Origin of the sequence: Pseudoalteromonas sp. 10-33, assembly GCF_001469195.1 — a bacterium.
Classification (GTDB): domain Bacteria; phylum Pseudomonadota; class Gammaproteobacteria; order Enterobacterales; family Alteromonadaceae; genus Pseudoalteromonas.
The window spans coordinates 57672-115342 of the sequence record NZ_LOFI01000024.1 but is presented as its reverse complement, the minus strand read 5'-3'; the positions used below and the strand labels follow the sequence as shown (position 1 = coordinate 115342).

Sequence of the window (57671 nt, the reverse complement as noted above, 5' to 3'; positions counted from 1 at the left end):
GTTTGTATTCATTACAAAAAACGCCAGTAGATGCACTCCCCGATCTTTCTGATGTGCAGGTGATAATTAAGACGAGCTATCCGGGACAGGCACCACAAGTAGTGCAAGATCAAGTGACGTTTCCCCTTACTACAGCCATGTTGTCAGTACCGGGAGCGCAAACTGTTCGTGGTTACTCATTTTTTGGTGATTCCTACGTCTATATCATTTTTGATGATGATACTGATTTGTATTGGGCTAGAAGCAGAGTACTTGAATACTTAAGCCAAGTAGCATCAAGCCTGCCTGATTCGGCAAAACCACAATTAGGACCTGATGCGACAGGTGTGGGTTGGGTATACATCTACGCTTTAACAGATAAGTCAGGAAACCATGATCTAAGCCAATTAAGAAGTATTCAAGACTGGTTTTTAAAGTATGAATTGCAAACTGTTCCGGGCGTGTCTGAGGTTTCCGCCGTTGGCGGTATGGTTAAGCAATATCAGGTACAAGTCGATCCCGACAAGCTCAGAGCTTATAACGTGCCGTTAAGTCATATCCAAATGGCACTTAAACGAGGCAATAAAGAAACGGGCGCATCTGTTGTGGAAATGGCGGAAGCTGAGTATATGGTTACTGCTACGGGGTATATTCAATCAGTTGGAGACATTGAGAAAATTCCACTTGGTATTAACGAACAAGGCACGCCATTGCGTATTGGTGATGTTGCTACCGTTAATTTAGGGCCTCAAATGCGCCGTGGTATCGCAGAGCTAAATGGTGAAGGAGAAGTTGTTGGTGGTGTTGTCGTTATGCGCTTTGGTGAAAACGCTCAACAAACCATAAACGGGGTAAAAGAAAAACTTGAATCGCTTAAATCTTCTCTACCAGAGGGGGTGGAGATTGTCCCTGTTTATGACAGATCGAAGTTAATAGATCGTGCTGTTGATAATCTTTGGAGCAAGTTGCTAGAGGAGCTTGCAGTCGTTGCTATTGTCTGTGTGGCTTTCCTATTTCATCTTCGCTCATCTATTGTGGCAGTTGTTACTCTGCCATTAGGTATCTTGGTGTCGTTCATTATCATGTATATGCAAGGCATCAATGCCAACATTATGTCTTTAGGCGGTATCGCTATTGCGATTGGTGCGATGACTGATGGTGCAATAGTGATGATTGAAAATATGCACAAGCATATGGAGAAAACACCACTAACAGATGAAAATCGCTGGCAAATTGTTGCTAAGGCTGCGAGTGAAGTAGGCCCTGCACTATTTTTTAGCTTACTGATCATTACAGTCTCATTCTTACCTGTATTTATCTTGGAAGCGCAAGAAGGAAGAATGTTCTCTCCGCTCGCCTATACAAAAACCTATGCAATGGCGGCATCAGCAGGTTTGGCGATCACATTGGTGCCTGTTTTGATGGGCTACTTTATTCGAGGCAAAGTTGTTTCTGAAAAGAAAAACCCGTTAAACCGATTATTGATTGCTATCTACATGCCTGTTTTAAAGCAAGTCATGAAGTTTCCAAAATCGACAATAGTAGCAGCAATATTAGTGACTATCGTTGGCTTTTGGCCTGTCGATAAAATTGGTAGTGAATTCATTCCGCCATTGGATGAAGGCGATCTCATGTATATGCCTACTACCTATCCCGGTATTTCAATTGGTAAAGCAAGGGAGTTATTGCAGCAAACAGACAAGCTTATTCGCACTGTGCCAGAAGTTGAAACTGTATTTGGTAAAGTAGGAAGAGCTGAAACTGCAACCGATCCTGCACCTTTAACCATGATTGAAACCTTTATTCAATTGAAGCCACAAGAGCAGTGGCGAGAGGGGGTGACTACTGAATCGTTAAAAGCTGAGTTTGATAAATTGGTTAAGTTTCCGGGCTTAACGAATGCTTGGGTTATGCCAATCAAGACCCGAATCGACATGTTAGCAACAGGCATAAAAACGCCTGTGGGTATTAAAGTCGCCGGACCAGAGCTTGATGTGATTCAGGAAATCGGCCAACAAATAGAGCAAATTTTACCCGAAGTTACAGGCACAGCATCAGTTTACTCAGAGCGAGTTGCAGGTGGACGATATATCAAGGTTGATATTTCACGCGATAAGGCAAGTCGCTTTGGGTTAAACATCGAAGATGTTCAACAAGTGGTTTCTACAGCTATTGGTGGTATGAACGTTACCCAAACGGTAGAAGGTCAAGAGCGTTACCCTGTTAACTTACGCTATCCGCAAGACTATCGAGACTCTCCTGAGCAGCTATCACGATTACCTGTTGTAACACCAAGTGGTCAACGCATTGCACTAGGTGATGTCGCAGATATTCGAGTTGAGAACGGTCCGCCGGGAATTAAGAGTGAAAATGCTCGTTTAAATGGCTGGACGTTTATCGATATAGACGGTGTTGACGTAGGTACTTATGTTGAAAGTGCAAAAATACACTTGGCTAATAATCTAAAACTACCAGCAGGTTATTCAATTACTTGGGCTGGGCAATACGAATATATGGAAAGAGCGAAAGAAAAGCTCACCTATGTATTGCCTTTAACACTCGCCATTATTGTTATTCTACTTTACTTAAACTTCAGAGCGTTTAGTGAGGTGGCTATCATTATCGTTACCTTGCCGATGGCGATGATTGGTGGCTTATGGTTGATGTATCTGGAAGGGTTTAACTTCTCTGTGGCTGTTGGCGTGGGCTTTATTGCTCTAGCTGGGGTAGCGGTTGAGATTGGTGTGATAATGTTGGTTTATCTCAATCAGGCACTTGCTGAGCTTAAGGAAAAAGCTGAAGAGCGAGCTGAACCTATCTCTGATGATGCATATCAAGATGCATTATTGCACGGTGCAGGCTTACGAGTTCGTCCAGTAATGATGACAGTTGCAACAATCATTATCGGCTTGATGCCCATTTTATATGGTACAGGAACAGGTTCGGAGATTATGAGTCGTATTGCTGCACCTATGGTAGGCGGAATGACAAGTGCTGTGCTACTCACTCTTATTGTGCTCCCAGTAATTTACTCAATCGTTAAAAAGCCAGAATTAAACGCCTTTAACAAGGAGCTTTCTAAGGCGGAGCTAAAAAGTAATGCTTAGCGAAGTTAAGAAACCATAAATAGCAATTTCAATAAACTAAAATAGAGGTAAATATGAAAAAACTAATTAAATTTTTAACCGTAATCAGTGTCGTTTTTAGTAGTGCGGTATTTGCGCATGTGCATCTTGAAAAAAGTGTGCCTGCTGATAATGCAATGCTAATGAATCCTCCAGAAGAGTTAACTTTGGTGTTCACCAAAGAGGTACGGGTTGTAAAAGTTTCATTGGCCAATAAACAAGGCGAAGAATTTAAATTTGGATTCGAGCCTTCTAAAGTCGCTACTAGCAAATTTACATGGAAACTACCTAAATTAGCTCCTGCAAACTACGCTGTGGATGTAACCTTCTTAGGTAACGATGGTCATAAAATGAAACATAGCTTCGGCTTTATGGTTCACTAAAATAGGCGGTGTGATTGATATGGAAATGTATATCTGGAATACAGTCATTGTACTGTCAAAAATTGTATTTTACGTCGGCTTTGCCTGTATTGCAGGTTATACATTTTTCAGGCAAATATTTGAGAATAATGAATCTCATACTAATGCTGTAATAGCGAATTTAACGTGGACAAGAACTTATATAGTTATGGCTTTGATCGCTAATATTACTTGGTTCTTTGCCAGTACTGGTGCAATGGCAGAAGAGGGAATTCAGGGGGCGATAGACGCTGATATATTGGCTATTATGTGGGACTCCTCTGTCGGCACTGGAGCTTTGCTTCGAGCGCTTGGGCTAGTTACCGCAATAATCGCTTTAGCTTTAAGGTTCAAACTCGCTGTGAACTCGTACTTAAAACAAAGCGCTTTAATGTTGAGTTTATTAATCCTTGCATACTCATTCACGTTACTGGGTCATATTTCTGAGTTAGGCACAATTGAAAAAGGCTTGCTTATTTTGCATGTGCTCGTTATGGCATGGTGGTTTGGGGCGTTATTGCCATTAAAACAGGCTTGCCATCAGCTAAGTTATGCAGAACTTCATTTGCTGATGGAAAGCTTTGGCAAACAAGCAAGTTTTACATTGAGCCTATTGTTGGTAGCAGGCCTCTGGCTCGTGATTCAATTGGTCGGAAGTCTTGATGCACTAATAAGCTCAAGTTACGGACAAATACTGTTGTTTAAATTGGCCCTTGTAGTGTCTATTTTGGCACTTGCTGCTAAACATAAACTAATACTCGTTCCACAACTTAAAAATAGTCAAGGCAGAGAGGCTTTATCTAAATCTATCTCGATAGAAATGGTAGTAGCTTTTGCCATTTTATCTGTAACGGCTGGGCTTACTAGTGTTGTTGGCCCTGCAAATTAAAACCTAAAAGAGAGAATGAAAATGAAAACAATAAATATATTACTCGTTTTATTAATGACGTTTAGTTTCGCAGCAAACGCTCATGGTGATAAGAACAAAGACAAAGGTTTGTTTAAAGGTATAGATACCCCTGCCGCAAAAGTTGTTTTGGCATTTCATCAAGCACTTGAAACTGGCAATCAAAAACAGGCTAGAGCGCAGTTAGCGGATGATGTCACCATTTTCGAGGGAGGCCGCGTTGAAAGGAGCGCTGATGAATATGCTCATCATCATATGTTGTCGGATATGAAGTATTTAGCAGCGATGAAGAGCGACACACTTGAACATCAAGTGACGATACTTGGAAATACCGCTATCTCTGCGTCGCGTAGTCAAACTACAGGTACTCATAAAGGTGTTGAACGCGATTATCAAGGCATGGAAACGATGGTGCTGGAAAAACAAAATGGTGAATGGAAGATTAAGCACATTCATTGGTCACATTAATTTATTGGTTAAATAACGGAGTACAAAATGAGAATTAAAAGTCCATTACATCAAGTTTCTACGCCACGTAGACGCTTTGTACAAGGTGTAATTGCTGGCGGTGTATTAGCTGCTTTTCCAAGTGTTCTTCATGCAGCTTCATCTTTGATTGCTGGAACTTCAACAGGTACTGCGCCCGAACTAAGTGGAGAAGTAATAGATTTAGTGATAGATGAGTCACCCGTAAACTTCACAGGTGTTGTAAGAATGGCTACAACAATCAATGGCTCAATACCAGCTCCTACCTTGCGCCTCAGAGAAGGTGATGACGTTACTATCAGGGTAACTAATAAATTATCAGTGCCGAGTTCAATTCATTGGCATGGGATCATTCTTCCGTATCAAATGGATGGCGTACCGGGTATTAGCTTTAAAGGTATAATGCCGGGTGAAACCTTTGTTTATAAATTTAAGCTGCAACAAAGCGGCACATATTGGTATCACTCACACAGTGGCTTTCAAGAAATGACAGGTATGTACGGCGCATTAATTATTGAGCCAAGAGAAAAGGATATTATTAGTGCTGACAATGAGCATGTCATCCAATTGTCTGATTGGACTGATGATGACCCAATGGATTTGTTTCGCAAGTTAAAAGTACAGAGCGATGTATTTAACTTTAATCAACCTACTGTTCCAGAGTTTTTTGATGACATTTCAAATAGCAGCGTTTCAAATGCGCTACAACGCCGGGAAATGTGGAATAAAATGAGAATGAACCCTACAGATCTTGCAGACTTATCAGCATCTGCAATGACTTTTTTAATGAATGGTTGTGCGCCTTTGACAAACTGGCGTGGAATGTTTAAAGCTGGCGAAAAGGTTAGGCTTAGATTTATTAACGGTTCTAGCAATACGTTTTTTGATGTAAGAATACCTGAGCTGAAGTTAACAGTTGTACAAGCTGATGGACAAAATGTTGAACCTGTGACAGTAGATGAATTTAGATTTGGTCCCGGTGAAACTTATGATGTACTTGTCGAGCCAAAAAATGATGCATATACGATTTTTGCACAAAGCATGGATCGCTCAGGTTATGCTAAAGGTACTTTATCAATGGCACCTAACGTTGATGCACCAGTACCTTCTTTAGACCCCGTTGAGTGGTTAACGATGACAGATATGATGGGCAATATGACCCATGATAGTGTGCATTCTACAATGGCTGATACGGCAGGTATGTCGGGCATGAATTCTAATAAAATGGATCATAGTGCAATGGGTCATGGAGCGATGGCAATGGATCATAGTAAACATGGAATGACTAAAAACCCATTAGCTGTTGCTAGCACTAAAGTGCGTCATGCAAAAACAGAGTATGGAGCTTCTGTTGATATGCGTGTTGATATGCCTAGAACAAACCTTGATGATCCCGGTATAGGTTTACGTAAAAATGGACGCCGTGTTTTAACACTTGCAGATTTACATTCTCTTGAGGGAATTACAAACCAGCAAGAGCCAGAGGCTGAAATTGAATTACATTTAACTGGAAACATGGAGCGTTATAGCTGGTCATTTGATGGCTTGGAATTTGGAAAAAGCACGCCAGTTCACATGAAGCATAATCAACGTTTAAGAGTTATTTTACAAAACGATACAATGATGACACATCCCATGCACCTGCATGGTATGTGGAGCGATTTGGAGAATGAAAAAGGTGATGTACAGGTTCGTCGCCATACTATCCCTGTACAACCAGCGCAAAGAATTAGTTTTTTAACAACACCTCATGACGTAGGTCGCTGGGCATGGCATTGCCATTTATTATTCCACATGGATGCAGGTATGTTTAGAGAGGTAGTTGTATCATGAAAAAATTAATACTAACCAATACGTTAAGACTATTATTAATAGGTTTGCCCCTTATAAGTGTATCTGTATCTGTATCTGTATCTGCAAAAGATGAGATGACTGAGATGGGTGATTCTAAAATGCAAGCACAAGGTGGAGATGCACCTAAAGATGCTAGAGACCCCCATGCTTATGCAGCAGGTACAACTTTGACTGAAGGCCCTTATGCACTCAGTAGCGACAAACGACTGACTTTGGCAGATGAGCATTCATTTTACGCGCTACTAGGGGATCGTCTTGAATATAATGAGCAAACAAACGCAGGTGTTTTTGACTTTCAGGCATGGTATGGCACTACTTTTGATAGATTAGTCATCAAAACTGAAGGAGATTTTAGCGAAGGTAATTTAGAGGAGAACCAAACAGATTTTCTATGGGGCCACGCAATATCTGCTTATTGGGATACACAAGTCGGTATTCGACTTGATTACAATAACGAAGGTGAAAACCGCAAATGGCTAGCTTTTGGTTTACAAGGTCTAGCCCCCTACTGGTTTGAAATTGATATGACTGCGTATTTAGGAGAGCAAGGTAATAGTGCATTTTCGATCGAAGCTGAGTATGAGCTATTACTTACTCAAAAGTTAATTGTTCAACCACGAGCAGAGTTGACGCTTTACGGTAAGGATGACGTCCAAAATAACCTTGGTAGTGGCTTGTCTAGCAGTGCTATTGGTTTTCGGGTTCGTTATGAGTTTACCCGCCAGTTTGCTCCCTATGTTGGCGTTGAGTGGACAAATAAATTTGGTAATACAGCCGACTTTGCGAAGTTAAATGGGCAAAGTACTCGTGATACTGCTTTTGTTGCAGGTATCAAGTTCTGGCTCTGATATGAAGAAATACTATATTGACTTGATGAGAGCTACCGCAACTATGTTGATGGTAGCTTTCGTTTTTTGGGATTTAAACCATTTTAGTTATGTTAGGAAAGGCCTAGCTAATAGTTTTTTTGGAAAGAACTAAGAGCAGTAATAGTAAGCTACTTCTTGTTTTCAGTCGGTGCCAGTCTGGTGTATACCTATCAAGGTGGAATATCAGCTAAGAAGTAAAGTTGGCGAATGGTTAAGGTTAAAGAGTCAAGGCAAAAAACATCGCCATTGAAAGACGTACAATAGGCCATTTTATCACTTTTGATGAACGGGAATTGGATGTGCCCGGGATAGAACCGATTGTTGCAAAGTACTGCGCTTAAAGCTGAACAATTGGAAAAATGATCCATTACTCAATACCTAGTTATGAGCGTAGGGTTTTTATTTCTTTTAATGGTGCTCATGCTTGGCTTCAATCTCATGAGTATAAATTAGACACCCCTTTTATACTTGTGAAGTTAAAGCTGTTTAAAAAAGTAAAAAGTAAAAAGTAAAAAGTAAAAAGTAAAAAGTAAAAAGTAAAAAGTAAAAAGTTTAGGTTTTAGTTCAAAGGTTGATCAAGATCATAAAATTATTTTTATAAAGTGGCTAATATTGTAGGTGATAAATAAGGAATTAAAATGTTTGGACTTTTCAAGTGGTTTAAAATAGTGATGATAACTGTGTTGCTTACGCAGCACGGATTTACCGTTGCCAAACCAATGAATTGTGAAGAACACCATAAGGACTCTTCCGATACGCATATTATGCAACCAAGCAAAAATATGCATCATCAATCAATGATTGACAATAGTCACTATCACGCTGAAAATTCACAAGATGCTAAGCACAATCATGCTGATGAGGAATGTGAAAAATGTAAAGCTGGTGATTGTCTTTGCTGCGAAGGTGTTTTTTGTGCAAGCTTTCATTTAAATGCCTATCTTGTGGAAGCGCAAGACGAAGGTATTTGCAATATTCATTCTGAGCTAATTCTACAGCGTACACCCCTACCAAAATCTGGTATCCATCTCTTACTTTATCGTCCACCAATTATTGGCTAATCACGGGAACAGTGCGTCTTTTTTTCGCCACTCCCATCAAAATAGAATGATTTTTTCATTGGTTTAAATAACCAATTGTTTTGAACGATTAGTACGATATTTGGAAAGGCATTATGGAAATGCTCAAACTATTGCTATTTACAGTACTTAATGCTGTCGATTTTGACCGAGATTTCTCTTTTACCAAAAAATTAGTTTTTAGCTTATTCACTAGAATTAGTACTTGACCTGTGTCTTAGACACAGGTCTAAGCTGAAGATGAGAGTACAAACTTAGCTAAAAAACTGAGGAGTGAATATGAAAGTTGCGGAGCTGGCAAAAAGCCTTGGAACGACTGCTGATACGGTGCGCTATTACACCAGATTAGGATTGTTAAAACCTGCTAAGTCAGTGAACGGCTACAAGTCATACTCGAATAAAGAAGTATCGAGACTTAAATTCATTTTAAGTGCCAGAAACCTTGGTTTTTCCGTTGCAGATATCAAGGAAATTATTAATGAATCTGAAGATGGTAAAAGTGCGTGCCCATTAGTCAGAAGCCTGATCAAAGAGCGGCTTGAAGAAACAGAAAAGCAGTTTCAAGCAATGTTGGCACTTCGAGGAAAAATGTCTTCTGCGCTTTCTCGATGGGAAGAAATGGAAGACAAAGCACCGACTGCAAACATGGTTTGTCATCTCATCGAAAACTTTGAGCAAATTAAAAAAGCATAGGAGGAAAAAGGGTGGCTACTAACACAAATATAAAAACTGAATCAGGCTGTTGCTGTCAGGCAAAAGCTCAATCCTCTTCGTGTAAAAGTAAGGAGAATACGTTGGAGAAAGTATCACATAACCAACAGCTTATCATTGAAGGTGCTGGGTGTGCTAGCTGTGTAGGCAAAATTGAAGGGGCGTTGAAGGCAACTCTTGGAGTCGTCAGTGCGGAAATGAATTTTGCTGATAGGACAGTAACAGTTTATGGGACAGCTAAAACAAAAGAATTGATCAAAGCTGTTGAGTCAGTGGGGTATAACGCGAAGCCAATTGATGATAGCTCAGCAACAGATGCGCTTGATGAGAAAGAGGCGGCTGATTGGGCATATTATAAGAAGCTAATGCGCGATACGTTTATTGCCCTTTCACTCGGCGTTCCTTTGATGATCTACAGCATTGTAGTTGGAGAAATGACGGTTGAAACAAACCTTGAACGAATTTCTTGGTTGGTTGTAGGCATTTTAACTTTTGGTGTTATGTATTTTTCAGGCAAGCATTTCTATGTAGGAGCATGGAAGAGCTTCAAAAATCATTCAGCCAATATGGACACCCTAATTGCTTTAGGAACAGGCACGGCTTGGTTGTATTCGATGGTTGTCGTGTTTGCACCTGACGCTGTTCCATTGATGGCACGGCATGTTTATTTTGAAGCTACCGCCATGATCATTGGCTTAATTGATTTAGGTTTAGCATTAGAAATCAAAGCCAGAGGTAAAACCTCTGAGGCCATTAAACGTCTTATCGGCTTGCAAGCCAAAACAGCAACCGTGGTTCGTGACAACAAAGAAGTTCAGATAGGTATTGAGCAGGTTTTATTTAACGATATTGTGAAGGTAAAACCGGGTGAAAAAATTCCCGTCGATGGCGTGGTATTGGAAGGACACACCTCTATTGATGAGTCCATGCTGACAGGCGAACCTATGCCTGCTGAAAAAGCTGAAGAAGATGAGGTTGTCGCAGGTACTTTGAACAAATCAGGCATGATTTTATTTAGAGCCACACGCGTTGGTAAAGACACGGCGCTTGCACAAATCATCAATATGGTGAAACGAGCACAAAATTCAAAACCGCCGATTGGCCGTTTGGCCGATGTTATTTCAGCTTTTTTCGTACCTGTCGTGATGATTACCTCTGTGTTAAGTGCGCTAGCATGGCTTAACTTTGGACCTGAGCCAGCCATTGCTTTTGCCATCGTTTCAGCAACTACTGTGCTTATTATTGCCTGCCCGTGTGCTTTAGGCTTGGCAACACCCATGTCTGTCATGGTGGGAGTAGGAAAAGCAGCAGAAGCCGGAGTGCTTATTCGCAACGGTGAGGCACTGCAAACCGCCTCTAAAATCACTGCCATGATTTTAGATAAAACGGGCACTATTACTGAAGGGGCACCTAAGGTAACCGATATTATTTTAGCAAAAGCTACTGACGAAAAAGACGTACTACAGCTTGCAGCAAGTTTAGAAAGCGGCTCAGAGCATCCTTTAGCGCAAGCGATTGTTGAAAGTGCGTTAGATCAGGATATTGAGTTACTAAAAATTGAAGCCTTTAACGCCATTACGGGTTTTGGTGTAGAAGCAAACTGCAACAATAAAGCCCTGCTTTTCGGTAACGATAAACTAATGAAGTTAAAAGGCATAGACCTCACTGGCTTTGTTGGAAAAGCCCAGTCTTTAGCAAAAGAAGCTAAAACACCTATGTATTTTGCTGTTGATGGTGAGCTTGCCGCAATAATTGCTGTTGCAGATCCAATCAAGTCTGACTCAATCTCTGCTATCCAACGTCTTCAGGCCAATGGTATACGCGTCATCATGCTAACGGGGGATAACAAGGAAACCGCTGCCGCTGTTGCCAAAAAAGCGGGCATTAGCGAGTTTTTTGCTGAAGTGCTGCCAGAAGACAAAGCCAACAAGGTGAAAGAGCTACAAGGCAGTGGCGAAATCGTTGGTATGACAGGTGATGGCATCAACGATGCTCCGGCGCTAGCGTTAGCTGATGTTGGTTTTGCTATAGGCACAGGTACAGACGTTGCGATTGAAAGCGCGGATATTACCCTGATGCGTGGTTCACTTCATGGCCTTGCTGATGCCATCGCGGTAAGCAAAGCGACTTTACGAAATATCAAACAAAACTTGTTTGGCGCGTTTGTCTATAACGTAGCCGGGATTCCTTTTGCTGCGGGGGTTCTATACCCCTTCTTTGGCATTCTGCTTAGCCCTGTAATTGCTGGTGCTGCAATGGCGTTTTCGTCATTGACCGTAGTGTCAAATGCAAATCGACTTCGCTTTTTTAAAGCCCAAAACTCATAGAAAGTAAGCATTTGGAGAATCACAATGATGATAATTAACTTATTAGGCTTAGTGTTAATTGCAATGATTGTTTGGTGGTTTTGGCTATACAAACCCAATAAAACAATTGTTCAAGATAGTGAAGTACTCATTGAAGTGAGGGATGGCGTGTATTCACCATCCTCAATTCAAGTGTCTGCTAGCCAGCCTGTCACTCTGAAGTTTATGCGCAAAGATCAATCACCCTGCGCTGAAACAATGCTTATTCCATCATTGGAGATAAGTGAGCAGCTTAAATTAAATGAAATTACTCAAATTACCTTATTGAACTTATCACCGGGAGAGCATGAGTTTCATTGTCAGATGCAAATGTATCGCGGTGTCTTAAAAGTCGTTTAGGAGGCCAACATGAAAAATGAGCACCCTAAATTTTGGTTTACACCCACAGGTTGGGCTGCATTGGTGCTTATTGCCGCAGCCACCTATTTTTTAATCTTTGAACATGGACAACATGTTCTGCAATTTCTTCCCTATTTAATTTTGCTGTTATGTCCTTTGATGCATGTATTTATGCATGGCAGTCACGGCAAACATGGTCACGATCATTCACATGCGCCTGATGACAAAAAGGAAGAGAGCTTTCAAGAACTCACGGATAAAAATGAAGCCTATCGCGATGGCTACATACAAGGGTTAGAAGAAGGACGCAAGGAATTGCATAAGAAGGAGAACAGTGATGAATGAGACATATGATTATGGCTTATGGTCAATGGTGATACTGAATTCAGCAATTTTTATCTTTTTTGCCTTTAGTTTTGTAAAACCAAAAACATCAACTGATTGGCGAAGCCTAGGAGCGTTCTCTGCCTTTATTGTTGCCCTATTTACTGAAATGTATGGCTTTCCTTTAACTATCTATTTTTTGTCTGGATGGTTAACTGAAAATTACCCAGAAGTTAACTTCTTTGCGCATGAAAATGGGCACTTATTACATACTTTCTTTGGTTTGGAAGGTGATGCCCATTGGGACCCATTTCATATAGCGAGTATGGTGTTTATTGTGGCAGGTATCTTTATGTTGTCTTCAGCATGGAACGTATTGCATCACGCGCAAAAACACCATCAATTGGCTACTACAGGATGGTACGCGAGGTGTCGTCACCCACAGTACGTAGCTTTCATTCTAATCATGTTCGGCTTTTTATTGCAGTGGCCGACCATCCCAACACTTGCGATGTTTCCAATCTTAGTCGTTGTTTACGTCAAGCTAGCGAAACGCGAAGAGACACAAGCTATTGCCGAGTTTGGTTCGGAGTACCATAGCTATATGGAATCGACACCAAGTTGGATTCCAAATTTTAATAAGAACATAGAAGGTAAAAATCATGAAAACGTTAACTAAATCAATTTTATTTGTCAGCTCACTATTGGCGGCCACAAGCTTATTTGCTCAAAACAATGAGAATAAACATGAAGGTGCGAACAAATCGGATATGCATCAAGGCATGGCAATGTCGCATGAGAACATGGGAAAAATGCATTCAAAAATGATGGAAATGAAAAAGGAAGTCCATACCATTAAAGCTGAAAAAGATCCTGAAAAGCAAAAGCAGATGATGGCTGAACATCACCGCTCAATGATGAAGATGATGCAATCCATGCACAAAAACATGGAAGCAATGCCAATGCATAAGCAAATCAAGATGGCTGAACATCATCTGGAAATGATGGAAAACATGATGCCACAAATGAAATACAAAATGGCAGAAATGAAAGACAAAAAACAACAACACTCGCACTCACATTAGGAGATAAATTATGAGCGATTTAGATCATAGAGTTGGCGTTAGAGAGCAGAATTTAGTTGTTCGAAATTTAAGACTAAGTAATGTCACAGAAGAAAACTGTGACGAGTTAGTAAAAAAAATTGATCAGCTTTTTGGTATAGATGAAGTCAGTTACAACATCAAAGAAGGTGAAATACACCTAGCATATGATGCGGCAAATATAAACCTTGATGGGATTGAGGAAGTTATTCGCAAACATGGTGCCGATGTTCATGATGATTGGTGGACGCACACTAAAGAAAGTTACTACAAATTTGTTGATCAGAATGTTAAAGACAACGCTGCTCATAAACCGTGGAGTTGTCACAAAGTTCCTCCGGGTGCAAGCCGGAAAAATAAGTAAGCTTCCAAAGAGCTTGCTCAGTTAATAAGTTAGATGAGGAAAAAATGATGAAAACATCCAATATGAAAATTCTTTTGCTTGTTGTATTCGGTATCTTTTTAGCAGGCTGTTCGAATACTGCGTTTTATCACAAAAATATGATGAGGGGCCAAGTGGTTGAGCAGTCTACTGATCGAACTCTGATTTGTATTGGTGCCAAACATGGTGCAGAGGTTGGACAAAAATACAGTGTTATTAGATTCCATGAGGAAATTGCGCCGGGTGAAGGTGATGATCCGTACACTATTGAAAAAGTGGGAACGGTACAAATTACTAAAATTGTAAATGATCACTTCGCGACGGTAAAACTAATATCTGGTGACATCGCAGCGAAAGATATGGTGGAACTTGAAGACTAATAAAGTGGTGGCGAAAGCCACCACAAGAGCATAACAATAAAACTTAATGAAAAAACTTTAGTGTTATTTTGTACAACCTTTGAGATTGTTTGCTCAGTTCTGGTTATCTTGATGCCAGTACGACAGAAAAATGTTACATATGAATTAGAAAGGTGTGGGCTGGCATCCTAGGTCTAATCTTAACAGTTAAGGGGCCGCCGAATAGAGCTATACCTTTACATCAGCAGCATAATCAATGCTCCCGCGATCATAAATAAGTTTTCAGATAGCGATACAAATCCAAGTGGCACACTGCTATCGCCGCCTACACAGGCACACTTTAACTGGCGTTTGTCGATGTAAACGGCTTTGAAAACTGAAATTGCTCCAACTGTGCCGATAAACAATGAAAATGGTGCCACTGCGAGAGGCTGTAGTTGGGCAACCATACCAATACCTGCATATGCTTCAATGAAGGGATAAATATAACCATATCTTATCCATCTCATCGCTAGTAAATCATAAGTAATAAACGAATTTGTGAAACTGTATAGGTCTTTCAGTTTTTGCACCGCTAAGAGCGTCATTGAAAAAGCTATAAATAGCATCAGTGTTCTGATGGAGATAAATGAGCCGGAAGCAAAATGTTGAGATGCGACAGCAAGAAGTGCAGCTATCGAGAAAATGGCTACAACGGGCGTGTAGGTTGTGCCAGTTTGACCTGCTTCATCTTTACCAAAATACTCTCTTAAGTCATCGTATCCTCCGACACGCTTTCCTTCAATAAAGGTTTGTGGCGTAGTTTTGACATCATGCTTAGCTTTGAAGTCATCAGCTTGTTGTCTTGACGTGAGCTTATGATCTTCTACATCATACCCTTGCCTCTCCAGCAAATCTTTCGACCTTAAACCATAGGGGCAGATATGTTCGTCAGTGACCATTCTGTACAGGGTAGCTGTCTTAGTCATCTTAGTCTCCTTTGTTCAGTGTGCCTTCAAACTTTGGGAGCGGTCGTTGCTCAGCCTGAGCTTGTGAGCTGACCTTTCCATTTTCAGAAATATCTTTAATCAGCCATTCCATTTCTTTTATTTCTTTTCGTTGGGCTTTAATAATACCATTTGCCAATTCACGCACGCGTACATCCTCCAAAGTTGAATGCTCACTAGTAAGAATAGCAATGGAGTGATGAGGAATCATCGCTTTCATGTAGGCAGTGTCAGAAATTGTGCTTTGAGAGCGAACAAGATAAAGACATATGGCAAACAGTATTGTCGCCAATAGAAAAATAGCCATGTTGAGCTTCTTGTTACTGTACATGCCAAGCATAAAGGCCAGCATGATCATTGCCATACCTGCTCCCATATACAACGCCATATAGATACGCGTTTCACTAAACCATATATGTGATACTGCGTAAGTGTTGAGGTACATCATGACAAACATAGTAATGGTTGAGGTGATGATCATTGCAGCAAATCTTGAGTATTTCATAAGTAATCCTTACATTGATAGTGTAAATATTTCCCACTGTTAGCCTATTATTCTCTACATGTGGTCATGTTCTCGAAAAAGTGCAAGTAATGAGCCAGTATCATTATTATCTTATTGTGAATATGGTTTACCAACACAGAATTGGATTTGCGCCACTGTTAGGCTATATATTGATAATTGGATTTGTTTTAGTTAGAAATGATGATCGTTAGTTACTCTATATCTAACCCAAGCCTTCGGCTTCAAATTTCTATTAGTGGTTTTACCTGCTATGATGGATTTCATATTGATCGGATTATTGCGATCATCGCAAGTCTGAATTAGGAAAGTATTGGTTAATTCATGCAAACCATAGATAAATCATATTCCGGTTGCTTATCGAGTTATGTGAAGAAACGTTACTGTAGCTATACAAATTGAAAGGGAAATAATTAATAATTTGGATTTAAGTAAATAAGTATTAATATAACTTTTTGACAACGTAGGTGTGGATCTTAGGAAAACGGAAGAGGAAAAAATGGCGCCGTGGCTTGCCGCTATTACCGACACGCTTGAGGTATTACACAAAGGCGACGAGAACCCACTATCTAGCCGAAATTACATAATGGAAAAGGCCAATGTACAGTTTAAGTCGGTTAATTTTATGCGTGGCCGCAGTATTCAAAATGCGGTTGTTATTTTAGATGAAAGCCAAAATTTAACAGCGTCTCAACTTAAAACAATTATTACTCGGTGCGGTGAAGGAACCAAGCTCATTTGTACTGGTAATTTGGCACAAATAGACAGTAATTACTTAACCCCAGTCACATCAGGTTTAACCTATATTGTGGAGCGTTTTAAAAACTTTGAAGGCAGCGCAACTATAAACCTCAATGGTGTTGTACGAAGTCGATTAGCTTCATTTGCAGAAGAGAATTTATAACTTGCGCTTAACTATTTGGCTCGATAGTCTAATGATTGATTTTCGGGCCAAATAGCAGATTTTACGTGAATTTTTTACCTCTCAAACATTACTACCGCTCTTTAATTGTTGCCCTGTTGGTGCCTTTAATCGTTGCATTTTTACTGTGTGTACATATTTACAATATTAAGCTTGAGCGCACTGTTGAAAAACGTGAAGCCGATTTTTTAAATGTATCGGCTCAGATAAACCATGGTATGCAGTCAATTAACGATTTAATGGCTAGCATGCTGGATTTATACGCGCAGCCCACTTTTAGCAAACCAAGCAGCAAGCTACTTGAAGGCATTAATCAATACGATGGGTATTATTATCGGCACTTTACCGTCCAAGGAACAGAAATTGTAGGAAAAGGAGACTTTGACCTTTCACCAGACTCGCTTTTAAAGTGGCAACAGCTTGTGAAACTAGGATCATCATTTAATACTACGTTAGCACTTATGCAATCACTTACTGCGGTTGCCTATGTTGATGAAAGTGGTGCTGCATTTGTATCAAGACGAAATAAAAGCAAAAGCCTGTTACTAACAGAGATTCTTGAAGGGCGTTTTAGGCCCGATTTTAAAAACAATCTACTCTCTTCTAGCCCTATAGTTAACATAGATGGTAAGGCTTATTATTCAATTGGGCGCCAGCGAGAATTAGGCTCAAATGACTACATTATTGTTATTTATGATGTGGAAGTTATGTCTGCGTGGTTAAAAAAAATAACACCAAGCCAAGGTGAATATATATTTATTAATCGTTTTGATGAGGTTATTGCCAGTACACAAAGCCCCATAGCTCAGGGATTAACATTAAGCGAACATTGGCCTGAAATGTCAACCACAGGTGAAAAGTTAACAGTATTAACTAGCAGTACCAATTTCTTTATGCAGCCCAAAGCTAACTTGCCTATTCATGCTGCATTTTATGAGCCTAAATCAAACTTTGTAAATACAATCAGGTATGAAGTTTTACTTGAATTTGTATTTTTAACGCTGTTTTTAAGTTTAATGTTTAGTGTGTTTTTTTGGTTAAGCCAGCGTATATTTTTGAAACCTATGACGCATTTAATGCACTATCTAGAGCAAAGCGATACCGACGCTACAGTGCAATCTAATTATCAAATTCCCATTAATTGGCAACCCTGGTTTACTAAAATTAAGCACGTATTTGCTAAAAATGAACAGCTGGTGGAGTCGTTGCAGGAAGTAAACCGAGAGTTAGACGAAAAGCTTAAACTTCAATCAGAAAAACTAACGCGAAGTTATCAAGCTAAAGAGCGGCACTTAGCATTACTTAATACAATGTTAAATAGTGTTCCTGATTTTATATATTTTAAAAATATTGATGGATCATTTTTAGGATGTAACAAGGCGTTTGAAGCTTATATTGGGCGCGGTCAAAGTGCGTTAGTGGGAAGGCGTATACAAGATATAACCACAGAGCATGAACAAATAAGTGTTTTAGAAAAGCAAGTGTTACAAAATAGAAGTAATGTTCAGCAGCGCGTTAATAATGAGGATAAGTCCTATCAATTAACGATTGCGCCTTTTTATAATGAACATCAGCACTTACTTGGCACAATGGGAATTGGTAGAGACATAACTGAGCAGCAGCAAACGTTACACGCGCTTAAAGCTTCTGAGTCTAAATTTAGAAGCGCTATTGAGTTTGCAGCTAATAGTGTTGTGCTGTTATCACTAGATCAAACAATTTTGCAAGTTAACAAAGCAGCACGAAAACTGTTTATTGAACACAATGTATTGGTAGGAGAACAGCTTAAGTCGCTGTTTGACGACAGTCAGTGGCTGGAAATTAAAACAACGTTAGCGCAATTGCTTGATGATAAGAAAGAGGTCTACCATTTAACACTAGCACGAGGAAAGCTGACGAGTTGGTTACAACTTAGCGTATCGCTTGTGTGGGATGAAAAGCGTGAACCTTCATATTACGTTATCCACTTACAAGACGTGAGTGCACTAACTAAAGCGAAGCATAATGCTGAGCGTGCAACCCTTGCCAAAAGTCGCTTTATAGCGAATTTAAGTCATGAGATTCGTACCCCATTGAATGCTGTTTTAGGTTTGCTCGATATGCTAATAGAGCAGGGGCTGACAAACAGACAATTACAGCAAACAGATCAAGCCAAGCAAGCAGCAGAAAGCTTATTGCTTATGCTTAACCGTATGCTTGATTTTGCCAGAGTAGAAAGTGCGCAAGCTGAGTTAAAACTCAGCCCATTTAGTGTGGTTGAATTAGTTGATATATGCGATAGCTTAACCGGACCTTTGTGTGAGCAAAAAGGTGTAGAGTTTATTATAGACGTTGACCCTTTAATTTCCCCTAATTTAGTGTGTGACAGCATCAGGTTGCAACAAGTATTGGGTAATTTATTAACGAATGCTGTTAAATTTACGCATAAAGGCTCAATAACTTTAAAAATGGAGCTAATCGATGGCAACAACCAAGAGCAAGAAATTTGCTTTAGCGTAATAGATACAGGTAGCGGAATAGGTAAAGACGATCAACTGCGTTTATTTGATGCATTTACACAAGGCGATGAATCATCAACCAGAATTCACCAAGGGGTAGGGCTTGGGCTCGCTATTGTTAAGCATGCGGTTTCTCTTATGGGGGGAGAAATAGCCCTAAACAGTGAAAAAGGCCTTGGTTGTGAGTTTTACTTCAGTATTAGTTTGCAGGTAGATGATACAAAAAATCAGCTATTGCCTGTTGATGCTTTGGCTATTATATCCCAGCGAAGCCGAGCTTTAAAACGCGCGGTAGACGCCTATTCAGAATTAACCAGTATTGACTTGGATGAAGCGTTGAATTACCCAATTAAACTCTCGGGGTGTACACAGCTCATTGTTGATGAGGCGGATTTATCTGAGCTATTAAATGTCAAAGCAATACATGACTCACTTACTTCACAAGCAGTATCGGTGATTATTATTAATCATCAGCTGACCTTTAGTTCATCAATGAGTGAAGGCTTATTAGCGCAGCATGTTAAAGCATCTGCGCTAGGGCAGCGATTATTTGATTTGAGCAGTAGTGCTGCATTAAAGCACATAGCCAGTGATGTAAATATAGATGCGTCTAAACCAAACAAAGAAGTATCGGGTTTATTGGTCTTGGCAATTGATGATAATCAACTAAACTTAGAAATTATAAGTAGTGTTCTAAAAAAGGCTAATATAAATGTTGTAACTTCAACTAATGCCTCTGACGGTATGGAGCTACTGCAGATTTTGAAACCTGATCTTATATTAATGGATGTACAAATGCCGCATATAGATGGTTGCCAAGCTACGGCATTGATTCGTCAACAGTTTGACGATAAGCAGTTACCTATATTTGCACTAACAGCACATTGTGAACCTGCTGATGTAGCGCGTTCGCTAAAATGCGGTATGAATAAACATTTAACTAAGCCTGTTGTAGCAAAGGTACTGCTTGATGCGATTGCTGATACACAACTTCCAGATAAAACAATGTTTTTTGATAGATCGTTTGCCTTAGCTCAGTTTAGTGCTGATGAGGCCTTACTGAACAATATGGTGGATAAGTTTGCCAACCTTTGCGAAGCTCAATTACAACAAATTGACGAATGTACCGCTAAAGGTGACTTGGTACGTTTAGTGCATAGTATCAAAGGAGTATCAGGTAATTTGGGCTTTAAACGGTTATCGTCTTGTGCACTGCAATGCGAGCAAAACCTCAAAGCAACGAATGATCCTGAAGATGAAATATTAAAAGAGCTTATTATGCAGTTGAAACAAGTTATTCTATTTATTAGAGGTCTGGAGGCAGTTGATGTCAAATAAAGCCAAAGTGCTTGTAGTTGACGACGATCCTCTTAACAGGCTAGTGCTTGAGAAAACGTTAGGTGAAGAGCATGAGGTGTTTTTAGCTAAAAGTGCAGAGGAGGCGCTTGCTTTTGTAAGAACGACACATGTCGATTTAATTTTACTTGATATTGTAATGCCCGTTATGAACGGCTTTGAACTTATTGTTAAGTTAAAAGAAAACCCTATTACTCAGGCTATTCCAGTTATTTTTATTTCTGCTAACCAAGAGCATGCTGATGAATCAAAAGGGTTAGAGCTCGGCGCGATGGACTATATTACTAAGCCATTCAGTGCTTCTATTGTAAGAGTGCGAGTACGAAATCAATTATTGATAAAACAAAAAAATGATTTACTTGAAATGTTAGCGTCCATTGATGGATTAACTGAAATACCCAATCGACGCTACCTTGATGAAAATTTGTCTCGAGAGTGGCGAAGAAGTAAACGAGGCGGCTCGGTGCTATCTGTACTGTTAATGGATATAGATTATTTTAAGCGATACAACGATACATACGGCCACAGAGCCGGTGATGAATGTTTAAAAAAGGTTGCCCAATCTCTTTTATCACAATGTAAACGTGGTAGTGACTTTATTGCCCGCTATGGTGGAGAAGAGTTTGCTGCTATTTTACCTGATGTATCGAAAAAGGAAGCAATTGCGTTTGCAAATAAGCTCAGAAACGCAGTAAACGAACTAAATATAGAGCACAAAACATCTTTAAATGCACAGTGCATAACTATTAGTATTGGTGTTGCAACCATGGAAGGTGGCCGCTCAACCTCAGAGCATTCATTATTAGAAGAGGCTGATTTAGGGTTGTATGAAGCAAAAGAGGCAGGCCGTAATAGAGTGGTCGCTCACTAATATTAAAAAAGCGCCAGTAACGTACTGGCGCTTTTTGTGTTTTAGTGGCTAACCATATTTAATGCGCTATCACCAATACCGATTAGTTTATCGTTTTTAAATATCAGTGGCGTACACTCATCTTTAGTCATTTTCCCATCTGAATGAATACTATGAGTCGCATAGAATAAGACTTGATAAACATCATCCCCTTTTTTTAATAACTCGGTAAAGTTAGGGGTTTTAAGCGTTGTTAATACCGACTGATAACTACTATCCATTTTTAGCTCTGAGATAGCTTCGCGATTATTTTTATGTTTTGTTTGCCAGCTCGTTGAGTCATTACCTGCCCAGTGCGTTTCTGCTTCGCCATCAGAAACGGCAATAACACAACCCGTTAAAAATGGAGTAATAAGTGCAGCTGCTAGTAGAGATTTATTCATTTTTATATGTACCTTAATCGTTTTTGCTTAATTATTAATGATAGTAAGGCAAAGTATACGCCAAGTTTAAATTTTATTTATAATCAATTGCTTATGATTTTCTGGTTGTTTTTTAATTTTAAAAAATAAAAAAATTAGCAAAAAAAACCATTTTTTAGTTTATTTAACCTAAGCGCTGATTAAGTTATTTACTATTCAGAGCTCAGGTTACTTGGCTAAGGCAAGTACTAAACTAAGCGGCTACGGGATTCTCCTTGCTTGAACGCTTTTATATTTAAACTTACTTCTTTAACTAATCGTACGATTGACTCAGTGCTTGCCCACGCAATATGGGGTGTGAGTAATAGGTTGTCCCCTTTATAATTGGCTAGCGGATTTGAATGTTCTGCGGGCTCTTTCGTTAATACATCGACCCCTGCGCCAGCAATAATGTTTTGCTCTAGTGCCGTTGTTAAATCGGCCTCATTAATTATACCGCCACGTGCTGTGTTAATAATAAGGCAGTTGGGCTTCATCATATTAAATTCGTTGAGCGTGATTAGGTCTCGGGTATCGTCTGTTAGTGGGCAATGAACACTAATTATATCGGCTGTTTTAATGGCTTCATCAAAAGGCGTTCGGCCATCACGACACGCTGCGCCTTTGCGCTCAGACATAACAACGTTAGCCCCAAATGCGTCAGCTACTTTTGCAACGGCTTGCCCTAGCGTGCCGCCGCCGATAATAGTGAGTGTTTTACCTTGTAAATCATTAAAGCTGTAATCAAGACGACAAAACATCTCACTTTTTTGCCATGCTCCTTGTTGGCAATCAGCTTGATAACGATGAGTATTTCCAAGTAGGTTTGTTATTAAAGAAAAGGTGTGTTGAACAACTGAAGGTGTAGAGTAACCAGCAACATTTGTCACTGCGATGCCAAACTCTTTAGCGGCTTCTAAATCGACATTGTTAGTGCCCGTGGCGCTCACACATATTAGTTTTAGATTTTTTAGCTGGCTAATTGTTTCGCGATTTAATACTACTTTATTAGTAATTAAAACGTCAGCTTCTTTGCTGTGCTCAATAACTTGCTCTGGACTGGTAAGGTCATAGGTCGTAAGGCTTCCCAACTGCTCTATGCAGGCAAGTGATGTATTTGCTAATGTGGCGTTATCGAGAACGGTAATTTTCATGATGTATCCTAATTAAATAAAATAATTTTAATACTTGACCTTGGTGTGTGCTCTAAGGTTTATAGTTGGCATCAGTTGAGAATACACTCATTGGAGAAACAAATGAAAATAGGTGAGTTTGCAAATCAGTTAGGTGTCTCAACAGATACCCTAAGATACTATGAAAAACACAATTTGTTAACGCCATTAAGTCGAACAGAAGCCGGTTATCGCGATTATGGTGAGGCATCACTGAAGCAAATGAAGTTTATTTTACGTGCTAAAAATGTTGGTTTTAGCTTGTTAGAGATCAAAGAGTTACTGCAAATAAAATTTAAAAAACACCAGCATTCGTGCCATGAAGTGAAAAATTTAACGATACAAAAACGTGATCTAGTTGCAGAGCGCATTGCTGAGCTAACACGTTTTCATCAATCGCTATCGGTACTTGCTGATAAGTGCTGTGGCGGACAAGAGCCCGCTGACAACTGTTCAATATTAACAACCTTGGAGGACATCGATGGACTTACTTAATAATTTTTGGCAGTTGTTTTTAGTATCTGCCCCTTGGTTAATGCTGGGTTTGCTGATTGCTGGGTTATTAAATGTGTATTTACCGGCCAATTTTTTAAATAAACATTTGGGTAAAGAAGGCTTTTTGACCACAGTGAAAGCGGCTTTAATTGGAGCACCGATGCCGTTGTGTTCATGTGGTGTTATACCTGCTGCAATAGGCTTAAGACGCGCAGGTGCTTCAAAAAGTGCGACTACAGCGTTTTTAGTATCGACGCCTGAAACAGGTGTTGATTCTGTGTCTGTGTCGTATGCGTTATTAGGTCCGTTTATGGCTATTATTCGTCCCATAGCTGCGATTTGCAGTGCTATTGTTGCAGGTGTGTTAGTGGGGCGAGATACTGATAGGCAGCAGACAAAGCCAACGGCAGATACGCAAACAAAAATCAGTTGCTGTGCGTCTAAAACGGCGGAGCCAGAAGTTAAAACCAGTTGTTGTGATAAACCAAACAAGGCATTGCAAAGTCAATCGCAGAAGATACGACAAGCGATAAGTTTTAGCTGCAATAAACTACTATCAGATACCATGGTCTGGTTAATGATTGGTTTATTCTTTGCCGCATTGGTACAAACTTATGTTCCAGAGTCATTTTTAACACAGTGGGGCAGTGGGATTCTGACTATGCTAGTGGTGATCTTGATCAGTATCCCCATGTATATTTGTGCCACTGCATCTACGCCTATTGCTGCAGGCTTGTTATTGAGTGGAGTATCACCGGGAGCGGTGTTAGTGTTTATGCTCGCAGGGCCGGCAACAAATATTGCTACGTTAGGTGTGGTTGCTAATGAGCTTGGTAAGCGTGCTGTATTCGCCTATCTCATAGGGGTTATTGGGGTTGCGTTGATTTTTGGTTTTTTAACGGATTATTTAGTAATGGAGTTTGGTTTCGTTGTTTCCCCCCTACTAGGTGAAGAGCATCAAGTATTACCCCATTGGCTAAGCTTTGTTTGTGGTGTAATTTTAATCGCACTTATTCTGCGTTTGGTTGTCATAGCACTACAGGCAAAGCGAAAGGTAACTGGTAAGAGCATTTCTTAATTTATTGTTATATAAGTACTTTTAAGCTTGCTTATTAGTGTGTATTAAATTGCAATAGTCTGACTTAGTTCGCATTTTAGTTTGCCTGAGTTATACTCGAACCAATAATGCAAACGGCACGTATTTTACGTGCCGTTTTTTAACTTTATAGATGCAGTAATGAGTGAATTAGAAGACAAGTACGCAGACATAAGACCTTACAACGACGATGAGGTTAACGCATCGCTAGCGCGTTTAATGAGTGATGATGCATTTATAGATGTCATTGCTAAGTATAACTTACCGCGCTTTCTATCAGCAGTGCCATTTATTGCCCGCCCATTGGTAAGAAGCCAACTACGCAAAAAGTGGGGAAAAGTAACAAACGTTGAAGATGTTCAAAATGAGGTTGCTAAATATTTAGATAAACTTATAAAACGCACAACCTCAAAAGTTACCTTTTCAGGTTTAGACAAGCTAGATCCTAACCAAGCTTACTTATTTGTTTCTAACCATCGCGATATAGTGCTTGATCCTGCACTTGTAAACTGGGGGCTATATCAACATAAAATGAAAACGGTGCGTATTGCAATTGGTGACAACTTACTGCAAATACCTTACATAACAGAGCTAATGCGTTTAAATAAAAGCTTTATTGTTAAACGCTCTGCTAAAGCACCTAAAGAAATGTTAAAAGCGCTTACTCAATTATCATCGTATATTTATGACTCTTTAATGGGTGGCCACTCGATCTGGATTGCACAAAAAGAAGGTCGAGCAAAAGACGGGTTCGATCAAACCGATCCGGCACTATTAAAAATGCTACAACTCAATGGCCGAAAACAAAAAAAAGAATTTGGTGAATATATTAAAGAGTTGAAAGTAGTCCCCGTGTCTATTTCTTATCAATACGAACCTTGCGCTATAGCAAAAGCTAAAGAGCTTTATCATAAGCAACAACATGGTGAATATATCAAGTCGGCGGGTGAAGATATTTTAAGTATTGTTGAGGGCTTTAGTACGGCAAAAGGTCATGTTCACCTTGCTTTTGGACTACCTATTGAATCTCAATGTGATAGCGCTGAAGAGTTAGCCACTACAATTGATCAACAAATAGTGGATTCGTTTTACTTACACCCAGGCAATTACATTGCAGGTGGCTGTAAAGAATCGGTAATTAACTCTCCAGATACAGCAACATTTGAACAACGAATGTCACAAGTACCTGAAGAGCTTAAGCCACTTGTATTAGCGATGTACGCCAAACCATTTCATCGCAAAGCACAAATAAATACGAGACCCTAACTTTATTAGCGTTAAATAAATTGTGTATAAAGTAGCAATAATATTGCTACTTTTTTTTTGTTTAAAAATAACGCTATACTAAATACAAGACCATAATTGAGCGGCGAATACGATGCAACAAATTGAAATATTTGATATTCCAAGTCCTTGTAAAAGTATTTGCTTAGTTAACAATAGGGGGTACTGCAAAGGATGCTACCGCAGCCGTGATGAACGGTTTATGTGGAATTCGCTCACTAACGCGCAAAAAAAGAAAGTCATCAGTTTGTGCCAACAGCGTTATAAGCGTTATTTACTCAAGAAACAGCAAGCACAGGGTGGTGATAGCGCAATACATCAGCAGGGCTTTGATTTTTAATCATACATATTATATTTGGCTTTGAGCGCATAAACGGTGCCATTATTATGAAGTTTATTTAAGGCTGTTTTTAACCCGTCAATTAAGTGCGCATGTCGTTTATTTAAGTAATGGTAAACAGGCGTTACACGTAACACTTCTTTTTGATAGCAAATACCATGTTGGTTTGTTGGCTGGTTGTCTGATGCAAAATCAAGTAACAATATGCCTTTCACTTTTCCTTGGGTAAGTAAGTTTAGCTGTGTGCTTAAATTTTTTACTTCAATGACGTTGCCATCAAAATGCGTATTTTTTATATATTGGGCTTGTATTGGGCAATTAGCTAAAATAGCAATATTATCAAGCCGCTCCAATATGCTTTGTTGGCAATTTTTATAAAGCAGCAACTTAAATTTGAATAATTCGAAGTCTACGCGCAGTAGATTTGGAAAATCAATTTCTATGCTGCTGTCTCGGCCAAGTTGTCCATCAAGCACTCCATTATTGGCAGCTCGTAATGCATTTTGGGGGCTAAAATCGATAAGATGAATATCGTAGCCTATTTCTTTATAGGCAAGATTAAGGAGCTCTAATACATAATTTGCCTGCGAGACGTTATCGGGGCGATTAAATGTCAGCGTATTTTGGTTGCTATAACTGGCTGCGCTAAATATTAAACTAATTAATAGAAACAACATACTACAGCGTCTTTGCATTATCATTTCCAATTACAGCTGAGATAAATTAATAAGACGCGTATAATAGCAATATGCTTGGTTTTTGCCCAGCAATTCAAGAGTCGTTCTAGAAACTGTAACAATTCAAATAATGAGGAAAACCTGTGAGTTTTAACTTGTGTTTATTACCGCGTGAAGAAAAATATCAAATACAGCTCGATTATGAGGCTTCATTTTGGGCCTATCAGATTAAACGCAATAAAAAAACGCGTGAGCAAGTTTATAACACAATCCATAGTCGCCCCGTTGCGGAGCAAATGGTGTTAAAGCAAAAGTTTGAGCAATATTTAGCATTAATGCTTAGTTAAAAATGTATACCACCCAATTATTAGACAAAGTAAAAACACCCTTAGTGAATAAATTTTACAAAGTCCATGGGGTTAGCGGACGTGCTAATAAGCAAGATCAAGTGTGGGTTATTTATTTAGGCACACACGTAGTGGCCGCTTGTAGGCTACAAAATAAAGCCACATTTTTGTTTTTATCTACGGTTTATGTTGCGCCAGAACATCGCTCAAAAGGGGTGGCAAAACAATTAATAACCGATCTTTTAACGCATCAGCACATGCATGTTTATACCTTTGCATTTAAAAACATTGCCGATTTATACCGCAGTATTGGTTTTAACCAAGTGTTAACATATACTCCTGAAATACACGTACTTTTTGATATGTATAAGCACCGAAACATTGTCGCACTAGAGTACCCATAAAATAAAAAACGATATGGAATGACCATGAGTAAGGGCGTTAATTGGATTTTAAGTTGCTTAGTAGTTTTAATAACTATTTTTAGTTACCAGGCTGGTGCACAAGTAAAGCGTTTATCTCCTAGTGAAGGTTTATCTCAAAGTTACGTTAACACCATACTCATCGATAATAATGGTTATTTATGGCTTTCTACCGAAGGTGGTTTAAATCGTTATGATGGCTATCAAGTAACGCCTATTAATGGCCCTAATGGTGAGCTTGAAGAAGCAATAATTGATCGTATATACCAAGGCTTAGATGGGTATATATGGATTGCCTCATTACTTGAGGGGCTTTTTAGATACGACCCAACTACTGACACTTACAAGCAGTTTTTAGATCCCCCCAGTAATGAAGAACAAATTTTTAATCAATCAGTTTTTAGTATGGTGGCTGCAGACTCAGATTCTTTGTGGATTGGACGAGGCCGAGATTTTGCAAGACTTGATGTACAAACAGGGGTTATTGAGTCTATTTTTGAGCTACCCAGTGAATTTAAAAACACCTTAGTCAGAAGTTTATTTCATTACAATGGCTATATTTTTATAGCGACCACTCATGGCGCCTATGTTTATGATATTGCAAATAATTTAACCCGTCCACTGCAGCATTTAAAGGGTGAGGCTGATCATATTTATCAAAACAACGTGAAGTCGTTTGCGTTGGGAGAAAATGGCCAGTTATTAGTGGGGGCCGTAAAGGGGATGTATCAGGTTGATATTAGCGATTTGCCAAGCATGTTTGAGCGTCCTGATATTGCCTTTAAAAATAAGGTATTACTGGCCGACCTTAATGTGTGGAAGATAGATTACAACCAAGGTGAAATAGATCTAGCTACAGATAAAGGGCTATTTAAATTTGATTTAAATACGGGTGAATTGATAAAAAACACACGAATTACACAGAGTAAGTATACCCTTGCCGATACCAGTATTATTGATATGGCTAAAGATAAGACCGGGGGGGTATGGGTTGCTACAAAAAGTGATGGTGCTTTTTATCTATCTAAAGATACATATCATTTTAATAATGTTGATGGCAGTTTATTAGGAGGAGACGGTTTATCCCACCATTCGATATGGGGAATAACCGAATTTAACGAAAAGCTTTGGCTTGCGACAAATAATGGATTAACTGAAGTTGATTTAAAAACGAATACCAGCAAGGTTTACTTAAAAGATTACAAGGCTGACCTATACACCAGCGATTTTAGTATTTGGCAAATAATGCCCTATAACAATAAGCTCTGGCTGAATACAAACCGAGGTTTACTCATTTTTGACCCAAATACTTATCAAGTGAGTGAGCCAAAAACAAAAAATAAAGCAAACCAAGATCATATAACTGGCTGGGTACATGGCGTTACTTTAATGCCTAACGGCGATTTATATTTTATGCATCGTGATCACGGTGCATTTGTTTACAACATAGATAGTCAAATTGTCACTCGATTGGGGGGCGGATTAGCACAGTTTAACCCGTTTTTAGCGCATGGATTTTTACCTGCTTTACCAAATAAACCCGATTGGCCGCTATTTTTTAATGCGGGTATTTTATATCAATTAAATCCGACTAACTTAGCGTTAAAGATGATCTATAAAGTACCTAAGCAGCATGAAAACGTTGCGATAAGTGTGCTTTCATACGTGATAGACAATAATGATGTTTTATGGATCTCACTGTCTAACTTTGGTTTGATAGGTATTGACTCATCGACCTACGAGCATGTGCATACTATTGATCTAGATAAAAACAAACTAGGGACATTACTTTATAGCATGGTGCTTGACGATGATGGCATGATTTGGATGAGCAGTCATAAAGGGATATGGCGTTTAAATCCTGTAACACACCATTTTCAGCAGTTTAGTACAGCAGAAGGACTTTTATCTGCTGAGTTTAATAGCTCTGCAATGGCTAAGCTTAAAGGCGGACGAATAGTATATGGCGGTTTAAAAGGGTTAACGTATTTCCATCCAATGGAAAACCAAAGTTACCAACCGCTAATAGAGCATGTAAATATTACGCGAGTAAATTTAATGTCGCGAGAATTATCGCGCGATTTAAGACAGCCCCTCAATGAAATAATATTAAACCACGATGATATTGGTCTTGAAGTGGCTTTTTCTGCAATGGCTTTTAGCAATCAAGAACGCATTATTTACGAGTATCAGCTCGATAACGGGCAAAAAACTTATGCGCGTAACAATAACCGGGTCCTTTTTCCTAAGTTAAACCCGGGTAACTATACATTAAAAGTATGGGCAAAAGACCCGTTAACAGGAAGCTATACCAAGCCTGCAACATTAAAAATAAAGGTTAAATATCCCCTTTGGCGCGCCCCTTATTTTATGGTGCTGTATGCCGCGTTATTTTTATTTTTTATTGCAATGTGGGTAAGGCGACGTAATAAAATTCAACGTATTTTGTTAGCCGCTCATAAAGAAAGTAAAGAGAGTGAGTCGCGCTTAAAACTCGCATTAGAGGGCAGTGAGTCGGGTGTATGGGATTGGCAGTCAAGTAATCCAAGTATTTACCAGCCTCGCTTAAGTAATGAGCTTGGTTACAATAATGATACTGTTAACCTGGATGAATATTTAGCTAAAATACATCCTCAAGATAAGCAATTATTTCGTTTAGAGTGGCTAGAGTTTTTATCTACCGATAAAGGCTACTTTAACTGCACATACCGTGTGCGTCATGCCAAAGGCTATTGGCGTTGGTATAAAGACTTTGGCAAAGTGGTTGAGTGGGATGAAAGAACGCCCCAAAAAGTAGCGGGTACATATACTAATATGACCCGTGAGATGGTTTACGAAGAACATGCTCGCTTATTTACCGCTGCGTTTGAGCAAACCCGTGATTGGGTATTTATTCTCGATAAAAACTTTAATGTACGTGCCTCTAATAAGTCGTTACAAACGGCGTTTAACTTTGCTGCAGAACCCACCTCAAGCCGAACGCTAAACCTGGGGATGTCGCCAAAAAATCGTGTTGATTACTTACGTATTATGAAAAAGCTTTCGGAGGGAGAGCATTTTTCCTGCGAAGACACTGTGTGTCTTCATAACGGCGAAACGCGTCATGTGTTAGTAAAAATAAGCGCGGTTGCCGATACAGAGCAACGTTTAAGTAGTTACGTGATAATTTTAACTGATATACACGCACAAAAATTGGCCGAAAGTGAGTTACACCAATTAACTAATTTTGATGTTTTAACGGGATTACCTAATCGTACCCTGTTTAATGACCGTGTTGAACATGCTCTTGAGCAAGCTCAAAAGCACCTATGCAAAGTTGCTTTATTACATATTAATATTAAGCGTTTTAAATATTTTAATGATTCACTTGGGCATGAGGCCGCCGATGAACTTATTAAAAAAGTAGCCGAGCGATTAAAGTGTTCATTGCGTTCCTCAGACAGTATCGCACGGTTTGGAGGAGATGAATTTGTTGTGCTTGTTGAAGATATTCAACAAATTGAAGAAGTGCTTCTTATTTGCACAAAGCTAATGGATTGCGTGAACCAAAATATCAGCATTAACGAGCAAGTGGTAAATATTAATTTAAGCATTGGTGTTGCTATTTCTCCCGATGATGCAACGCAAAGTAGTGCGTTGTTGAAGGCCGCTAATATTGCGCTTTACCATGCCAAGGGAGCGCTTGAGAGTAATTATCAATTTTATAAACAAGAAATGAATAAGCATGTTCAAAAAGCGCTTCACTTAGAATCGCAGCTGACAAAAGCTTATCAACAGCATGAGTTTTGTAATTACTATCAACCTATTATAAATGCCCAAACTTATACAACAGAGGGCTTTGAGGTTTTACTACGTTGGCCTGAAAATAAGCTTATTGAAACGCAGGAGTTTTCTCTTGCGGCTGAAGGTGTTGGGTTAATAACTAAAATAATGCTGCAAACATTTGCAAGAGCATTAACAGAGCTTAATAAATGGCGAAAAGTATCGCCCGAGTTGTATTTATCAATTAACTTATCGGCTTTAGATTTTGAGTTTATAGAGCTCGTGCCAGAGATAAAAAAAGCACTTATTAATGCTAATGTGCCATCGGAGGCGATTGTATTTGAAATAACCGAATCTATTTTAATGCGCGACTCGAGCCTTGCACTGCAAAGTATGAAAAAGTTAAAAGAGCTAGGCTGTAAGCTGTATATGGACGACTTTGGGACTGGTTATGCATCGCTTACTTATTTAAAGCGTTTTCCTATTGATGTGCTTAAAATTGACCGAAGTTTTGTTCAAGACATTGGTATTGACTCTGATGATGAGGCCATTATTGAATCAACACTCACACTGGCGCATAGTTTAGGAAAAGAGTGCGTTGCGGAAGGTGTTGAAAGTAAGCAGCAACTTACATTTTTAAGCGCGTTAGGGTGTAAACATTTTCAAGGTTATTTGTTTAGTAAGCCGGTGCCTAGTTTAGATGTTCCTGCGCTTATAACACGTGACTGGCAAGGTACTTTTAGCGAGAGCTAAAAAACATTAAACCTCATAAACCCAGGTATAGGCGCTTTGCGCCTTGCCTGAGCGTTGTATTATTTTGTGTTGAGTACCATGTTAATACTGCCTTCTTCAAAATCGCGGCTAACTTTAAAGCCCAACTTACGGGCGAGTTCAATCATCCCTGTGTTTTCTGGTAATGTTATGCCCTCAATCCATTCAATGCCTTGGCGTTTGCAGTGATTAATTGCTGCGTTCATTAATATTCGTCCAAGGCCCAGACCTTGGCAATCAGAACGTACAACAATAGCAAATTCTGCGTGTATATTATCAGGGTCCATAATTACACGCGAAACCCCTAAGGTACGTGTTTTTCCCTCTGAGCGTTGGCAAACAATAAATGCCATTTCGCGGTCGTAATCAATTTGAGTCATTTTTGCGAGTTGGTCATGATTAAACTGAGGTAACTCACCAAAAAAGCGTTTGTAACGATCTTCTTTATTAAGTGATTGATCAAATGCCTTATGGGCCTGTTCATCTTCAGGTTTAATAGGCCTTAGCGTTGCTTGGGTATTATTTTTAAGGGTTACTATCTCTACAAGATCTATAGGGTAGGGACGAATACATAACCGTTTACGGTTACTTTTTGACTGGTATCGATTTAGCGTTATGGTGGCATCAAGTACTAAAAATTGCCCGTTACTTGCAAGTATTGGGTTAAGTTCCATTGCGCTGATATCGGGTTGATCCACAACGATTTGCGAAATCCGTGTGAGCAACGCGCATAAACGATATTTGTCGACCTTTTCGGGCAAAATGCGATCTTTAAGCACGCCTTTATCGTGAGCTGCGGCAATTAAATACTTAGCTAGGTTCATGTTAAGGGGAGGGAGGGCTACTGCAGCTTGAGCGTATTCAAGCCCGGTACCTGCTTCGCCAAGTAAAATAACGGGGCCAAAATTAGGCTCTGTTTTAATGGCAATACGCAATTCATTAGCACCTGCACGAGGGGCCATTTTTTGTAAGGAAAACCCATCAATCGTCGCATCTGGGTAAGTATTTTTAATACGAATCAGCATCGCAAAAGCCGTTTGTTCAACTTCACTTGCATCATTTAGGTTTAATACCACGCCACCGACTTCAGACTTTGACGCAATACTTGGGCTTATGAGCTTAAGTGCGACCGGAAAGCCAAGTTCAATGGCTTGCTCTTTAGCTTCGGTTGGGGTGTAAGCTACTCTAGTTTCAATGCATTCAACACCGTAGTGGCTTAATATCTGGCTTGCACTGTGAGTGGGTAAATAGGTTTGCTCCTCGTCTAAAAATTCAGAGATTAATGCTGTAGCGGCGGCTTTATTTATTTTTGCATCGTCGGTGTTTGACTCAGGTGTTTGCGTTAAATGCTTTTGGTTTCGACGATACGTTACTAAGTGCATAAACGCGCCAACAGCCCCTTCAGGTGTTCGATAAGTAGGAATTGCATTGTTAGCGCATATTTTTCTGGCTGCAAAAGAGGCATCTTCTCCCATAAAGTTGGTAAACACATAAGGACGAACCATTTTTGGCAACGTTTGCAGCGCTTGAACAATAACATCGGCATAGTCTTCACTTGGCGCCAGTGCCGATGGTGTATGTATTATTAGTAAGTTCTTCACTTCTTTTGCATGCAATAATATTTCTAATGCTTGTTTGTAACGCGCTGGTGCTGAGTCACCAAAAATATCAATTGGGTTAGAGGTTGTTTCTGAGCGGGGGATAACTTGATTAAGCGCACTGCGTGTTTCGCTACTAAGCGCCGCTAACTTTCCAGAACGTTGAATTAGCTCATCAACCGCCATAACACCCGGCCCCCCACCATTTGTTAAAATAGTAAGCTGTTCAACTTGTAATAATTTTGGGTGCATTGCTAGTGTTTGTGTTGCTGCAAATAGCTCGCGTAGGTCGTTAACGCGCAGCATACCCGCACGTTGAAAGAGCGCATCGTATACGGCATCAGAGCTTTGTTTTCCACCGGTATGGATCTCTGCCGCAAGAGCGCCAGCATTTGTTTTTCCTGTTTTTATGGCAATAACGGGTTTACTAAATGCAGCGGCTCTTGCTGCAGAAATAAAGCCACGAATATCTTCAATGTTATCAATATAAAGCAAAATGGCTTTAGTTTTTGCATCACGCCCTAAAAAGTCGAGCAGCTCGTCAAAATCTATATCTAAACACCCACCCACAGAAACAAAGTACGAAAAGCCAATATCTTTATTTTTAGCCCAATCTAATATGGTTGAACATACCGCTGCAGATTGCGATACAAATGCAATTTTACCCGGGCTTGCCACTGTATGAGAAAAGCTGGCATTTAAACCAATATGGGGAATTAATAGCCCTAAGCTATTAGGGCCTAACAAAGTAACGTTATGTGTTTGAGCGCATGTTTTTAGCATACTTTTTTGATCATTCGTTAAGCCATCGGCAATAATAATAGCGCTTTTACAGCCCAGCTCGCCAAGTTGGCTAATGATGTCTAACAGAGTATTTTTATTGGTACAAATAACGGCAAGGTCAGGCACTTTAGGTAACTCAGTAATACATGAGTATGCAAGTACACCATGAACAGCACTATAGCTTGGCGTTACAGGCATGATCGGCCCTTTAAAACCGCCTTGTAACAAATTACGCATAACGACAAAACCGGCGCGAGAGGCGTTATTTGACGCACCTATTACTGCCACTGAGCTTGGGTTAAAAAACTGACTAATTCGCTTTAGGCTCATTGCGTTTCCTTAGCTTTAAAATTTTGCGTTATGTATTGTCTCAATGTACTCTGTTTGAAAGGTTATTTCGAGTTTATAGATGCGTATTATTGATATCAATCAAGGAGTGTTCTGTGATTAAAACACCTGGTTTTCACACTGTGCTGGCGGCTATTTTTTTAAGCCTAGGCTTAATTAGCTTAGGGTTTATTTTAAAAAGTGCAGCACTCAATGTAAAAGAAATGGAGCGCACCGTACAAGTTAAAGGGCTAGCAGAGCAAGAGGTAATTGCCGATACTGTTATATGGCCTTTGCAATTTAGCGATGCAGACAACGACCTTGAAAAGTTAGTGAATAGGGTTGAGAAAAAAAACGCCGCCGTGATCGCATTTTTAAAACTGCATGGTTTTGATGACGCCGAAATATCACTTGGTAGCCAATCGATTGTCGATAAACAGGCGCGCGAGTACGGCAATGAAAACCAGCAATTTAGGTACATTGTTCGTTCAAATATGACTGTGTATTCTAGCGCTGTAGACAAGGTACAAAATGCACTGAGCAAAGTAAGCCAATTAGCTAAACAAAATATTGCCATAGTGCAAGATAGTTACGAAACACGTGTTGAGTATATTTTCACAGGCCTAAACGATGTAAAACCGGCCATGGTGCAACAAGCAACTGAAAAAGCGCGCGAAGTGGCTAACAAGTTTGCAAGAGATTCCAATTCAAAATTAGGCAAAATAAAAACAGCTCGCCAAGGGCAGTTTAGTATTACTAACCGCGATTCAAATACACCACAAATAAAAAACGTAAGAGTAGTAACCACCGTTGAATATTACTTAAACGACTAAGGGCTATATAATATTCGAGATTAAATTTACAGCGGTGTAATTAGTATTTATGTAGGGAATAACCTATCAGGGTGAGTTATTCCTCATAAATAATTAATAACGAATATAGTCAAAAGCATACGCTGACAAGAGGGCCGTTAGGAGGGGGTAAATCTAGCTCACTCGGTTATAAATCTCATCCCCCGGAAAGTAGCCCTTAGCGTGGGCTACTTTTAATTCACCAAGGTTATCATGACCTAAACCGCTTTAACTAAATGTGCCACTTGCGCGGTTGAGCGTTGCAGGTATGCAGCACTAAGTAAAATACTGGTTTCGTTAAGGCTCATGCCTTTTAATATATTTGCCAGCTGCTGTTTAGCTGTTGGGTTTTGTTTTTGTTCTATCTCCATCAGAGCTAACAGTGCTGAAAATTCATGCTTAACCGGTGTGTTTGGTTTATTTGCATACGCAATATAACAAGCAACAGGTGTTAGGCCTCGAGCATTGGGTTGGGCAAGCGCTTTTACTAGGTCATCGTTAGACTCAAATAACATTAATGAGCGTACATAATTAAACGCCAGCTTTTGGGCATTAGCGTGTTTAAATACAGTGTGTAACACGTTATTACCTTGGGTGTCTTGTGCTAAAAAGCCCTGGTTTTCCTTAAGCGCAGGCGTAAAAAACGTCAAGGCATCTGTGGTTGTTAACTGATTGATAAAAGGTGCAGGTGGCGTATTGGTTGTTAAAATACGTGTTGCTACATTTTGCATAAAGTCGTACTTAATACTCATACGTAAAGCGCTTTCGTAAAGATGATTAAGCTGCTGTGTTTGTTGGGCTGGACTTAACTGCTTAAAATCATTATCTAGCTCATCTAACTGATGCTTTGAAATGCGTGCGTTAAGTAATTGTATGCATAATTCCATAATTTTTACGCCTCTAAATACCTTTTTGTTTAGCTTAACCTATTATTGCGAATAGGTATAAGATACAAAATACAAAAAAGGCCGCATAAGCGACCTTTTAGTTAACTCTATAAATGAGTGTTAAGCTTTTTTGCTTGCTACCCATTCATTTACAAAGCTCTCTAGTACGTTTAGAGGCACAGGGCCATTTTTAAGCACTACATCGTGAAATTGACGAATATCAAACTTGTCGCCAAGTTGCTTTTTAGCGTCTTCACGTAGCTCTAAAATTTTCAACATACCTACTTTGTAAGCGGTTGCTTGCGAAGGCATTACAATGTGACGCTCAACCATTTTAACACCGTCAGATGTGGCATTAGGCGTGTTATTTACGTAGTAATCAATCCCTTCTTGACGAGTCCACTTCATTGCGTGAATACCGGTATCAACTACTAAACGACACGCGCGCCATAACTCCATAGAAAGGCGGCCAAAATCTGAATATGGGTCTGAGTACATACCCATTTCTTTAGGTACAAGCTCAGAGTATAAACCCCAACCTTCAATGTAGGCTGTGTAGCCACCAAATTTACGGAACTTAGGCACGCCTTCAAGCTCTTGCGAAATAGCTATTTGCATGTGGTGACCCGGAATACCTTCATGGTAAGCCAATGCTTCCATTTGGTACGTTGGCATCGCTTCCATATCATAAAGGTTTGCGTAGTAAATGCCTGGGCGTGAACCATCTGGCGCCGGCTGTTGGTAAAATGCTTTACCTGCCGCTTTTTCACGGAAGGCTTCAACTGCTTTTACTTTAAGGTCGGCTTTTGGCTTAACAATAAATAGCTCATCAAGACGCACCTTCATTGTGTCGATCATAGCTGTTGCTTCGTCAAGGTAGCGTTGTTTACCCTCAGCTGTATTTGGGTAGTAAAATTGCTTATCAGTTTTCATAAACTGCATAAACGCTTTTAGGTCGCCTTTGAAGCCTACTTTATCTTTAATTTCACGCATTTCGTCATGTATACGGCTTACTTCTGATAGGCCAATAGCATGAATTTCTTTTGCAGTTAAATCAGTGGTGGTTGTACGTTTAAGTGCATTATTATAGAAAGTATTACCCTCAGGTAATTTCCATGCGCCATCACGGTCATCTGCACGCTTTTCAAGTTGTGCTAGGAAGTTAATAAGCTTTGAGTAAGCTGGTTTAACTGCCGATTTTAACGCGTCAGTTGCTTCGTTAATAAGTGCATCTTTTTCGTCTTGGCTGATTTCAAGTGCCGTTACTTTGCGTTTAAAGTCTGCTAAAAGTGTTGAGTCGTCACCTTTTTCAAACGGTGCACCTTGAATAATGTTTTTGCTTGAATCAATAACATGTGGAAACACAAATTTAGGCGCAATAATGCCTTTATCAGCACGTGTTTCTAAGTCAGTTACTAATTGGTCAAATACCGTAGGCACGCCATTTAAACGCGAAATGTAGTCTTTTGCTTCTTTAACGTTACTAATTGAATGTTGGTTTATTAAAAATGCAGGCACCATAGAGTGCGTACCAAACATTTGGTTTACCGGATAGTTGTGGTAACGCCATTTAAAGTCAGCAATTGAGCTTTCTAGGTCTTGTTTTTTTAAGTCGTAGCTTACTTTTGTTGCATCGTCTAGCAGGTCGCGGTTAATTGCGTTTAGCGCAACTAAATCGGCTTTAGTTTCAGCTAGGTCTTTGAGTTTTTGCTCTTCGCTGCCGTCATCCCACTTATCGTAATCTTTTTTAATACCCATGTAAGTTTGGTAAACCGGGCTGCTCATTACATCACGGTTAAAGGTATCTTCAAAAAACGCATTGGCTTTGTCAATTTCGCTTTGCACAGGTTGCGCTTGTACAATAGGAGTTGTTACAGATTGTTGTGGTGCTTGTTGGCAACCAGCAAGGAGTGCAACACTCACAGCTGCTGCAATAAAGGTAAGTTTACGCATTGTTTTCCCTTTTGTTGTTAGAAACCCATTAGGGTATTTTAATTTTTCATGTATTCGCTTTACATGACGTATAACGCCCAATGCATTATACGAACAATTCTAGCAGGTCATTTAAAAAGCGATGCCCTTTAAGGCTCACTTGCCAGTGACCGTCTTTTTCTATTAATAAACCGGTGTTTATGGCTTTATTTAAAGCTGCTTGTTGGCTTTGCAATGGCTGATTAGTCAGCGCACTGTAGTCTTCAATCGGGCATGGTTCGACAAGGCGAAAGCGATTCATAAAAAACTCAAAGGCCAAATCGTCTTGCTCAACGTGCCAACTTTTGTACAAATAAGGTTTTACCATATCCATGTAGCCACGGGGATGTTTGACCTTTTCAGTTCGGGTGATTATGCCAGTTTTTGCATTGGTGACCTTACCATGAGCACCACAGCCAATCCCTAGATAATCGCCAAACCGCCAATAATTTAAGTTATGTTGGCATTGATAGCCCGGTTTTGCATACCCTGAAATTTCGTATTGTATATAACCTGCCTTTGCAAGTAAGGCTTGGCCTTGCTCTTGAATATCCCACAGAGTTTCATCTTGAGGCAGTGTTGGCGGTTTAGATGCAAACTGAGTATTAGGTTCAATAGTGAGTTGGTACCACGAAATATGTGGGGGATCGAGCGCAATAATTTGCTTTAAATCACTTAATGCATCGTCTAGGGTTTGCCCTGGTAAGCCGTGCATTAAATCAAGATTAAAACTATTTAAACCAGCTTCTTTGGCTTGCTCTGCTGCATGAGTTGCTTCGTTAGCACCATGAATGCGGCCAAGCGCTTTTAGCTTATCGTTTTGCAGGCTTTGTACGCCAATTGAAATGCGGTTTATACCCGCTTTTACGTACTCTTTAAAGCGGCCTGTTTCTACTGTACCTGGGTTTGCTTCGAGGGTTATTTCACAGTTAACGGCGAGGCCTATAAGGCTATCTACTTCGCTTAGTAGGCGAGTGTATGCATCACCGGTTAATAAACTTGGCGTACCGCCACCAATAAATATACTGTGAATTTTGCGCCCTTGCACTAAGTGTAAGTCGGCTTTTAAATCGTCTATTAAATGCTGAACATATTCGGCTTCTGGTATGTCACCTTTTTGTCCATGGCTATTAAAATCGCAATAGGGGCACTTTTGCACACACCAAGGTACGTGCACATATAAACTTAGAGGAGGAAGAGTCACAGGCCGCCTTTTAGTTTTAGCTCATTTAGCAAAGCCTGCAATGCTTGACCGCGGTGGCTCACTGCATTTTTTTGTGCTTTTGTAAGCTCGGCGCTTGTACACTCAAGTGACGGAACATAAAAAACGGGGTCGTATCCAAAGCCACCTTCACCATGTTGAGTTTGTGTAATCTCACCTTCCCAACTCGCACTACAGATGAGTGGAGTCGGGTCGTCTGCGTGGCGCATTAATACCAGCACACACCAAAAGCGGGCGCTACGCACTGGGTTATTGGCAAGCTCGGCTAATAGCTTGTCTATGTTATCTTGATCGCTTGCGCCTTGTCCTGCAAAACGAGCAGAATAAACACCTGGTGCACCATTTAAGCCATCAACTTCTAAGCCGGAATCGTCAGCAATTGCTGGCATACCGGTAATTTTAGCTGCGTGGCGCGCTTTAATAATGGCATTTTCAACAAACGTAGTGCCCGTTTCTGCTACTTCGCCAACGTTAAAATCACTTTGTGGAACTACATTAATACTAAGTGAGCTTAGCATGTTGGCCAGCTCACTTACTTTGCTAGGGTTGCCCGTGGCAAGGACTAAAGTTTTGTTCATAATATTATTTATCTACGTAAAATTTTTGCTGAAATTGCAGTGTTTGAAATTGATTACTTTGCTGTATTTCAATTTCAAAGCGCAGTATTTCTTCGTTTGTAAAGTCGACTTGGGCAAGATAATAAACTGACTCGCCTTCAATTACTTCTTTAAAGTTTAGCGTTTGTTTGTTACCAAGTAGGTTTCTAGCTGTGCCAGATAACGTTGCCTTTTGAGCTGTGTTCTCTGAATTGTTTTTTAGCACAGAAATATTAACAATCCCTTTATAGCCACTGCGTTCAAGTTCGTATGCTTTGGCGATTTGTGGCTGAATAAAGGTAGATGGAAAGGCAATGTAATGTACTTGCCATGGGCCTAGTTCTTTATATTGCCCGCCTAATGTTTGTTCGCTGTGTGCGTTAAACGCGAGTGTTAAACAAGCAATAAAACAAAATTTAATTAACCGATTCATTGTTCACTCCAAATAATGTAAAAAAGAGGCCATAAGGCCTCTTTTGCTTAAAACAAAAACTTAGGCTAAAAAGTCCATTAACAGCATTTGCAAAAACTGAATACTAATAATTAATACAAGTACTGATAAATCTAAGCCGCCCATTGGTGGAATAATTTTACGAAGTGGCTTAAGCATTGGCTCAGTAAGCTGATGGAAAACCGCTTCAATAGGGTTATAACCTTGGCTTACCCAGCTTAAAATTGCGCGGATAATTAATACCCAAAATACTAAGTTTAAGCCTTCTTTTAATACGGTAATTAAGGCTTGCATAAACACCGGTTGCGCAGCCCATGCGCCGTAAATTACCAACATTAAAGTACTAATTTTGGCAATAGCTACAATAAATGCCAGCAATAGTGAGGCTAAATCAAGCCCCCCTAACCCGGGTATAATTTTACGCAAAGGGTTAACTGCAAACGACGTTGCTTTAACCACAAATTGGCTCATTGGGTTGTAAAAGTCGGCTTTTGCCCACTGTAGCCAAAAACGCAGCAGTACCACCATCAAAAACAAATCAAACAGGGTACTGATTAAAAATTGCATGGCATTCATAGTGTAACCTTCAATAAAAAGTAGTTTTAAAGTTCTTTTTCCATTTGCATCGCTCGAGCAATGCACGCATCCATGGCATCGCCAACGGTTTTAGTTAAGCCTTCGTCTTTTAAGTGCTCAACTGCGGCATGTGTAGTACCGCCTTTAGATGTTACGTTTGCGCGTAGCTGAGAAATACTAATTTCTGGTTGGCTTAACGCCATTTCGGCAGCGCCAAGTGCTGTTTGTTGTACTAAGCGACGGGCATCTTCATCGTTAAAGCCCAGCGCTTTAGCTTTTTCTTCAATGGCTTCCATAAACAAGAAGAAGTAAGCAGGTGATGAGCCTGTTACTGCGATGATGTCGTTAATCTTTGCTTCTTGGTCAACCCACACCACAATACCAGTGCACTCAAATACTTGCTGAACAAATTCATGTTCTTGTTGCGTTTCGCCAGCGCCAAATAAGCCAGACACGCCACGCCCTAATAAAGACGGTGTATTAGGCATGCAACGTACAATTTTTACATCTTGCCCTAACATTTCGCGCAAACGGCTTACTGTTAGACCAGCAGCTACTGAGATAAATAGTTTATCACTGAAGTCGATGCCCGATTCTTGAAACGATTTACATAAGTCGCCCATCATTTGCGGCTTAACAGACAAAACAATTACATCAGCATCGCGTAGGGCTTCGTTATTGTCACTGGTGGTTTGCACCTTGAAATCGGCTGCTACCTTTGCAAGCTTTTCTTGGTTGCGGTTAGTCGCAATGATGTTGTTTGCGTCAAAGCCGTTTTTTACCATGCCACCAATAATAGCGTAGCTCATGTTACCTGTGCCTATAAATGCGATTTTTTTATCTGACATAAATCTGTTTTTACCTTTTAAGTTCGTGTTCCAAAAATGTCGGTTCCAATCCTCACCATAGTTGAGCCTGCACTAATTGCGGCTTCAACGTCATTACTCATACCCATAGATAGAGTGTCTAACTGTGGATATTGGGACTTTAGTTTATCAAAGCAAGTTTGTAATTGCTCAAAATATTGAATTTGCGTACTTGGGTCGTCACTTTTTGCGGGAATAGCCATCAAGCCACGCAACATTAGCTGGTCACATTGGCTAATAAATTCAGCAAGACTGGCTATGTCATCGGGATGACAACCTGATTTAGCCTCCTCGGCGCTAATATTTACTTGAATAAGTACATTGAGAGGTTGTTTAGTGGTTGAACGCTGGCCATTAAGCCGCTTGGCTATTTTGATCCGATCAACGCTTTGCACCCAGTCAAAATTTTCTGCCACTAAAGCACTTTTATTTGATTGAATAGGGCCAATGAAATGCCAAATGATATCGCTATATGAGTGCAGTTGAGCTATTTTATCTACAGCTTCTTGAACATAAGACTCACCAAACTGGCGTTGGCCATGATTATAGGCAGCAACGATATCGTCGCTAGGTTTGGTTTTAGACACCGCCAGCAAGGTTATTTCATCTTTGCTTCTGTGTGTGTTTTTTGCTGCGTTTGCAATTCTTGCATAGGCGCAAGTGAGTCGTTCTGCTATTGTAACCATATAATTATCAGCCAGTTGTGGAGTCATAAATGGATATTACCGAATTATTAGCGTTTAGTGTGCAACACAATGCATCCGATTTACATTTATCGTCGGGTGTTTCACCTATGATACGCGTAGATGGTGATGTTCGCCGCATTAATATACCAGCCCTTGCAGATAAAGACGTAAACAGTTTAGTTTACGATATTATGAACGATACTCAGCGCAAAGACTACGAGCAAAACCTTGAAGTGGATTTTTCGTTTGAAGTTCCCAATCTTGCGCGTTTTCGTGTTAATGCCTTTAATTCAAACCGCGGCCCTGCGGCAGTATTTCGTACTATACCCAGTGAAGTATTAACACTTGATGATTTAGGCGCGCCAGATATTTTTAAAACAATATCTGACAACCCACGCGGATTAGTGCTTGTTACTGGGCCAACGGGTTCGGGTAAATCAACAACACTTGCGGCTATGGTTGATTACATAAATCAAAATAAACATCACCATATTTTAACGATTGAAGATCCAATTGAATTTGTTCACGATAACAAGTTAAGTCTAGTCAACCAACGTGAAGTACATCGCGATACGCACAGTTTTTCAAACGCATTACGCAGTGCCCTGCGTGAAGACCCCGATGTTATATTAGTGGGTGAGCTTCGCGATTTAGAAACTATTCGTTTAGCAATGACCGCTGCGGAAACAGGTCACCTAGTGTTTGGTACGTTGCATACAACTTCAGCACCTAAAACTATTGACCGTATTATTGATGTATTCCCTGGAGAAGAAAAGGCAATGGTACGCTCTATGTTGTCAGAGTCATTGCGAGCGGTTATTTCGCAAACACTCCTTAAAAAAATTGGTGGTGGGCGAGTGGCAGCTCATGAAATTATGATTGGTGTACCCGCCATACGTAACTTAATTCGTGAAGACAAAATTGCACAAATGTACTCGTCTATTCAAACTGGCGCCTCAATTGGAATGCAAACAATGGATCAATGTTTAACAAATTTAGTTAACCGAGGCATTGTTACCAACACCGCAGCGCAAGCTAAAGCGCAAGACAAAACACAATTTGGTGGTTAAGGAATTATCATGACTTTATCTTTAAACCGTTACTTAATCACTATGATTGAGAAAAAAGGCTCTGATTTATTTGTATCTAGCCGTTTACCTGTGAGTGCAAAAATAAACGGTGAATTAATTCCTTTAGGCGACGACAAACTCACTGACGAAGAGTCTCTACAGTTGGTTGAGTCTGCGATGAGCGAAAAACAAAAAGCAGAGTTTCATGCTACCAAAGAATGTAACTTTGCTATTGCAACGGATGAAGGGCGCTTTCGTATTTCAGCGTTTTGGCAGCGCGATAGAGCAGGTATGGTTATTCGCCGAATTGTGACACAGATCCCCGATGTCAGTGATTTGGGCTTACCCTCTACACTCACCGACGTCATTATGGCAAAGCGTGGGTTAGTTTTATTTGTTGGTGGAACAGGAACCGGTAAGTCGACCTCATTAGCCGCCTTAATTGGATACAGAAACCGAAATCAACGGGGCCATATTTTAACAATCGAAGATCCTATTGAGTTTGTTCATGAGCACCGTAAAAGTATCATTACCCAGCGCGAAGTAGGCCTTGATACAGATAGTTTTGAGTCAGCGCTTAAAAGCTCATTACGTCAAGCTCCTGATGTTATTTTAATTGGTGAAATACGTTCGCAAGAAACCATGGAATACGCATTAAGTTTTGCTGAAACGGGTCATTTATGTGTGGCTACACTGCATGCCAACAATGCTAACCAAGCAATCGACCGTATTATGCATTTGGTGCCAAAAGAAAAACACGACAAGCTAAAATACGATTTAGCACTTAACTTACGCGCCATTGTAGCGCAACAATTAATCCCCACCTCTGATGGTGACGGCCGCGTTGCCGCCATAGAAATATTGCTTAACTCACCGATGGTGGCAGAGCTGATTAAAAACGGCGATATTGGCGGCATTAAAGAGGCTATGGCTAAATCTAATGACATGGGCATGCAAACCTTTGACCAAGCCCTTTTTGAGTTATACAGGCAGCAACGTATTAACTATGCAGACGCATTGCATCATGCTGACTCACCAAATGATTTACGCTTGATGATTAAGCTGCGCAATAACGAACAACAAGGTGCAGGGTTTTTACAAGGTGTTACCATTGATGGAATGGGAGATGACGATAACTAATTTGTTATTTTCATTAAAAAACGCGACTTTTCAGTCGCGTTTTTTAGTATTTAACAACCCTAATGGCAGTGTTACTCGCCGTAAAATGATTCAAAAAAACTTTCTAAAATAATTACCGCAGACATATTATCTACATTTCCTTTACCCAGGTTTTTATAACCACCTTGCTCAAATAAACGGGCTTTTGCATCTGCGGTTGTTAGGCGTTCATCTTGTGTTTGCACAGGAATGCCATAGTGATTATGTAATCTATTAGCGAACTTTTTAGCTTTAAATGTCACCTCTTGTGAAGTGCCATCCATGTTTAGCGGTAAGCCGACCACCATTAAATCTGGCTGCCATTCGTTTACTTGTACTGCGATATGATCCCAGTTTGGAATACCGTCTTGTGCTTTAACTGCTTTGAGACTTGATGCGCTGCCAGTGAGTTCTTGCCCCACGGCAATACCAATACTTTTGGTGCCAAAATCAAACCCCATTACTGTGCGTTCGCCTTGTGGCTTAAATGTTCTTTTTGTCATTGATAATGTTTTACTTAGGCTGCTTTTCAAGCCGTTATGTTAAAGGTTTACATAAAAAAATTCACTTGTAATAGCGTATCTATTTTCAAGTGAATTTATATTATGAACTTAATTTAGAGAGGGTATATTTACGCATGCCCTGCTTCAGGGCTGAGTTGGCCTATATCAAAGCCAAGCATCGAAACGGCTTTTTCCCATCGTTTTTCAGCGGGCGTGTTAAAAATAATGGCCGGGTCAGCTTCTATTATAAGCCAACTGTTATCAAGCAATTCTTGTTCTAATTGCCCCTGTTCCCAACCTGCATACCCTAAGGTGATAATAAACTGCTCGGGGGCATGCGACGTCGTTAAACTTGCGAGCACGTCTTTAGAGGTTGTGATCATAATGTCACTGCTTAGTTTTTGACTTGAGGTATACCCGAGTTTTGGGGAGTGAAGTACAAATCCTCTGTCAGTTTTAACTGGGCCACCGGCAAATACTGCCACTTTTGCAGCTTGCTGTGTTTTGTCGTTGTCTATTTCTATTTTATCTAAAAGCTCACCAACGGTAACATCAATAGGTTGGTTGATTACCAGCCCCATAGCCCCATCTTCATTGTGCTCACAAATATAGGTAACGGCACGTTTAAAAAAAGGGTCTTGCATCGACGGCATTGCGATTAAAAAATGATTTTCTAATGATTGCATAGATTTCACCCTTTTAGTTTATGAATACTATTTGAACTTTGAGTATGGCATAGATATATACATAGCGTATAAAAAGTCCATTAATGGCATGAAATACTTATATTAATGGACTTTCTTGTGGTGTTTATTTAGCGAGCTTACGTTCAATTGCGTCAAACAAAATACCGGTAATAGATATATCATAAGCGGCTTCAATTTCACGTACGCAAGTGGGGGCCGTTACGTTAATTTCGGTGAGCTTGTCGCCTATAATATCTAATCCTACAAACACTAACCCTTTTTCTTTAAGTGTAGGTGCAACCGCTTGTGCAATTTTTAGATCTGATTCGCTAAGTGGACGCGCTTCACCACGACCGCCTGCAGCAAGATTTCCACGCGTTTCACCATTTTGTGGAATACGCGCTAAACAATACGGAATGACCTCACCATCAACAACCAATACGCGTTTGTCGCCTTGTGTGATCTCTGGCACATAATTTTGCACCATCGCAAAGCGGCTGCCATGCTCGGTTAGGGTTTCGCAAATAACACCTATGTTTGCATCATCTTCTTTAACACGGAAAATTGAAGCGCCGCCCATACCATCTAGTGGCTTTAAAATAATGTCTTTGTGCTGTGCTAAAAATTCACGAATTTGTTTTTGGCTGCGAGTAACTAAGGTATCTGGCGTGTGTTCGCTAAACCATGCAGTAAATAGCTTTTCGTTAGCATCACGTAAGCTTTGTGGTTTATTGATAATTAACGTGCCTTCATCTTCAGCGCGTTCTAAAAGGTACGTTGCGTAAATGTATTCCGTGTCGAACGGTGGATCTTTACGCATTAAAATTACGTCAAGATCGGCAAGTGCAATGGTGGTTTTTTCTTCCAGTTCGTACCATTTTTCTTGGTTGTTAAATACGCGCGCTTTCGCTGCGGTGGCGTACGACTTACCTTTACGAAGCGATAAATCATTCATCTCCATGTAGTAAATTTCGTAGCCACGCTCTTGCGCCTGCATCATCATTGCAAAGCCGGTGTCTTTTTTAATGTTAAACCCACTAATAGGATCTGAAATAATACCTAATTTAATTGCCATGCGCTGTGCCTTAATCTATGTGTAATTGCTACTAGAGTTTACTAATAGCTTTGATATGAGGGTGTTTTTAGCTATTTCAATTAGCTAAATCGCCAAATTGCAGCTGTAATGCACTTAAGACCGTTAAAGCGGCGGTTTCAGTTCGTAAAACACGTGGGCCTAAACGAATATCAACAAATTCTTGTTGTTTAGTTTGTGCCATTTCTTCGTCAGTAAAGCCGCCTTCTGGGCCAACTAAAAACCGAACGCCATCTTTAGGTACCGTAATGGTTTTAATACTGTGCTCTGCACGAGGGTGAAGCGTGAGCTTTATTGCGTTGGTTGATTGCTCAAGCCATTGTTTTATGTCTATAGGGGGGTGAACAACCGGCACATAATTACGCCCCGATTGTTCGGCTGCTGCAATCGCTATTTTTTGCCATTGTTGATGCTTTTTATCAAGGCGGTCGCCAATGAGTTTTACACCACAGCGATGACTAAAAATAGGGGTGATTTCAGTGATACCCAGCTCAACTGACTTTTGAATTGTAAAATCCATTTTGTCACCACGCGATACACATTGACCTAAATGAATTTTTAATGGTGATTCAACATCGTGAGGATTAAATTGCTGCGGCATAACCACCACATTTTTTTTACTCACTTCAATAATTTCACTGAGGTATTCACCGCCTTCACCATTAAAAATAGACACATATTCGCCTACTTTCATACGAAGTACTCTGCCTATGTGGCCAGCTGCATCGTCATCGAGTGACACGGGAGTGTTAAGTGTAATAGAAGACGCTTGGTAAATATGAGGAACTCGCATGTGCTTTCACTTATAAGTTGGCGATAAAGTTATATATCGCTATGGTAAGTAAGCTGCGAGCTAGGTGCAATTATTTATTGTTTATTAAGTAATTCTGTTAACTCAATTATATCAACAGAGGTATCGGCTATGTCGGTATGACAAGACAGGTGGTTTGAAAAACCTTCGTCTGTTACAGGGCTAAAGGCAAAACCGCTTTCATCTTGAGTGACTAAAAAACGTTTGTCATGCAATGAGTTATAAATAAATCGTTGTTTTTCATCAGCCAGTAAATAATCTGTTTGATTAAACAATACGCCCTTTATATCGTGATGCTCATGCAAGTAGCTGGCAAGTTCAGAAACGCTAATTTCGTTTTCAAAATCGCAATAGCAGTAGTCTTTAATGAGTTCATCAAACATCATTTTAACTAACTGGCGGGTGTTGGCTCCTGCAATTACTAGGGTGCTAGGGGCATCTCGCTTTGCACTATCAAAATAGTGACCAGCAAACGCTCTGCTAAACTCGTTATCTATATCAATTAATAGATAGTTAGTAATTTCAAATGGCATAATGTCCCAGTGCAATTAAGCAAAGTGTTATGTAAGCAGGTTTAGTGTAAGCCCAAGCGAAACATTTTTAATGTTAAATAGAAAACATGCTAATTAGTAAATAGCCTATTGCACAAAAAACGGCAAATTCAATACACGCTATACCTATGTTGTCTTGGTGATCAACTTCAAGTGCAGCATCAATATTAGGTAGCGATATTTTTTTTACAATAAATGTTAATGCATATAAGAGTATCCACATTACACCGCAATGCATTACCAGTGTAAACAGGTTTTCAACCATTTTACCGTTTTGAAACGTTGCACTTGATAAACCCGCATAGGACGCAAGTGCTAAACCAATTGATTTACCAGCATAGCGAATACCAATAGAGGTGTTTTCTAAATTAAAATTACTTTGTAAAGACGCGCCTTGATTGGCTTTTGCAAAGCGATGTTCACGAATTTTACTATCGAGTGCAAACATTCCTTGCAGTAAAAAAAAGCTAACTAACGCGATTAATAAGTTACTAAAACCTTGAGTGTGGGTCCATGTATAAATACCGAGTGTCATAATAAAGTTAGCTATTAACATGCCTGAATCAACCAATGCGGCGCATACATTTTGTTTTAAAATAGCGGCTTCTTCATTAAAGCGATGCAATATCCATTTTCGGTGAATTAAGTGTCCCACTTTTATAAATGAAAATAACAGTACAATTAATACAGCCACTTTAAGTGGATTGGACTGTGCGGTGTTGACACTTATTTCATCAAATAAAAAGGCAATGGTTGCAATAACAACCGAAATCTCTGATGCAAAGTTGATCCCCATAGCAAAGTTATCATGCTGGGCTAATTCATCTTTAAGCGCTTGTTTTAATTTAATTTGAGTTATTATTCTTAATAAAAAAATAGTTAAGCAAATAACAGCAAAACTAATAGTAATCGCAACAAAACTAGTGTTAGATAAAGATAAATATGACATGGTTATCCTAATTATAGTTAACCTTTAAGGTTTTAATCATTCTAGTACGGTTACTGATGATATAAAAGAGAGGATTGATGAGTAACGTAATACAACTTCCTATTCAATTACAAAAACTTGGCCTGCAGCGTTATGAACAGCTTTACCCGCAGCACACGATAGAAAATGAAGTTGTAAGGTTATTAGCGTTAAGCGACTTTGCTTGGCGCTGTATTCAGTCGCAGCCGGATTTAAAAAGCGGGTTACTATGCGAAGCAGAAATTAAAAGCAGAGACATACCTTCTCCCTTTGAAAACTTAACATTGTCAGATATAAACGAAGCACAATGTCATCAGATACTTCGTAAATATCGTGAAAAATACTGGCTTAAAGTCGCTTTTCTAGATTTATGTTGTAACAACCCGATTGCAGATAGCATTGAATATATTAGCCTACTTGCAGATAAATTAATCCAAAGCGCTAACGAGTGGGCGCACGCGCAAGTAGCCGCACTCAATGGTGAGCCTTTAGATGAGCAAGGGCACGCTTTGCCTTTAATGGTGCTTGGTATGGGTAAGTTAGGCGGTAAAGAGCTTAACTATTCTTCCGATATCGACCTTATTTTTGCATACCCTCGCAGTGTTAAAACTCAAGGCGGTCGAAAAAGTATTGAGGCGCAGGTGTTTTACACAAAAGTAGCCCAAAAGCTAATAGCTGCACTTAATCAAACCACAGGGGATGGACAGGTATTTAGGGTCGATATGCGCCTTAGACCGTTTGGTGAAAGTGGCCCGCTGGTCATGAGCTTTAACGCCATTGAAGATTATTACCAAGAGCAAGGGCGTGATTGGGAGCGTTATGCCATGCTCAAAAGCCGTTTAATTGGTACGCCTAATCATTACTGGGATGAATTTAATCAATTACTTAAACCTTTTGTATACCGGCGCTATATTGATTTTTCGGTGATTGAGTCGCTTCGTAAAATGAAACTTATGATTGCGCAAGAAGTCCGCCGTAAACGTTTAACCAATAATATAAAATTGGGTGCTGGCGGGATTCGAGAAGTTGAATTTATTGTTCAAGCACTGCAAATGGTGCGCGGTGGGCGAGAGGCTAATTTACAAACGCAATCGTTACTCAATGCGTTAAACCAATTAGCGTTAAACCAAGTTATTGGTGATAGCGAAGCAAAAGAGTTAAAAAGTAATTATCTTTATTTACGAAAAGTAGAGCAATACCTGCAAATATTTGACGACCAACAAACGCAAACTCTGCCAGACGATGACGTAAACCAACAGCGATTAAATCACTTATTAGTAAAGCCAGACTTTGCTGCCTTAGTAAACGACATAGAGCGGGTAATGGGGCAGGTGCATAATGAATTTATACAGGTAATAGGGGAAGAGACCGAGCCGCTAGATACCAATGAAGGCGCGTTTATAAGTGCGTGGGATCATGGCGATGTTAGTTTTTTAAATGAGCCTAAAGACGAATGGCAAGCTCCTTTACAAGACTTTAAGCTTCGTTTGTCTAAAGTCAAAGTAGGATATAGAGGGCGTGAAATACTCGACAAACTCATGCCTGCCATGCTTAAACAGCTGAGTGACTTTAATGCCAGTGCAAGCGTATTTAGTACTGTGTGCCAAATTCTTAATAAAATTATTTCCCGCACGGCTTACTTAGAGTTGCTTTATGAAAACCCAGGCACGTTAAAGCAGTTGGTTTCTTTATGCTGCCACAGTAAGTGGATTGGCGAGCATATTTCTCGCTATCCTATTTTACTTGATGAATTGATTGACCCTGCCGTGCTTTATAAGCCAACACCATTAAGCGCCTATAAAGACGAGATACGTCAGTATTTTTTACGCATAGAACACGACGACTTAGAGCTACAAATGGAGTCGTTGAGGCAATTTAAGCAAACTCATCAATTACGTATTGCCGCAGCAGATGCAACCGGTGTTCTTGATGTAATGAAAGTAAGCGATCACTTAACTGCATTGGCAGAAGCTATAGTCGAGCAGGCGGTAAATATTGCATGGCACAACACAGTAAAGCGCTTTGGTATGCCGCCCAATACCGACCACGAACATAAAGGGTTTGCCGTTATTGCCTATGGTAAAACGGGTGGTTTTGAAGTGGGCTACGATTCAGATTTAGATCTTGTGTTTGTGCATAATCACGATGGTTCGAGTCAAACCAATGGCGATAAAGCAATTGATTCACGCCAGTTTTATTTAAAGCTTGCCCAACGTTTAATGCACTTATTTAATACGCGAACGGCATCGGGTATTCTATATGAGTTAGACACGCGTCTTCGCCCTGAAGGTGCCTCGGGGTTACTTGCTATCAATTTAGAAAGCTTTAATCACTATCAACAAACACAAGCGTGGACATGGGAGCATCAAGCGCTGGTTCGTGCACGTATTATTTTAGGTCAAGATGAGTTAGCCGAGCGCTTTTCACTAATTCGTAAAAATATACTTTGTCAGTCGCGTAATACAGCTCAGCTGAAAGATGATGTCATTAAAATGCGAGAAAAAATGCGCGGTCACCTTGCCAAAGGCAACAGCCAGCAATTTGATTTAAAGCAAGATGCGGGTGGCATGGCCGACATTGAATTTATTACGCAATACCTTGTTCTTAAAAATGCACATGATAACGAGCAGCTAAGTGTATTTTCTGACAATGTAAGAATACTGACTGATGCTGCTAAAATAGGGAGTATTACAAAAGAGCAAAAGCTGCAGTTAATTAAAGCTTATATTGACTACCGTTCGTGTTACCACGTATTAAGCTTAAACCAGCAAGGAAAGCTAGTTGAACGCGAGCAGTTTTTACAAGATATAACGCATGTAACTGCAATTTGGAAAGCGGTTTTTGAACTGTAGTGATGTGGATTTTTTAATCATATTCATTCGCTTTGTAAGCAAATAAGATTTAGTGATGTGCTGATATAAAAAATCACGCAAAAGCGTGATTTTTTATACAACTCAAATATTGAGTTTTAAACAATTAGCGCGCACATATTCAGAGGGTAATTCGGTTATAACAGCTGCTCTTTGCTTATTACAAAAGTAGGTATAGACCTCGTGTTCAAAGTCATCATTTATAGCTCTGCCTACTTGGTACAGGGCTGAGGTGAAATTACTGTCGACCCTAAAATGATCTTTAACGACATAGTCTTTACTTAAGTACCAATAAAGCTCAATACCTTCACTTTTAGCGTACTCAATTAAAACATCTTTTAATGTTGAACCGTTTTCGAAGCGTCTAGGCTCCACACTCCCTGTCCAACTTGCTGGCATGGGGGTAACAGTGCGCGTGCGCTCAGCTAAAACTCTATCGACAGTTTGATCTGGCTTTTTTAAACTCAATACGTATTGATCGCGTTCTTTGTTGCTTTTAACTTGATTTCGAATAGAGGCGTAAAAGCGGGATAATCCTTCGGCAGCAGCATTTTTAGATTCTTTTAAATCCAATGTAGGCACATTTCCCATTAAAAAATAGGCCGCAAGCGCTATTAATATTACCGCAAATGACAAATATCTAATCCAAAACCACATTACAACTACCACCCTTATTTGTTCTTATTATTGTTATACCATTACTACTTGTAAAATGAAGGAGTATTTTTATCAGGTCGTGTTTTAAAGCGGCGGTGAAGCCACATATATTGCTCTGGCGCTGCATTAATTGAGAGCTCCATGCGTTGGTTTACGCGTGTAACATCGGCTTTGTCATCACCGCTTGGGAAGTTTTCAAGCTCTGGGATAATTTCTAAATGGTACTTTCCATTTTCGTCTCGGCGGGTAATTAAGCTCATTGTTTCGCAATTTTTACTGCCAGCAAACATCAGCGTACCGGTCGTTGTGGCGGTATCTTGTACAGCGTAAAAAGGCACAAATTCGCAGCGGTTACGGCCGTAGTCTTGATCGGGTAAGTAGTAACACACCTTTTTATTTTTTAATGCTTTTAGTAAGCCTTTTACGTCTTTTTTACCGACCAAATATTCATTGGAGCGAAGGCGACCATTAGTCGTAAAGTATTCCATTAACGGGTTATTGTGCGGGCGATAAAAACCAATGCCCATGCAGCCTAATCCCATTAATCGGCCCGCCATTTCAAGGTGTAAAACATGGGGTACTAATAATAAAACCCCTTTGCCAGAGCGCTGCACTCGCTCAAAGTGTTCAAGCCCTTTTAAAGACCCTAACGCTTTTTGTGCACGCCACTGTGGCCACCACCATGCCATTCCGGTTTCAACCATCGCAATGCCAGTGTTTTCCATATTTTTTAGCACTAATGATTTTTGATCTTCGTCGCTCATATCAGGAAAGCAACGTTTAATGTTTACTTCGGCGATGTGTCGGCGGCGTTTCATGTATTTATGAACTAAACGGCCGAGTAATTTACCCATGGCTAATTGAAGTTTTTGTGGGAGCCAAGAAATTAGGTATAAGAAAAAAACGCCAATCCACGTTAGCCAGTATCGAGGGCCTAAAAAAGATGCTTTAAAAGGAGATGAGGTGACCACAAAAATTGCTCTAAAATTAAAAACGCTAGTTTAACGCTAAGCGCTGTAAAATACAAAAAGCCAGCATGTAGCTGGCTTTGTGTGTGTTTTTTGACTGTTTAGGCTGCTTTTAAACCCTGGTTTATAGCTGCTAGGTCTTTGCTTGTAAGTGTACCCGCTGCTTGCTTTAAGCGCAGAGTAGACAGCACATAACGATAACGTACATCAGCAAGGTTACGTTTGGCATTGTATAGATTTTGTGTGCTTACAAGTACATCAACAATTGTACGCGTGCCTACTTCAAAGCCCGCTTCTGTTGCTTTTAAAGCACTCTCTGCAGATACAACTGCTTGCTCTAATGCCTTGTAGGTTGCTATGTCAGACACTACTTGATTGTAAGACGTAATAACCGTGCGGGTAATTGCGCGGTAATTGGCTTCGTAATCTTGGCTAGCAGCAACGTAAAATGCACGTGCTTGATCGGTAGCTGCAACTGTCGCCCCCCCAGAGTATAGAGGGAGACTAAAGTTAAGCCCTACTGAGGCAGAGTCTGCACGTGGTTGCCTAGTTAGGCTTGTGCCATTTATATCTGTATCTGTTAAAGAGTCGCCATAACTTGCGCTTAGGGTTAGCTTTGGATAGTGACCCGCTCTTGCCAGTTTAATTTGATCTTGCGCTATATCTACGGTTACTTTAGCAACTTGCAAGCTAATATTTTTATCTTTAGCAATATTTAAAAAATCGCTAGAGTCTCGAGCTGGCTTAGTTGTAGAAAATGTCTCTGTGTTTAAAAAGTCTAACTTTGCGTGATATTTACCCGTAATTTCACGCAGTTGCTCACGTGCTGTTTCCACTGAGTTATTGGCAATAATTTCTTGTGCTACTGAATTATCGAACTGTGCCTGTGCTTCGTGTACATCGGTAATAGCCGTTAAACCAACAGCATAGCGTTGTTTAGTTTGTTCAAGCTGGCGCTCGATGGCGCGTTTTTCTGTTTTAATAAATTCAAGGTTATCAATCGCACTTAAAACATTAAAGTAGCCTTCAGCAACACGAACAATTAAATTTTGCTTAGCTGAATCGTATTGAGCGTTTGCTTGCAAGGCTTGTTTGTCTGCAATGTCTAATAAGTTCCATGCGCCTAAATCAAACAAAGTTTGGCTTAAGCTAAGGCCTCGGGTGAACTGATCAGAGTCGCTTTCGACTTTAACTTGGTTTGATAAATCCGTCACACTTTGAAAAGAGGTTGAGTCACTTTTTGTGTAACCCATTGTTAAACCAATTTGCGGCAATAATGCAGCCATTGCAGTGTCTGCTTGGTAAGATTGTGCGTCTGCTTGGGCTTTTGCTTTTAAAACGGTAGGATCGTTGGCCGTTGCAATTTCAAAAACTTGTAGTAAATCTTCAGCGTTTGCTGCTGTTGTGCCTAATGCGCATGATAAACTAACTAGCGCCGCAAGAATGTTCTTTTTCATGTGTTGTTCGGTCCTTAGACAATTTTTATACTAAAACCATGGTAACCTGTTTTACGTAATAACTAAAAATAAAAAGAGTAAAACAGTGCGTCGAAATGTAACAGAATATATTAACGTACTTCAAAGTTTTTAATAAGTAGAGGATGCTTACGTGCCAGATAAAAAACTTGTTCAGTTTACGCATAAAGATGTCAGCGTAAAGCCGGTCAAAAATTTGTATAAAGGCTTTTTTCAGGTTGATTTGTATCAGTTTGAACACGCCTTGTTTGCGGGCGGTAAATCAGAACTTATTAGTCGCGAGATTTTAGAGCGCGGAGACGCCATTGCCGTGCTGCCTTACGATCCGGTGTCAGATACTGTGCTTTTAATAGAGCAAATACGTATAGGGGCTATTAAAAGCAAACATTCGCCCTGGCTACTAGAGTGTATTGCTGGCATGACTGATGGCAGTGACGATTACGAATCGGTAGTAAAAAAAGAAGCGTATGAAGAGGCAGGGCTTAATTTAACAGAACTTGAATTTATGCTTTCGTACCTTTCAAGCCCTGGTGGTACAACAGAACGGCTACATTTGTACCTTGCACGAGCCGATTTAAGTGAGGTTGAATCTGGTGTGTATGGCCTTGAAACCGAGGGTGAAGATATAAAAACTCACGTACTTAGCGTTGATGATGCACTAACTCGCCTCAATAACGGTGAAATGGATAATGCCGCAACGGTTATTTGTATGCAGTGGCTTGCGCTTAACCACGAAAAAATGAAACACAAGTGGACCGAATCTTCTTCATAGCCGCAAATTGGCTAATAGCATAATGGTGGTATTTTGACAGTACAATTAGCAACAAATCGATATATCCAAAGCCTCCCAAAGTATTTAACGCTTTGTGAGCACAATTACTTACGACTTTTAAAATTATTACCGCCTGGGCGAACGGTTGGCAGTAGCCGAGAAGTAAAGCTGGGCAGCAGTGAGTTTGCGACTAAAGTTGATGGTAGTGCAAAATACACCATGGATATTTCGATTAAGCAGCTAAGCGGCATGGTAAAAGGGATTGCACCGCTTTATTTAACGGTTAGGTTGTATCACGATGCTAAAGTGGCTGAAATTATTCATCACGATTATCATCAGCGCATTAAGCCTTCTTATGGTTATCCTAATCCCAAAATGCATCAAAAAGATGAAAAGTACCAACTTAATGCATTTTTATACGATTGGCTTGTCGCCTGTGTAGAGCATGGACAAGCAACATTAAATTGGGATGTAAACAATGGCTTGGTTTGATGACCCTTATCGCATTGATAAATCGTCGCTTCGCATAGCACACATTACCGATTGCCATTTATTCTCTGATAAAACGGGTGAGTACTTTGGCGTAAATACCGCACATTATTTTGCACATGCGCTTGCTCATATGGCTAAGCAATCCCTTGATTTTGTAGTATTTGGCGGCGACCTTACGCAAGATCACAGTGCAGAGTCCTATTTTTTGTTTAGTGAGCTTATTGAGCAAAGCGATTTAACGTGCCCTGTTTTTTGGGTGCCGGGTAATCACGATGACATCATGTTACTCAACAGAATGAGTGGTGGGCAAATAAATCGCGCTAAACATATAGTCGCAAATGGCGTTGAGTTATTACTTATTAATTCAAAAGGGCCAACTCCTGCAGGGTGGGTGACTGGGGCACATTTGGACGAAATGACCGAGCGCCTTATCGTATCTTCTAGCCCTAAAGCAATATTTTGCCACCATAACCCACTCCCCATTGATGGCTACTTAGACAAACACATGCTGGAAAACGGGCCACAATTACTTAATATA

The 57671-nt window shown here is 40.0% G+C and carries 54 protein-coding genes and 1 pseudogene (2 of these 55 cut by a window edge); 32 read left to right on the top strand and 23 right to left on the bottom strand.

Features of this window, described 5'->3' with window-relative positions:
• The 15 genes from ATS76_RS12940 to ATS76_RS12870 form a co-directional block, all read left to right on the top strand.
• Positions 1–3086, top strand: the 3' portion of a protein-coding gene (locus ATS76_RS12940; protein ID WP_058552472.1) for an efflux RND transporter permease subunit. 79 nt of this gene lie to the left of the window's left edge; only the last 3086 of its 3165 coding nucleotides appear in the window; its start codon lies off the left edge, out of view; it ends in the stop codon at positions 3084–3086.
• A gap of 53 nt (positions 3087–3139) precedes the next feature.
• Complete coding sequence (locus ATS76_RS12935) at positions 3140–3487, top strand: copper resistance CopC family protein (RefSeq protein WP_010558032.1); 348 nt, start codon at positions 3140–3142, stop codon at positions 3485–3487.
• A gap of 19 nt (positions 3488–3506) precedes the next feature.
• Positions 3507–4394: a copper resistance D family protein gene (locus ATS76_RS12930; protein ID WP_058552471.1), complete on the top strand. Its 888-nt coding sequence runs from the start codon at positions 3507–3509 to the stop codon at positions 4392–4394.
• A gap of 15 nt (positions 4395–4409) precedes the next feature.
• Positions 4410–4880, top strand: coding sequence for a YybH family protein (locus ATS76_RS12925; RefSeq protein ID WP_008467847.1), 471 nt, complete (start codon positions 4410–4412; stop codon positions 4878–4880).
• Between the two features lie 27 nt (positions 4881–4907).
• Positions 4908–6731: a copper resistance system multicopper oxidase gene (locus ATS76_RS12920; protein ID WP_058405792.1), complete on the top strand. Its 1824-nt coding sequence runs from the start codon at positions 4908–4910 to the stop codon at positions 6729–6731.
• Positions 6728–7600, top strand: a complete 873-nt coding sequence (locus ATS76_RS12915) for a copper resistance protein B (RefSeq protein ID WP_021032426.1) — start codon at positions 6728–6730, stop codon at positions 7598–7600. The genes ATS76_RS12920 and ATS76_RS12915 overlap by 4 nt, the downstream gene beginning before the upstream one ends.
• Positions 7601–8259: 659 nt before the next feature.
• Positions 8260–8682, top strand: a complete 423-nt coding sequence (locus tag ATS76_RS12910) for a hypothetical protein (RefSeq protein ID WP_058552470.1) — start codon at positions 8260–8262, stop codon at positions 8680–8682.
• A 297-nt stretch (positions 8683–8979) separates the two neighbouring features.
• Positions 8980–9393 (top strand): MerR family transcriptional regulator, encoded by a 414-nt coding sequence (locus ATS76_RS12905; RefSeq protein WP_008467855.1) that lies wholly within the window; start codon positions 8980–8982, stop codon positions 9391–9393.
• A 101-nt stretch (positions 9394–9494) separates the two neighbouring features.
• Positions 9495–11738: a heavy metal translocating P-type ATPase gene (locus ATS76_RS12900; RefSeq protein WP_058552469.1), complete on the top strand. Its 2244-nt coding sequence runs from the start codon at positions 9495–9497 to the stop codon at positions 11736–11738.
• Positions 11739–11762: 24 nt separating this feature from the next.
• A complete protein-coding gene (locus tag ATS76_RS12895) occupies positions 11763–12116 on the top strand; it encodes a cupredoxin domain-containing protein (RefSeq protein WP_029773135.1) in 354 nt (117 codons plus the stop codon).
• Between the two features lie 9 nt (positions 12117–12125).
• The gene (locus ATS76_RS12890) at positions 12126–12461 is read left to right on the top strand and encodes a DUF2933 domain-containing protein (protein ID WP_058405795.1); all 336 of its coding nucleotides are present in this window, start codon (positions 12126–12128) and stop codon (positions 12459–12461) included.
• Positions 12454–13119 (top strand): methyltransferase family protein, encoded by a 666-nt coding sequence (locus ATS76_RS12885; protein ID WP_058552468.1) that lies wholly within the window; start codon positions 12454–12456, stop codon positions 13117–13119. The genes ATS76_RS12890 and ATS76_RS12885 overlap by 8 nt, the downstream gene beginning before the upstream one ends.
• The gene (locus tag ATS76_RS12880; RefSeq protein WP_058552467.1) at positions 13103–13525 is read left to right on the top strand and encodes a hypothetical protein; all 423 of its coding nucleotides are present in this window, start codon (positions 13103–13105) and stop codon (positions 13523–13525) included. The genes ATS76_RS12885 and ATS76_RS12880 overlap by 17 nt, the downstream gene beginning before the upstream one ends.
• Positions 13526–13535: 10 nt before the next feature.
• Positions 13536–13907, top strand: a complete 372-nt coding sequence (locus ATS76_RS12875) for a hypothetical protein (protein ID WP_058405798.1) — start codon at positions 13536–13538, stop codon at positions 13905–13907.
• 44 nt (positions 13908–13951) lie between these two features.
• Positions 13952–14305, top strand: a complete 354-nt coding sequence (locus tag ATS76_RS12870) for a hypothetical protein (protein WP_235590935.1) — start codon at positions 13952–13954, stop codon at positions 14303–14305.
• A 215-nt stretch (positions 14306–14520) separates the two neighbouring features.
• Here the strand turns inward: ATS76_RS12870 and ATS76_RS12865 are convergent, their stop codons facing one another.
• Positions 14521–15252 carry a MauE/DoxX family redox-associated membrane protein gene (locus ATS76_RS12865; RefSeq protein WP_008109669.1) on the bottom strand — a complete coding sequence of 244 codons (732 nt, stop codon included), beginning with the start codon at positions 15250–15252 and terminating at the stop codon, positions 14521–14523.
• A 1-nt stretch (position 15253) separates the two neighbouring features.
• Positions 15254–15775: a DUF305 domain-containing protein gene (locus tag ATS76_RS12860; RefSeq protein WP_008128012.1), complete on the bottom strand. Its 522-nt coding sequence runs from the start codon at positions 15773–15775 to the stop codon at positions 15254–15256.
• 502 nt (positions 15776–16277) lie between these two features.
• On the opposite strand from ATS76_RS12860, the pseudogene ATS76_RS12855 reads away from it, so the two are divergent.
• From ATS76_RS12855 to ATS76_RS12845, 3 genes and pseudogenes are all read left to right on the top strand, one after another.
• Positions 16278–16697 (top strand): annotated as a pseudogene (locus ATS76_RS12855) (PhoH family protein); the annotation flags it as partial.
• Positions 16698–16762: 65 nt separating this feature from the next.
• Positions 16763–20551 carry a hybrid sensor histidine kinase/response regulator gene (locus tag ATS76_RS12850; protein ID WP_058552465.1) on the top strand — a complete coding sequence of 1263 codons (3789 nt, stop codon included), beginning with the start codon at positions 16763–16765 and terminating at the stop codon, positions 20549–20551.
• Positions 20541–21440: a diguanylate cyclase gene (locus tag ATS76_RS12845; RefSeq protein ID WP_058552464.1), complete on the top strand. Its 900-nt coding sequence runs from the start codon at positions 20541–20543 to the stop codon at positions 21438–21440. The genes ATS76_RS12850 and ATS76_RS12845 overlap by 11 nt, the downstream gene beginning before the upstream one ends.
• 41 nt (positions 21441–21481) lie before the next feature.
• On the opposite strand, the gene ATS76_RS12840 is transcribed toward ATS76_RS12845, so the two are convergent.
• Together ATS76_RS12840 and ATS76_RS12835 are read right to left on the bottom strand one after the other, a co-directional pair.
• Positions 21482–21862 carry a DUF3192 domain-containing protein gene (locus ATS76_RS12840; protein ID WP_058405812.1) on the bottom strand — a complete coding sequence of 127 codons (381 nt, stop codon included), beginning with the start codon at positions 21860–21862 and terminating at the stop codon, positions 21482–21484.
• Positions 21863–22089: 227 nt separating this feature from the next.
• Entirely contained in the window at positions 22090–23034 is a 945-nt protein-coding gene (locus ATS76_RS12835) for a D-2-hydroxyacid dehydrogenase (RefSeq protein ID WP_058552463.1), read from the bottom strand.
• A 102-nt stretch (positions 23035–23136) separates the two neighbouring features.
• Between ATS76_RS12835 and zntR the strand changes: the two genes are divergently transcribed.
• From zntR to ATS76_RS12815, 4 genes are all read left to right on the top strand, one after another.
• Positions 23137–23547, top strand: a complete 411-nt coding sequence (zntR, locus tag ATS76_RS12830) for a Zn(2+)-responsive transcriptional regulator (RefSeq protein ID WP_058552462.1) — start codon at positions 23137–23139, stop codon at positions 23545–23547.
• Positions 23534–24625, top strand: coding sequence for an SO_0444 family Cu/Zn efflux transporter (locus ATS76_RS12825; RefSeq protein ID WP_058552461.1), 1092 nt, complete (start codon positions 23534–23536; stop codon positions 24623–24625). The genes zntR and ATS76_RS12825 overlap by 14 nt, the downstream gene beginning before the upstream one ends.
• A 159-nt stretch (positions 24626–24784) precedes the next feature.
• Positions 24785–25909 carry a 1-acyl-sn-glycerol-3-phosphate acyltransferase gene (locus ATS76_RS12820; RefSeq protein WP_058405892.1) on the top strand — a complete coding sequence of 375 codons (1125 nt, stop codon included), beginning with the start codon at positions 24785–24787 and terminating at the stop codon, positions 25907–25909.
• A 112-nt stretch (positions 25910–26021) separates the two neighbouring features.
• Positions 26022–26267: a DUF1289 domain-containing protein gene (locus ATS76_RS12815; protein ID WP_058552460.1), complete on the top strand. Its 246-nt coding sequence runs from the start codon at positions 26022–26024 to the stop codon at positions 26265–26267.
• Here the strand turns inward: ATS76_RS12815 and ATS76_RS12810 are convergent.
• Positions 26264–26962 (bottom strand): hypothetical protein, encoded by a 699-nt coding sequence (locus ATS76_RS12810; RefSeq protein WP_058552459.1) that lies wholly within the window; start codon positions 26960–26962, stop codon positions 26264–26266. The two genes, ATS76_RS12815 and ATS76_RS12810, sit on opposite strands and share 4 nt — an antisense overlap.
• Before the next feature lie 125 nt (positions 26963–27087).
• Between ATS76_RS12810 and ATS76_RS12805 the strand changes: the two genes are divergently transcribed.
• From ATS76_RS12805 to ATS76_RS12795, 3 genes are read left to right on the top strand one after another with little or no spacing between them, the layout of a single operon-like run.
• Positions 27088–27291, top strand: a complete 204-nt coding sequence (locus ATS76_RS12805; protein WP_024596204.1) for a DUF3283 family protein — start codon at positions 27088–27090, stop codon at positions 27289–27291.
• A 2-nt stretch (positions 27292–27293) separates the two neighbouring features.
• Positions 27294–27695 (top strand): GNAT family N-acetyltransferase, encoded by a 402-nt coding sequence (locus ATS76_RS12800; RefSeq protein WP_058552458.1) that lies wholly within the window; start codon positions 27294–27296, stop codon positions 27693–27695.
• 24 nt (positions 27696–27719) lie between these two features.
• On the top strand, positions 27720–32228 hold the full coding sequence (locus ATS76_RS12795; protein ID WP_058552457.1) for an EAL domain-containing protein: 4509 nt from the start codon (positions 27720–27722) through the stop codon (positions 32226–32228).
• Between the two features lie 59 nt (positions 32229–32287).
• Here ATS76_RS12795 and ATS76_RS12790 read toward each other — a convergent pair whose 3' ends face one another.
• Positions 32288–34957 (bottom strand): bifunctional acetate--CoA ligase family protein/GNAT family N-acetyltransferase, encoded by a 2670-nt coding sequence (locus ATS76_RS12790; RefSeq protein ID WP_058552456.1) that lies wholly within the window; start codon positions 34955–34957, stop codon positions 32288–32290.
• A 113-nt stretch (positions 34958–35070) separates the two neighbouring features.
• Between ATS76_RS12790 and ATS76_RS12785 the strand changes: the two genes are divergently transcribed.
• On the top strand, positions 35071–35787 hold the full coding sequence (locus tag ATS76_RS12785; RefSeq protein WP_010556584.1) for an SIMPL domain-containing protein: 717 nt from the start codon (positions 35071–35073) through the stop codon (positions 35785–35787).
• Positions 35788–36023: 236 nt separating this feature from the next.
• Here ATS76_RS12785 and ATS76_RS12780 read toward each other — a convergent pair whose 3' ends face one another.
• From ATS76_RS12780 to ATS76_RS12745, 8 genes are all read right to left on the bottom strand, one after another.
• Positions 36024–36692 (bottom strand): hypothetical protein, encoded by a 669-nt coding sequence (locus ATS76_RS12780; protein ID WP_058552455.1) that lies wholly within the window; start codon positions 36690–36692, stop codon positions 36024–36026.
• A gap of 120 nt (positions 36693–36812) precedes the next feature.
• Positions 36813–38645 (bottom strand): DUF885 domain-containing protein, encoded by a 1833-nt coding sequence (locus tag ATS76_RS12775; RefSeq protein WP_058552454.1) that lies wholly within the window; start codon positions 38643–38645, stop codon positions 36813–36815.
• Positions 38646–38730: 85 nt separating this feature from the next.
• A complete protein-coding gene (gene hemW, locus ATS76_RS12770) occupies positions 38731–39867 on the bottom strand; it encodes a radical SAM family heme chaperone HemW (RefSeq protein ID WP_058552453.1) in 1137 nt (378 codons plus the stop codon).
• Positions 39864–40463, bottom strand: coding sequence for an RdgB/HAM1 family non-canonical purine NTP pyrophosphatase (gene rdgB / locus ATS76_RS12765; RefSeq protein WP_058552452.1), 600 nt, complete (start codon positions 40461–40463; stop codon positions 39864–39866). The genes hemW and rdgB overlap by 4 nt, the downstream gene beginning before the upstream one ends.
• 4 nt (positions 40464–40467) lie before the next feature.
• The gene (locus ATS76_RS12760; RefSeq protein WP_058552451.1) at positions 40468–40914 is read right to left on the bottom strand and encodes a DUF4426 domain-containing protein; all 447 of its coding nucleotides are present in this window, start codon (positions 40912–40914) and stop codon (positions 40468–40470) included.
• Positions 40915–40974: 60 nt separating this feature from the next.
• Positions 40975–41508, bottom strand: coding sequence for a YggT family protein (locus ATS76_RS12755; protein ID WP_058552450.1), 534 nt, complete (start codon positions 41506–41508; stop codon positions 40975–40977).
• 26 nt (positions 41509–41534) lie between these two features.
• Positions 41535–42356 (bottom strand): pyrroline-5-carboxylate reductase, encoded by an 822-nt coding sequence (proC, locus tag ATS76_RS12750; RefSeq protein WP_058433148.1) that lies wholly within the window; start codon positions 42354–42356, stop codon positions 41535–41537.
• A 17-nt stretch (positions 42357–42373) separates the two neighbouring features.
• The gene (locus ATS76_RS12745; protein ID WP_058552449.1) at positions 42374–43087 is read right to left on the bottom strand and encodes a YggS family pyridoxal phosphate-dependent enzyme; all 714 of its coding nucleotides are present in this window, start codon (positions 43085–43087) and stop codon (positions 42374–42376) included.
• 2 nt (positions 43088–43089) lie between these two features.
• Here ATS76_RS12745 and ATS76_RS12740 point away from each other — a divergent pair, with 2 nt between their 5' ends.
• Positions 43090–44130 (top strand): type IV pilus twitching motility protein PilT, encoded by a 1041-nt coding sequence (locus ATS76_RS12740; protein ID WP_006793191.1) that lies wholly within the window; start codon positions 43090–43092, stop codon positions 44128–44130.
• A 9-nt stretch (positions 44131–44139) separates the two neighbouring features.
• The gene (locus ATS76_RS12735) at positions 44140–45270 is read left to right on the top strand and encodes a PilT/PilU family type 4a pilus ATPase (RefSeq protein WP_010556578.1); all 1131 of its coding nucleotides are present in this window, start codon (positions 44140–44142) and stop codon (positions 45268–45270) included.
• A gap of 71 nt (positions 45271–45341) precedes the next feature.
• Here ATS76_RS12735 and ruvX read toward each other — a convergent pair whose 3' ends face one another.
• The 6 genes from ruvX to ATS76_RS12705 form a co-directional block, all read right to left on the bottom strand.
• Positions 45342–45791, bottom strand: a complete 450-nt coding sequence (ruvX, locus tag ATS76_RS12730; RefSeq protein ID WP_006793189.1) for a Holliday junction resolvase RuvX — start codon at positions 45789–45791, stop codon at positions 45342–45344.
• 128 nt (positions 45792–45919) lie between these two features.
• Entirely contained in the window at positions 45920–46477 is a 558-nt protein-coding gene (locus ATS76_RS12725; RefSeq protein ID WP_058552448.1) for a YqgE/AlgH family protein, read from the bottom strand.
• A 124-nt stretch (positions 46478–46601) separates the two neighbouring features.
• On the bottom strand, positions 46602–47552 hold the full coding sequence (gene gshB, locus ATS76_RS12720) for a glutathione synthase (protein ID WP_058552447.1): 951 nt from the start codon (positions 47550–47552) through the stop codon (positions 46602–46604).
• Between the two features lie 76 nt (positions 47553–47628).
• Entirely contained in the window at positions 47629–48363 is a 735-nt protein-coding gene (gene rsmE, locus ATS76_RS12715) for a 16S rRNA (uracil(1498)-N(3))-methyltransferase (protein ID WP_058552446.1), read from the bottom strand.
• 74 nt (positions 48364–48437) lie between these two features.
• Entirely contained in the window at positions 48438–48914 is a 477-nt protein-coding gene (locus ATS76_RS12710; RefSeq protein WP_058552445.1) for a hypothetical protein, read from the bottom strand.
• A 73-nt stretch (positions 48915–48987) separates the two neighbouring features.
• Positions 48988–49881: a DUF350 domain-containing protein gene (locus ATS76_RS12705; RefSeq protein WP_058552444.1), complete on the bottom strand. Its 894-nt coding sequence runs from the start codon at positions 49879–49881 to the stop codon at positions 48988–48990.
• Positions 49882–49958: 77 nt separating this feature from the next.
• Between ATS76_RS12705 and glnE the strand changes: the two genes are divergently transcribed.
• Positions 49959–52751, top strand: coding sequence for a bifunctional [glutamate--ammonia ligase]-adenylyl-L-tyrosine phosphorylase/[glutamate--ammonia-ligase] adenylyltransferase (glnE, locus tag ATS76_RS12700; protein WP_058552443.1), 2793 nt, complete (start codon positions 49959–49961; stop codon positions 52749–52751).
• Between the two features lie 102 nt (positions 52752–52853).
• Here the strand turns inward: glnE and ATS76_RS12695 are convergent, their stop codons facing one another.
• The 3 genes from ATS76_RS12695 to tolC form a co-directional block, all read right to left on the bottom strand.
• Complete coding sequence (locus ATS76_RS12695) at positions 52854–53426, bottom strand: toxin co-regulated pilus biosynthesis Q family protein (protein ID WP_058405835.1); 573 nt, start codon at positions 53424–53426, stop codon at positions 52854–52856.
• A gap of 44 nt (positions 53427–53470) precedes the next feature.
• Positions 53471–54397, bottom strand: a complete 927-nt coding sequence (lpxL, locus tag ATS76_RS12690) for an LpxL/LpxP family Kdo(2)-lipid IV(A) lauroyl/palmitoleoyl acyltransferase (RefSeq protein ID WP_058552442.1) — start codon at positions 54395–54397, stop codon at positions 53471–53473.
• A 98-nt stretch (positions 54398–54495) separates the two neighbouring features.
• Positions 54496–55851 carry an outer membrane channel protein TolC gene (gene tolC, locus ATS76_RS12685; protein WP_058552441.1) on the bottom strand — a complete coding sequence of 452 codons (1356 nt, stop codon included), beginning with the start codon at positions 55849–55851 and terminating at the stop codon, positions 54496–54498.
• 151 nt (positions 55852–56002) lie between these two features.
• Between tolC and ATS76_RS12680 the strand changes: the two genes are divergently transcribed.
• The 3 genes in view from ATS76_RS12680 to ATS76_RS12670 are tightly spaced (at most 33 nt apart) and all read left to right on the top strand, a layout consistent with a single transcriptional unit that may run on beyond the window.
• On the top strand, positions 56003–56641 hold the full coding sequence (locus tag ATS76_RS12680) for an NUDIX domain-containing protein (RefSeq protein WP_058552440.1): 639 nt from the start codon (positions 56003–56005) through the stop codon (positions 56639–56641).
• A 33-nt stretch (positions 56642–56674) separates the two neighbouring features.
• The gene (locus ATS76_RS12675; protein ID WP_058552439.1) at positions 56675–57133 is read left to right on the top strand and encodes a DUF1249 domain-containing protein; all 459 of its coding nucleotides are present in this window, start codon (positions 56675–56677) and stop codon (positions 57131–57133) included.
• On the top strand, positions 57120–57671 hold the 5' portion of the coding sequence (locus ATS76_RS12670; RefSeq protein ID WP_058552438.1) for a metallophosphoesterase. The gene runs 234 nt beyond the window's last position; the window shows 552 of its 786 coding nt (coding positions 1–552); it begins with the start codon at positions 57120–57122; its stop codon lies off the right edge, out of view. Before ATS76_RS12675 ends, ATS76_RS12670 begins: the two co-directional genes overlap by 14 nt.

Coding starts and splice junctions, on each gene's coding strand:
- ATS76_RS12930 (WP_058552471.1), top strand. CDS start 3,507: ATGGAAATGTATATCTGGAATACAGTCATTGTACTGTCAAAAATTGTA.
- ATS76_RS12820 (WP_058405892.1), top strand. CDS start 24,785: ATGAGTGAATTAGAAGACAAGTACGCAGACATAAGACCTTACAACGAC.
- ATS76_RS12890 (WP_058405795.1), top strand. CDS start 12,126: ATGAAAAATGAGCACCCTAAATTTTGGTTTACACCCACAGGTTGGGCT.
- ATS76_RS12775 (WP_058552454.1), bottom strand. CDS start 38,645: ATGCGTAAACTTACCTTTATTGCAGCAGCTGTGAGTGTTGCACTCCTT.
- ATS76_RS12755 (WP_058552450.1), bottom strand. CDS start 41,508: ATGAATGCCATGCAATTTTTAATCAGTACCCTGTTTGATTTGTTTTTG.
- ATS76_RS12735 (WP_010556578.1), top strand. CDS start 44,140: ATGACTTTATCTTTAAACCGTTACTTAATCACTATGATTGAGAAAAAA.
- ATS76_RS12885 (WP_058552468.1), top strand. CDS start 12,454: ATGAATGAGACATATGATTATGGCTTATGGTCAATGGTGATACTGAAT.
- ATS76_RS12910 (WP_058552470.1), top strand. CDS start 8,260: ATGTTTGGACTTTTCAAGTGGTTTAAAATAGTGATGATAACTGTGTTG.
- ATS76_RS12725 (WP_058552448.1), bottom strand. CDS start 46,477: ATGCAATCATTAGAAAATCATTTTTTAATCGCAATGCCGTCGATGCAA.
- ATS76_RS12790 (WP_058552456.1), bottom strand. CDS start 34,957: ATGAGCCTAAAGCGAATTAGTCAGTTTTTTAACCCAAGCTCAGTGGCA.
- ATS76_RS12840 (WP_058405812.1), bottom strand. CDS start 21,862: ATGAATAAATCTCTACTAGCAGCTGCACTTATTACTCCATTTTTAACG.
- glnE (WP_058552443.1), top strand. CDS start 49,959: ATGAGTAACGTAATACAACTTCCTATTCAATTACAAAAACTTGGCCTG.
- ATS76_RS12915 (WP_021032426.1), top strand. CDS start 6,728: ATGAAAAAATTAATACTAACCAATACGTTAAGACTATTATTAATAGGT.
- ATS76_RS12845 (WP_058552464.1), top strand. CDS start 20,541: ATGTCAAATAAAGCCAAAGTGCTTGTAGTTGACGACGATCCTCTTAAC.
- ATS76_RS12835 (WP_058552463.1), bottom strand. CDS start 23,034: ATGAAAATTACCGTTCTCGATAACGCCACATTAGCAAATACATCACTT.
- ATS76_RS12870 (WP_235590935.1), top strand. CDS start 13,952: ATGATGAAAACATCCAATATGAAAATTCTTTTGCTTGTTGTATTCGGT.
- zntR (WP_058552462.1), top strand. CDS start 23,137: ATGAAAATAGGTGAGTTTGCAAATCAGTTAGGTGTCTCAACAGATACC.
- ATS76_RS12760 (WP_058552451.1), bottom strand. CDS start 40,914: ATGAATCGGTTAATTAAATTTTGTTTTATTGCTTGTTTAACACTCGCG.
- ATS76_RS12705 (WP_058552444.1), bottom strand. CDS start 49,881: ATGTCATATTTATCTTTATCTAACACTAGTTTTGTTGCGATTACTATT.
- proC (WP_058433148.1), bottom strand. CDS start 42,356: ATGTCAGATAAAAAAATCGCATTTATAGGCACAGGTAACATGAGCTAC.
- gshB (WP_058552447.1), bottom strand. CDS start 47,552: ATGGCAATTAAATTAGGTATTATTTCAGATCCTATTAGTGGGTTTAAC.
- ATS76_RS12875 (WP_058405798.1), top strand. CDS start 13,536: ATGAGCGATTTAGATCATAGAGTTGGCGTTAGAGAGCAGAATTTAGTT.
- ATS76_RS12935 (WP_010558032.1), top strand. CDS start 3,140: ATGAAAAAACTAATTAAATTTTTAACCGTAATCAGTGTCGTTTTTAGT.
- ATS76_RS12815 (WP_058552460.1), top strand. CDS start 26,022: ATGCAACAAATTGAAATATTTGATATTCCAAGTCCTTGTAAAAGTATT.
- ATS76_RS12795 (WP_058552457.1), top strand. CDS start 27,720: ATGAGTAAGGGCGTTAATTGGATTTTAAGTTGCTTAGTAGTTTTAATA.
- ruvX (WP_006793189.1), bottom strand. CDS start 45,791: ATGACAAAAAGAACATTTAAGCCACAAGGCGAACGCACAGTAATGGGG.
- ATS76_RS12745 (WP_058552449.1), bottom strand. CDS start 43,087: ATGACTCCACAACTGGCTGATAATTATATGGTTACAATAGCAGAACGA.
- ATS76_RS12920 (WP_058405792.1), top strand. CDS start 4,908: ATGAGAATTAAAAGTCCATTACATCAAGTTTCTACGCCACGTAGACGC.
- ATS76_RS12800 (WP_058552458.1), top strand. CDS start 27,294: ATGTATACCACCCAATTATTAGACAAAGTAAAAACACCCTTAGTGAAT.
- ATS76_RS12810 (WP_058552459.1), bottom strand. CDS start 26,962: ATGCAAAGACGCTGTAGTATGTTGTTTCTATTAATTAGTTTAATATTT.
- ATS76_RS12895 (WP_029773135.1), top strand. CDS start 11,763: ATGATGATAATTAACTTATTAGGCTTAGTGTTAATTGCAATGATTGTT.
- ATS76_RS12825 (WP_058552461.1), top strand. CDS start 23,534: ATGGACTTACTTAATAATTTTTGGCAGTTGTTTTTAGTATCTGCCCCT.
- ATS76_RS12880 (WP_058552467.1), top strand. CDS start 13,103: ATGAAAACGTTAACTAAATCAATTTTATTTGTCAGCTCACTATTGGCG.
- ATS76_RS12710 (WP_058552445.1), bottom strand. CDS start 48,914: ATGCCATTTGAAATTACTAACTATCTATTAATTGATATAGATAACGAG.
- ATS76_RS12780 (WP_058552455.1), bottom strand. CDS start 36,692: ATGGAATTATGCATACAATTACTTAACGCACGCATTTCAAAGCATCAG.
- ATS76_RS12695 (WP_058405835.1), bottom strand. CDS start 53,426: ATGTGGTTTTGGATTAGATATTTGTCATTTGCGGTAATATTAATAGCG.
- ATS76_RS12865 (WP_008109669.1), bottom strand. CDS start 15,252: ATGACTAAGACAGCTACCCTGTACAGAATGGTCACTGACGAACATATC.
- tolC (WP_058552441.1), bottom strand. CDS start 55,851: ATGAAAAAGAACATTCTTGCGGCGCTAGTTAGTTTATCATGCGCATTA.
- ATS76_RS12860 (WP_008128012.1), bottom strand. CDS start 15,775: ATGAAATACTCAAGATTTGCTGCAATGATCATCACCTCAACCATTACT.
- ATS76_RS12740 (WP_006793191.1), top strand. CDS start 43,090: ATGGATATTACCGAATTATTAGCGTTTAGTGTGCAACACAATGCATCC.
- ATS76_RS12925 (WP_008467847.1), top strand. CDS start 4,410: ATGAAAATGAAAACAATAAATATATTACTCGTTTTATTAATGACGTTT.
- rdgB (WP_058552452.1), bottom strand. CDS start 40,463: ATGAACAAAACTTTAGTCCTTGCCACGGGCAACCCTAGCAAAGTAAGT.
- rsmE (WP_058552446.1), bottom strand. CDS start 48,363: ATGCGAGTTCCTCATATTTACCAAGCGTCTTCTATTACACTTAACACT.
- ATS76_RS12905 (WP_008467855.1), top strand. CDS start 8,980: ATGAAAGTTGCGGAGCTGGCAAAAAGCCTTGGAACGACTGCTGATACG.